This is a genomic window from Pseudonocardia adelaidensis (genome assembly GCF_039543345.1).
Lineage (GTDB): Bacteria > Actinomycetota > Actinomycetes > Mycobacteriales > Pseudonocardiaceae > Pseudonocardia > Pseudonocardia adelaidensis.
Genome location: NZ_BAABJO010000047.1, coordinates 1 through 57092 on the forward strand (window position 1 = coordinate 1; position 57092 = coordinate 57092).

General features: G+C 70.1%; 48 protein-coding genes, 5 pseudogenes and 1 riboswitch (1 of these 54 running past the window's edge). Of the genes and pseudogenes, 30 read left to right on the forward strand and 23 right to left on the reverse strand.

All coding sequences use genetic code 11. The features are described from left to right. The 6 genes and pseudogenes from ABEA81_RS38720 to ABEA81_RS38745 form a co-directional block, all read right to left on the reverse strand. Positions 1-128: pseudogene (locus ABEA81_RS38720) on the reverse strand (NAD(P)-dependent alcohol dehydrogenase); the annotation flags it as partial. 13 nt (positions 129-141) lie between these two features. Further along, positions 142-1830 (reverse strand): chaperonin GroEL, encoded by a 1689-nt coding sequence (gene groL / locus ABEA81_RS38725; protein WP_345612469.1) that lies wholly within the window; start codon positions 1828-1830, stop codon positions 142-144. 110 nt (positions 1831-1940) lie between these two features. After that, on the reverse strand, positions 1941-2306 hold the full coding sequence (gene mimD, locus ABEA81_RS38730; RefSeq protein ID WP_425570837.1) for a propane 2-monooxygenase effector subunit MimD: 366 nt from the start codon (positions 2304-2306) through the stop codon (positions 1941-1943). Next, complete coding sequence (locus ABEA81_RS38735; RefSeq protein WP_345612471.1) at positions 2303-3481, reverse strand: aromatic/alkene monooxygenase hydroxylase subunit beta; 1179 nt, start codon at positions 3479-3481, stop codon at positions 2303-2305. The genes mimD and ABEA81_RS38735 overlap by 4 nt, the downstream gene beginning before the upstream one ends. Further along, on the reverse strand, positions 3478-4524 hold the full coding sequence (locus ABEA81_RS38740) for an FAD-binding oxidoreductase (RefSeq protein WP_345612473.1): 1047 nt from the start codon (positions 4522-4524) through the stop codon (positions 3478-3480). Before ABEA81_RS38740 ends, ABEA81_RS38735 begins: the two co-directional genes overlap by 4 nt. An 81-nt stretch (positions 4525-4605) precedes the next feature. After that, positions 4606-6243, reverse strand: a complete 1638-nt coding sequence (locus ABEA81_RS38745; RefSeq protein WP_345612552.1) for a ferritin family protein — start codon at positions 6241-6243, stop codon at positions 4606-4608. A 203-nt stretch (positions 6244-6446) separates the two neighbouring features. Here ABEA81_RS38745 and ABEA81_RS38750 point away from each other — a divergent pair, with 203 nt between their 5' ends. Continuing rightward, positions 6447-8279 (forward strand): sigma-54-dependent Fis family transcriptional regulator, encoded by a 1833-nt coding sequence (locus ABEA81_RS38750; RefSeq protein WP_345612475.1) that lies wholly within the window; start codon positions 6447-6449, stop codon positions 8277-8279. Here ABEA81_RS38750 and gndA read toward each other — a convergent pair. Together gndA and ABEA81_RS38760 are read right to left on the reverse strand one after the other, a co-directional pair. Further along, positions 8276-9721 (reverse strand): NADP-dependent phosphogluconate dehydrogenase, encoded by a 1446-nt coding sequence (gene gndA, locus ABEA81_RS38755; RefSeq protein WP_345612477.1) that lies wholly within the window; start codon positions 9719-9721, stop codon positions 8276-8278. The two genes, ABEA81_RS38750 and gndA, sit on opposite strands and share 4 nt — an antisense overlap. 15 nt (positions 9722-9736) lie before the next feature. Next, positions 9737-10651, reverse strand: a complete 915-nt coding sequence (locus ABEA81_RS38760; protein WP_345612479.1) for a helix-turn-helix transcriptional regulator — start codon at positions 10649-10651, stop codon at positions 9737-9739. Between the two features lie 101 nt (positions 10652-10752). Here ABEA81_RS38760 and ABEA81_RS38765 point away from each other — a divergent pair, with 101 nt between their 5' ends. Then, complete coding sequence (locus ABEA81_RS38765) at positions 10753-11691, forward strand: MFS transporter (RefSeq protein WP_345612481.1); 939 nt, start codon at positions 10753-10755, stop codon at positions 11689-11691. Further along, entirely contained in the window at positions 11658-12185 is a 528-nt protein-coding gene (locus ABEA81_RS38770) for an MFS transporter (protein ID WP_345612483.1), read from the forward strand. Before ABEA81_RS38765 ends, ABEA81_RS38770 begins: the two co-directional genes overlap by 34 nt. Before the next feature lie 221 nt (positions 12186-12406). Here ABEA81_RS38770 and holA read toward each other — a convergent pair whose 3' ends face one another. Continuing rightward, a complete protein-coding gene (gene holA / locus ABEA81_RS38775) occupies positions 12407-13366 on the reverse strand; it encodes a DNA polymerase III subunit delta (RefSeq protein WP_345612484.1) in 960 nt (319 codons plus the stop codon). 111 nt (positions 13367-13477) lie between these two features. Continuing rightward, positions 13478-13594, forward strand: a riboswitch (SAM riboswitch). A gap of 8 nt (positions 13595-13602) precedes the next feature. Between holA and thrC the strand changes: the two genes are divergently transcribed. From thrC to ABEA81_RS38790, 3 genes and pseudogenes are all read left to right on the forward strand, one after another. Next, the gene (gene thrC / locus ABEA81_RS38780; protein ID WP_345612486.1) at positions 13603-14874 is read left to right on the forward strand and encodes a threonine synthase; all 1272 of its coding nucleotides are present in this window, start codon (positions 13603-13605) and stop codon (positions 14872-14874) included. A gap of 192 nt (positions 14875-15066) precedes the next feature. Then, positions 15067-15204: a hypothetical protein gene (locus ABEA81_RS38785; protein WP_345612488.1), complete on the forward strand. Its 138-nt coding sequence runs from the start codon at positions 15067-15069 to the stop codon at positions 15202-15204. Positions 15205-15400: 196 nt separating this feature from the next. After that, positions 15401-15589, forward strand: a pseudogene (locus ABEA81_RS38790) (CPBP family intramembrane glutamic endopeptidase); the annotation flags it as partial. Positions 15590-16092: 503 nt separating this feature from the next. Here the strand turns inward: ABEA81_RS38790 and ABEA81_RS38795 are convergent. Beyond that, entirely contained in the window at positions 16093-17172 is a 1080-nt protein-coding gene (locus ABEA81_RS38795) for a methyltransferase (protein ID WP_345612490.1), read from the reverse strand. Positions 17173-17270: 98 nt separating this feature from the next. Next, the gene (locus tag ABEA81_RS38800) at positions 17271-18014 is read right to left on the reverse strand and encodes a class I SAM-dependent methyltransferase (RefSeq protein WP_345612491.1); all 744 of its coding nucleotides are present in this window, start codon (positions 18012-18014) and stop codon (positions 17271-17273) included. Between the two features lie 143 nt (positions 18015-18157). On the opposite strand from ABEA81_RS38800, the gene alr reads away from it, so the two are divergent. The 4 genes from alr (at position 18158) to ABEA81_RS42850 (ending at position 22749) form a co-directional block, all read left to right on the forward strand. Continuing rightward, positions 18158-19324, forward strand: a complete 1167-nt coding sequence (gene alr / locus ABEA81_RS38805) for an alanine racemase (protein ID WP_345612493.1) — start codon at positions 18158-18160, stop codon at positions 19322-19324. Between the two features lie 76 nt (positions 19325-19400). Next, positions 19401-20498 (forward strand): D-alanine--D-alanine ligase family protein, encoded by a 1098-nt coding sequence (locus ABEA81_RS38810; protein ID WP_345612554.1) that lies wholly within the window; start codon positions 19401-19403, stop codon positions 20496-20498. Between the two features lie 395 nt (positions 20499-20893). Continuing rightward, a complete protein-coding gene (locus ABEA81_RS38815) occupies positions 20894-22012 on the forward strand; it encodes a sensor histidine kinase (protein ID WP_345612555.1) in 1119 nt (372 codons plus the stop codon). Then, entirely contained in the window at positions 22009-22749 is a 741-nt protein-coding gene (locus ABEA81_RS42850) for a transcriptional regulator (protein ID WP_425570838.1), read from the forward strand. The genes ABEA81_RS38815 and ABEA81_RS42850 overlap by 4 nt, the downstream gene beginning before the upstream one ends. Here the strand turns inward: ABEA81_RS42850 and ABEA81_RS38825 are convergent. Beyond that, positions 22730-23452, reverse strand: a complete 723-nt coding sequence (locus ABEA81_RS38825) for a TetR/AcrR family transcriptional regulator (RefSeq protein ID WP_345612494.1) — start codon at positions 23450-23452, stop codon at positions 22730-22732. The two genes, ABEA81_RS42850 and ABEA81_RS38825, sit on opposite strands and share 20 nt — an antisense overlap. Positions 23453-23532: 80 nt before the next feature. On the opposite strand from ABEA81_RS38825, the gene ABEA81_RS38830 reads away from it, so the two are divergent. The 3 genes and pseudogenes from ABEA81_RS38830 to ABEA81_RS38840 all read left to right on the forward strand — a co-directional run bounded on the left by ABEA81_RS38830 (position 23533) and on the right by ABEA81_RS38840 (position 25700). Continuing rightward, complete coding sequence (locus tag ABEA81_RS38830) at positions 23533-24519, forward strand: zinc-dependent alcohol dehydrogenase (RefSeq protein WP_345612496.1); 987 nt, start codon at positions 23533-23535, stop codon at positions 24517-24519. Positions 24520-24539: 20 nt separating this feature from the next. Further along, a pseudogene (locus ABEA81_RS38835) lies at positions 24540-24698 on the forward strand (IS701 family transposase); the annotation flags it as partial. A gap of 528 nt (positions 24699-25226) precedes the next feature. Next, the gene (locus tag ABEA81_RS38840) at positions 25227-25700 is read left to right on the forward strand and encodes a helix-turn-helix transcriptional regulator (protein ID WP_345612498.1); all 474 of its coding nucleotides are present in this window, start codon (positions 25227-25229) and stop codon (positions 25698-25700) included. Between the two features lie 376 nt (positions 25701-26076). Here the strand turns inward: ABEA81_RS38840 and ABEA81_RS38845 are convergent, their stop codons facing one another. Next, positions 26077-26244 carry a hypothetical protein gene (locus ABEA81_RS38845; protein WP_345612500.1) on the reverse strand — a complete coding sequence of 56 codons (168 nt, stop codon included), beginning with the start codon at positions 26242-26244 and terminating at the stop codon, positions 26077-26079. Between the two features lie 233 nt (positions 26245-26477). Between ABEA81_RS38845 and ABEA81_RS38850 the strand changes: the two genes are divergently transcribed. From ABEA81_RS38850 to ABEA81_RS38865, 4 genes are all read left to right on the forward strand, one after another. Beyond that, positions 26478-26630 (forward strand): hypothetical protein, encoded by a 153-nt coding sequence (locus ABEA81_RS38850; protein ID WP_345612502.1) that lies wholly within the window; start codon positions 26478-26480, stop codon positions 26628-26630. A 338-nt stretch (positions 26631-26968) separates the two neighbouring features. Beyond that, the gene (locus ABEA81_RS38855; RefSeq protein ID WP_345612504.1) at positions 26969-27772 is read left to right on the forward strand and encodes a DUF2243 domain-containing protein; all 804 of its coding nucleotides are present in this window, start codon (positions 26969-26971) and stop codon (positions 27770-27772) included. Positions 27773-28549: 777 nt separating this feature from the next. Beyond that, positions 28550-30379, forward strand: a complete 1830-nt coding sequence (locus ABEA81_RS38860) for an amino acid permease (RefSeq protein ID WP_345612506.1) — start codon at positions 28550-28552, stop codon at positions 30377-30379. Between the two features lie 269 nt (positions 30380-30648). After that, on the forward strand, positions 30649-32319 hold the full coding sequence (locus ABEA81_RS38865; protein WP_345612508.1) for a tetratricopeptide repeat protein: 1671 nt from the start codon (positions 30649-30651) through the stop codon (positions 32317-32319). A gap of 357 nt (positions 32320-32676) precedes the next feature. On the opposite strand, the gene ABEA81_RS38870 is transcribed toward ABEA81_RS38865, so the two are convergent. Further along, positions 32677-35907, reverse strand: a complete 3231-nt coding sequence (locus ABEA81_RS38870; RefSeq protein WP_345612510.1) for an HAD-IA family hydrolase — start codon at positions 35905-35907, stop codon at positions 32677-32679. 675 nt (positions 35908-36582) lie between these two features. Between ABEA81_RS38870 and ABEA81_RS38875 the strand changes: the two genes are divergently transcribed. From ABEA81_RS38875 to ABEA81_RS38910, 8 genes and pseudogenes are all read left to right on the forward strand, one after another. After that, complete coding sequence (locus ABEA81_RS38875) at positions 36583-38496, forward strand: substrate-binding domain-containing protein (protein ID WP_345612557.1); 1914 nt, start codon at positions 36583-36585, stop codon at positions 38494-38496. A 16-nt stretch (positions 38497-38512) separates the two neighbouring features. Continuing rightward, the gene (locus ABEA81_RS38880) at positions 38513-40186 is read left to right on the forward strand and encodes a sodium:solute symporter family protein (RefSeq protein ID WP_345612511.1); all 1674 of its coding nucleotides are present in this window, start codon (positions 38513-38515) and stop codon (positions 40184-40186) included. A 14-nt stretch (positions 40187-40200) separates the two neighbouring features. Then, entirely contained in the window at positions 40201-40527 is a 327-nt protein-coding gene (locus tag ABEA81_RS38885) for a hypothetical protein (RefSeq protein ID WP_345612512.1), read from the forward strand. A gap of 174 nt (positions 40528-40701) precedes the next feature. Next, on the forward strand, positions 40702-41199 hold the full coding sequence (locus ABEA81_RS38890) for a DUF6197 family protein (RefSeq protein WP_345612513.1): 498 nt from the start codon (positions 40702-40704) through the stop codon (positions 41197-41199). Between the two features lie 21 nt (positions 41200-41220). Next, complete coding sequence (locus tag ABEA81_RS38895) at positions 41221-41697, forward strand: universal stress protein (RefSeq protein WP_345612514.1); 477 nt, start codon at positions 41221-41223, stop codon at positions 41695-41697. An 11-nt stretch (positions 41698-41708) separates the two neighbouring features. Then, positions 41709-42075: pseudogene (locus ABEA81_RS38900) on the forward strand (transposase); the annotation flags it as partial. 1115 nt (positions 42076-43190) lie between these two features. Continuing rightward, the gene (locus ABEA81_RS38905; protein WP_345612516.1) at positions 43191-43580 is read left to right on the forward strand and encodes a hypothetical protein; all 390 of its coding nucleotides are present in this window, start codon (positions 43191-43193) and stop codon (positions 43578-43580) included. A gap of 96 nt (positions 43581-43676) precedes the next feature. Further along, positions 43677-43901 (forward strand): tryptophan 2,3-dioxygenase family protein, encoded by a 225-nt coding sequence (locus ABEA81_RS38910; RefSeq protein WP_345612559.1) that lies wholly within the window; start codon positions 43677-43679, stop codon positions 43899-43901. A gap of 104 nt (positions 43902-44005) precedes the next feature. On the opposite strand, the gene ABEA81_RS38915 is transcribed toward ABEA81_RS38910, so the two are convergent. Continuing rightward, a complete protein-coding gene (locus ABEA81_RS38915) occupies positions 44006-44701 on the reverse strand; it encodes a PaaX family transcriptional regulator (RefSeq protein WP_345612517.1) in 696 nt (231 codons plus the stop codon). A gap of 76 nt (positions 44702-44777) precedes the next feature. On the opposite strand from ABEA81_RS38915, the pseudogene ABEA81_RS42855 reads away from it, so the two are divergent. Then, a pseudogene (locus ABEA81_RS42855) lies at positions 44778-44965 on the forward strand (integrase core domain-containing protein); the annotation flags it as partial. Positions 44966-45122: 157 nt separating this feature from the next. Here the strand turns inward: ABEA81_RS42855 and ABEA81_RS38925 are convergent. The 7 genes from ABEA81_RS38925 to ABEA81_RS38955 all read right to left on the reverse strand — a co-directional run bounded on the left by ABEA81_RS38925 (position 45123) and on the right by ABEA81_RS38955 (position 52423). Then, positions 45123-46370 carry an alpha/beta hydrolase gene (locus ABEA81_RS38925; protein WP_345612519.1) on the reverse strand — a complete coding sequence of 416 codons (1248 nt, stop codon included), beginning with the start codon at positions 46368-46370 and terminating at the stop codon, positions 45123-45125. A 1-nt stretch (position 46371) separates the two neighbouring features. Continuing rightward, positions 46372-47178: a maleate cis-trans isomerase family protein gene (locus tag ABEA81_RS38930; RefSeq protein ID WP_345612521.1), complete on the reverse strand. Its 807-nt coding sequence runs from the start codon at positions 47176-47178 to the stop codon at positions 46372-46374. A gap of 29 nt (positions 47179-47207) precedes the next feature. Next, on the reverse strand, positions 47208-47516 hold the full coding sequence (locus ABEA81_RS38935; protein WP_345612523.1) for a hypothetical protein: 309 nt from the start codon (positions 47514-47516) through the stop codon (positions 47208-47210). Next, positions 47513-48181: a VOC family protein gene (locus tag ABEA81_RS38940; RefSeq protein ID WP_345612524.1), complete on the reverse strand. Its 669-nt coding sequence runs from the start codon at positions 48179-48181 to the stop codon at positions 47513-47515. The genes ABEA81_RS38935 and ABEA81_RS38940 overlap by 4 nt, the downstream gene beginning before the upstream one ends. A 43-nt stretch (positions 48182-48224) precedes the next feature. Further along, positions 48225-49826: an FAD-dependent monooxygenase gene (locus ABEA81_RS38945; RefSeq protein WP_345612526.1), complete on the reverse strand. Its 1602-nt coding sequence runs from the start codon at positions 49824-49826 to the stop codon at positions 48225-48227. Beyond that, positions 49823-51508 carry a (2,3-dihydroxybenzoyl)adenylate synthase gene (locus ABEA81_RS38950; RefSeq protein ID WP_345612528.1) on the reverse strand — a complete coding sequence of 562 codons (1686 nt, stop codon included), beginning with the start codon at positions 51506-51508 and terminating at the stop codon, positions 49823-49825. Before ABEA81_RS38950 ends, ABEA81_RS38945 begins: the two co-directional genes overlap by 4 nt. 63 nt (positions 51509-51571) lie before the next feature. Further along, positions 51572-52423 (reverse strand): TetR/AcrR family transcriptional regulator, encoded by an 852-nt coding sequence (locus ABEA81_RS38955; RefSeq protein WP_345612530.1) that lies wholly within the window; start codon positions 52421-52423, stop codon positions 51572-51574. 181 nt (positions 52424-52604) lie between these two features. Between ABEA81_RS38955 and ABEA81_RS38960 the strand changes: the two genes are divergently transcribed. The 4 genes from ABEA81_RS38960 to ABEA81_RS38975 all read left to right on the forward strand — a co-directional run bounded on the left by ABEA81_RS38960 (position 52605) and on the right by ABEA81_RS38975 (position 56215). Beyond that, positions 52605-53885, forward strand: coding sequence for an MFS transporter (locus tag ABEA81_RS38960; RefSeq protein WP_345612532.1), 1281 nt, complete (start codon positions 52605-52607; stop codon positions 53883-53885). Between the two features lie 2 nt (positions 53886-53887). Continuing rightward, positions 53888-55549 carry a thiamine pyrophosphate-binding protein gene (locus ABEA81_RS38965; RefSeq protein WP_345612534.1) on the forward strand — a complete coding sequence of 554 codons (1662 nt, stop codon included), beginning with the start codon at positions 53888-53890 and terminating at the stop codon, positions 55547-55549. A gap of 172 nt (positions 55550-55721) precedes the next feature. After that, entirely contained in the window at positions 55722-56033 is a 312-nt protein-coding gene (locus ABEA81_RS38970; RefSeq protein ID WP_345612536.1) for a TetR family transcriptional regulator, read from the forward strand. Between the two features lie 8 nt (positions 56034-56041). Then, positions 56042-56215: a hypothetical protein gene (locus ABEA81_RS38975; RefSeq protein WP_345612537.1), complete on the forward strand. Its 174-nt coding sequence runs from the start codon at positions 56042-56044 to the stop codon at positions 56213-56215. 184 nt (positions 56216-56399) lie between these two features. Here the strand turns inward: ABEA81_RS38975 and ABEA81_RS42860 are convergent, their stop codons facing one another. Further along, a protein-coding gene (locus ABEA81_RS42860) for a ComEC/Rec2 family competence protein (RefSeq protein ID WP_425570839.1) crosses the window boundary here: on the reverse strand, positions 56400-57092 show its 3' portion. Its footprint extends 231 nt past the window's final position; the window shows 693 of its 924 coding nt (coding positions 232-924); its start codon lies off the right edge, out of view — the gene reads right to left on this strand; it ends in the stop codon at positions 56400-56402.

Genomic DNA, 57092 nt, shown 5'->3' on the forward strand with positions numbered 1-57092 from the left:
AGATCGGTGCGGCACACCCCGGCCCCACCGACCTTCACGATCACATCGAGCGGCCCCTGGATCCGCGGCTCCTCGATGTCGTCGATCTTCGGATCCGTGTGGTAGTCGTGCACCCGTACGGCCTTCATCTCGTCCCCCTCCTCAACCGATCGACGGGCCGAGGCCCAGGGACTGTGGTGTGCTCGAGTCCGGCGACGGCTGCGGGATCCCCTCGTCGAGCGGCCCGAACTCGGTCATCAGCGACTTGTTCCACGGCGTGACCTCCTCGGCCACCAGCGAATTGGTCGTGAGGATCAGGCCGGCGACCGAGGCGCCGTTCTGCAGCGCGGACCGCACGACCCGCAGCGGGTCGATGACGCCCAGCTCGACGAGGTTGCCGAAGCGCCCCTCCAGGGCGTCGAACCCCTCGTCGACGCCCTGCGCGGTGACCTGCTTGACGACGTCGTCGCCGTCGTACCCGGCGTTGGTGGCGATCATGTGCACCGGCTCGGTGAGGGCGTGCCGCACGATCTCGACGCCGATCCGGTAGTCGCCGGTGACGTCCAGGTCGTCGAGCGCGGGCTCGGCGTGCAGCAGCGCCACGCCGCCGCCCGCGACGATGCCCTCGGCGATCGCGGCGCGGGTGGCCTGCAGGGAGTCGTCGACGCGGTGGCGGATCTCCTTGGCCTCGGCGTTGGTGGGCGCGCCGACGCCGATCACCGCGGCCTTGCCCGACAGCCGCGCGATCCGCTCCGACAGGAAGTCCTCGTCGCTGCCGATCGTGGCGCGGGCGAGCTCGGCCCGCAGCTGGGTGAGCCGCAGCTCCAAGGCCGACCGGTCCCCGCGACCGCCGATGATCGTGGTGCTGTCGCTCGTGACGCGCACCTGCGCGGCCCGCCCGAAGTGCTCGGTGGTCATCTGCTCCAGCGCGAACGCGGCACTGCGGCTGTGCACCTTGCCCCCGCACAGCGCCGCCATGTCCTCCAGCAGGTGGATGCGCTTCTCGCCGAAGCCGGGCGCGCGGATCGCCACGGCCTGGAACGTGCCGCTGACGTGGTTGTGCACCAGCATCTGCAGTGCCGTGCCCTCGACCGTCTCGGCGATGAGCACCAGCGGGCGCCGCTCGCCGCGCATGATCTTGTCGAGCACCGGCATCAGCTGCTGGACGTCCTTGACCTTCTCGGCCGTGAACAGCAGGTACGGGTCGTCGACGATGGCTTCGAGCCGGCCGGGGTCGGTGACCATGTACGGCGTGACGTAGCCGTTGTCGAACTCGAAGTCCTCGACGAACCCGACGCTCACCCCGTGCTGCGGGACGTCCTCCACGGTGACGACGCCGTCCTCGCCGACCGTGTACAGCGCCCGCGCGACGACCGCGCCGATCGACTCGTCGTCGTTCGCGGAGATCGAGGCCACCCGGGCGTAGTCCTGCTCGGTGGACACGGGGTGCGTCACCTGGTGCAGGCGCTCCACGATGCGGTGGACGGCCACGTCGATGCCCCGCTTGACCAGCACCGGGTTGCCGCCTGCGGCGATCGCCTTCATCCCCTCCCGCACGATCGCCTGGGCGAGCACGATCGCGGTGGTGGTGCCGTCGCCGACGGTGTCGTTGGTCTTGACCGCCGCTTCCTTCACCAGCTGCGCGCCCATGTTCTCGAACGGGTCGCGCAGGTGGATCTCCCGTGCGATCGTCACGCCGTCGTTCGTGACCTCGGGCGAGCCGGTGATCTTCTCCAGGATGACGTTGCGGCCCTTGGGCCCGAGCGTGCTCTTGACGGCTTCGGCCAGCTGGTCGACTCCGGCCTGGAGCAGCCGGCGGCCCTCCTCTCCGAATCGCAGTTCCTTCGCCATGGTCTGGGTCCTCCTGGAAATCAGCGGGAAACGTCGGTCTGCTGCGCGGGTGGGATCGACGAGCCGGGCCGCCGCCTGCTCCCTGCGGGCGGCGGCCCGGCCGGAGGGGGCTACTGCACCGGCTTCAGGTCGAAGTCCAGGTACTCGGCCGCGTCCTCCGGGTTGGCGAACATGATCGTGCGGTCGTCGAGGTGGACCATCCGCCCGTAGTGGGTGGACATCGCCTCCTCGAACTCGGCGGCGTTGAACCAGCCCTCCTCCTCGCCGGCCTCCTCGTCGACGTCGGCGTAGACGACGTCGAACCGGTTCTGGCCGTCGACGCGGATCATCGAGGGCAGGTGCGTGACCTTCACGTTGTCCAGGCGGGTCATCACGTTCGCGATGAGCACCCCGACCTGGCTGTTCATCAGCGTGAACCCGCACATGTTCGAGGCGGTGCTGTTCTGTTCGAAGCGGCTGGTCGCAGTGGCGGTCACTTCTTCAGCTCCTCGGGAGTGGAGAGGCCGAGATCGCGGCAGATCCCGGCGAACCGGTTCTTGGCCTTGTCGAGGCTGTCCTCGAAGCGCGGCGGCTTGGCGTCGGGCTGCGACCACAGCGGCTGCAGCTGGCGGGCCGCCTCGAGGGCCTGCGGCACCCAGTGCGACAGCCAGCCCTGCATGAGGGCCTTGTTGTGCTCGGCGAACTCGCGGTCCTGGGTGAGCGGCGCGAAGCACGCGATCGTCCAGCGCAGGTCGCGCTGGGCGTAGTCGTACTCGCCCGCGCCCATCACGGTGGGCGTCACGAAGTCGCCGTGGCCCGCGGCGGACTGCATCACGAGGTTGCTGCGGAACAGCTCCCCGAGCAGCGGCTCGAACACCACGTTCGCCGCGAGGATCGCCTCGCCCCAGTCGTCCTCGACGGCGGTGAGCGCCTCGCAGACCTTCCGGACGCCCTGCCACTCGGCGTCGGAGTTCCACGCCTCGAGGTGCGCCGCCCCGTCGAATCCCTCGATCTCCTCGGACAGCGTGAGGTTGTACAGCGCGAGGTCCTGCGCGAACCGGATCTTGTGCGCGCTGTTCACGGCCAGCGCCGTGTTGTGCATGTTCGTCGGCGCCGACCGCTCGTTGGCCGCGAACACGTAGAGGCCCAGGATGTGCTCGATGTGCATCCAGGCGCCGACGTGGCGCTCGACGAACCGGACCCAGTTCGTCGACCACTGCTCGAACGACTTCGAGTGCCGCGCGTTCTCGATGTTCTGGTTCAGCTGCCGCACGACGTTCGCGTTGTAGCGGTAGATGGTCTGTTCCCACTCCTCGTTGGGATCGCGGAACTCGTGCCATCCGTGGGCGGGCCAGCTCTCGACCGGCAGGCCGCCCGTGCCGACACCGCGCTGCGGCTCCGGCTCGTCGACGCCCCAGGCCTTGAGCTTCGTCCAGTGCAGCGGGTAGCCCGTGTCACCGTCGGCGAAGCCGTAGATCCAGCCCTGCGTCAGGTAGTGCCGCGGGTCGGGCTGCACGTCGACCGTGACGTCCTCGTAGTGCGTCTGCTTGCGCTTGGCCGGCGCGAAGTAGTTGTAGCGACGGGCGCTCGCGCCGGAGTCGGGGAACTCCCGCGCTCCGGCCTCGGCATCGGTGAAGACGGGTTTCGGAACGCTGCGTTCTGTGGTGGTCATTGGTCCTCCGGATCACCGGTGGTCGTGAACTTGTCGTAGAAGATGTGGTCGGTCGTGCAGCCGAGCCTGCTGAGCACCGCGATCGCCGCGTCGACCATCGGAGGCGGGCCGCAGATGTACGCGTCCTTCCCGGCCAGGCCGGACTCGTGGCGGGCGACGACGTCGGTGATCAGCCCGGTCTCCCCCTGCCAGTCGTCCTCTGCGGACGGTTCGGACAGCGCCGGCACGTACGTGAGGCCGGGCAGCTGCTCCTGCAGCCTCACCAGCTCCTTCTCGAAGCAGAGGTCCCGCGCCGCCCGGGCCCCGTAGTAGAAGGTCACCCGGCGCTCGACCCCGCGCTCGGCCATCGACCGCAGGAGCCCGAGCATGGGTGCCATCCCCGCGCCGCCGCCCACGAAGACCAGGTCGGACGTGCGGCTCTCGCGGAGGGTGAAGGTGCCGAACGGCGCCTCCACCGCCAACCGGTCCCCCACCTGCAGCCGGGACGCCAGCAACCCGGAGAACAGGCCGTCGGGATAGCACTTGATGACGAACTCGAACTGGCCCTCCCGGTTGGGTGTGTTCGCCATCGAGAAGGAGCGCGTCTCGTCGGTGCCCGGTACCTGGAAGTCCATGTACTGGCCCGGGAAGTACTTGATCTCCTCGGGTTCGACGAGCTTGACGACGAGGTGCCGCATGTCGTGGGTCACCGGCTCGATCGCCACGACCTCGACCGTGCCCCGCCGCAGCGGCAACCCACCCCGGATGATCTCCTCGTCGTAGTTGAGGAGCTCGATGGTCAGGTCCTCGAAGGCGTGCGCCCGGCAGAGCAGCGTCTGCCCCTCCTCCCGCTCGAAGTCCGGCAACGCGAACGTCGAGTAGCGGTCCAGCTCGATGTCCTCGCCCTCGAGCACGAAGGACTTGCAGGCTGCGCACTGGCCTTCCTTGCAGCCGTGCATGAGCTGGACGCCCTGCTCGGCGGCCGCGCGCAGGATGGTCTGGTCCTCGTCGACCTCGATCTCGATGCCGACCGGCTCGAACCGGACGACGTGCTTCTCGCCCAACGGGTCTCCTTGGGGGAAGAGGGCAGGTTCGGCAGGGGGAAGGCCGGTGAGGCCGGCCCTCCCCCCTCGCCTGACCCGCGCTCAGGCGTCGGTAGGGGCGGGCCGCCCAGCGGGTCCCTGGCGGACGTAGTCGGCCGCGAACGCCGCGCGCTCGGCGTCGCTCATCTCGTTCAGCAGCACGTTCGGGCTCTGCAGGTTGGGCATCCGACGCATGTGGTCGAGCGTCCACATCTTCTTGGGATCGAGATCCAGGTGCGGCTGGGCCGTCATGGTCTTCCCGTCGTCGCGCACGAAGCCCATGTCCTTGACGACGTCGGCCCAGTTCCAGCCGTGGTACAGCGTCTCCCATTCCCGGTGGCCGACGAGCCGGCCCATGTTCGGGGTGTCCCGGCCCTCGTACGTCGGCCGGAAGGCCACCTTGTCGGTCCAGTGGCACATCTCGTGGCAGTACGTGCGCCACTGGCCGTCGACCTGGTCCATCACCATGTCCTCACGGACGAGGCAGGGCACCATGCAGGTCCAGCACCGGTGCGGGTACACGTAGTCGACGTTCTCGGCGACGATCGCGTTGTGCCCGTTCGGAGTGGCGAGCCGGTTGTAGTTCTCCCACCACTTGCCGTACCTGTCGTACCAGCCCGGGTACTTGTGCTCGAACCACTCGAAGTCCTCGTCGGTCATGCCGTCGATCCGCCAGTAGTTGGCGAGCCAACCGGTGGCGAAGAACTGCGCGACCTCGTGGACGTAACCCTTGTTCCAGATCTGGTTCCAGGACTCCTCGACGAGGTCGTGCGGGATCGTGAGCCCGTACTTCTCGAGCGGGACGAGGTAGGACCGGTAGTAGTCGTCGTAGATCCAGCGGCGCCACATCTCCGCGTAGGACTCGCGGTCCTTGCGGCGGTCCTTCGTGCCGTACTCGATGAAGGTGCCGATCGCGGCGTCCACCACGCGGTGGTTGTTCCACCACGCGTAGCGCAGGTCGCGCGCGAGCAGCTGGTGGTTCTCCTCGTCCGACAGCGCCATCAGCAGCGTGGCGTAGCCGTTCGAGATGTGGCGCGACTCGTCGGACTGCACCGAGTGGAACACCGTGGGCAGCAGGTAGTCGCCGTTCGCCGCCGCTTCGGCGGGCATGGCGACGAACAGCGTGTTGGTGAACGCGGTCTCGGCGACGATCGTCAGGTAGATGCTCGCCGCGGTGATCGCGTCACCGGTGATGAAGCCTTCGGCGAACTGGCGGCCGATGGTGCCGCAGTAGTCGCCCTGGAACCCGCGGAGGCTCGTGTTGAAACCCGCCGGGTCGATGTAGTTGTTCATGTACAGGCGCTTGAGGTTCTGCTGGATCGTCGAGTGCCGGACCTCGTCGATCATCTGGATCGCCTGGCCGTTGTGCAGTTCCGGGTTCGGCACCGTGTGGAACAGCATCGGCATCGACCGCGCCGCCGAGATCTCCGGCAACGGGATGATCGACAGGAACAGCTTCTGCCACTCCAGCCAGCGCTCCTGCACCTGGCGGAACATGTTGCCGCGGATGGCGCCGTCCTGGGCGCCGTACACGCGGTGGTCCTTCTCCTCCTCCATGGGGAAGTAGGACCGCAGTACCTGCTTCAGCGGGTCCTTCTTCGCGGCCTTCCGGAACGTGTAGTCCGTGCCGTACTTCATGTACGGCTCGTGGTACATGGGCTCCCAGGCGAGTTCCTGGATCTTCTGGTGAGCCTTCGCCAGACTCTGCCGACTCACGACATCTCCTCCTGGGGTGGTGGGTTGGCGGCGAGTCGTCGACGGCGCGGGTGTCGACCAGCTCGTGGTACCGATCACACCCCCCACCGCTTGCATGCGCGGTCTCAATATGAGACGGCCGTCACTCCGTCGGACGTCCTACTCTGGGTGCACGCTGACGCGTCGACACCGCCGTCGAGGAGGCCCGATTGGCTGCGCGAACGGAAGGCGGGTCGCGGGCTCCGGCCGGCACCGCCACCGAGGAGCTCGCGCGCGCCCGCGTGTCGTTCCTCCTGGACGAGCCCGTAAAGGCCGGCGTGGTCCGGGAGCCGATCCTCGCCTCCTGGTCCCGCTCCCTCTCCTGGCACGTCCCCGCCGACCACATCGAGCTGCCCTACGACGACGTCGACCCGGACAGCCTGCTGGCCCGCGCCGCGCGGCCGGTGCTCTCCGACGTCTCCGACCAGTTCGCATCCGAACCGGTGAGCGTGATCCTCTGCGACGCCGACGGCGTGGTGCTCGACCGGCGCACCGCGGACACCGGCCTGGAGAAGCACCTCGACCGCGTCCTGCTCAGGCCGGGTTTCAGCTACGCCGAGCGCCATGTCGGCACCAACGGCATCGGGAGCGCCCTGGAGGGCGGCGGGCCGGCGCAGGTGTTCGGGCACGAGCACTACGTCGAGCACCTCGAGGACCTCGCCTGCGCGGGCGTCCCCGTCCGGCACCCGGGCACCGGCCGGGTGCTCGGAGTCGTCGACATCACCTGCTGGCACCACAACGCCGGAGCGATGATGGCCGCCGCGGTCGCCTCGATCGGACGCCGGATCGAGGAGGCCGTGCTCGCGCACTCCGGACGGCGCGAGCACCTGCTGCTGCAGGACTACCTCAGGGCGTGCCGGCGCGCGCGGGGCGCCGTGTTCGCGATCGGCGCCGACCTGCTGATGATGAACGACCGGGCGCGCGAGCAGTTCGACGCCCGGGACCAGAGCGCCCTGCTCGCCGAGGCGGTGGAGGCCCTCGGCTCCGGCAGGGAGCGCCGGCTGGTGGTCGACCTCCCCAGCGGGCTCACCGCGCGGGTGCACTGCAAGCCGAGCATCAGCGAGAACGGCGTGGGCGGCGGGGTGCTGCAGGCACAGCTCGTCGCCCAGATGAGCGAGGCGGAGCGCGGCGTCGTGACGTCGCCGTACGCGCTCTCCCTGCCCACCGCCGTCGGGTCCAGCACCTCGTGGAAGAAGTGCGGGCAGGCCGTGGACCGGCACTTCCAGGCCCGGGAGTGGCTGATCCTCGAGGGCGAGCCCGGCGTCGGCAAGGCCACGCTCGCCCGCGCCACGCACCGCAACCGCACTCCGGCCGGCCATCTGCGCGTGCTCGACGCCGACACGTACGGGCCGCAGTGGATCGGCGAGGTGGCCGGCGAGCTGGAGCACGCCGGCACCCTCGTCATCGCCCACCTCGACCGGCTGCCCGCCGTCGGCGTCACCGCACTCGCCGACGCGCTCGAGCCCTACCGGGAGGCAACGGGGATCGAGCGGCCGTGGGTCGTCGCCACGGTCACGCGCGACCCCCGCCGTCGCTCACCGGACCTGGCGGCCCTGCTGACCTGCTTCCCGCGCACGGTCGAGGTGCCGCCGCTGCGCCACCACATCGAGGACGTCGCCGAGCTGGTGCCCCACCTGCTCACCCAGCTCGCCCGCGGCGCCCTCACCTGCTCACCCGAGGCCATGCACGTGCTCATGCGCAACCGGTGGCCCGGCAACGTCGAGCAGCTGCACCAGGTGCTGCGCAAGGTCGTGGCCAAGCGCCGCGCCGGCGTCGTCGAGGCCCGCGACCTGCCGCCCGAGTGCCGCGTCACCACCCGGCGGGTGCTCACCCCGCTCGAGGCGATCGAGTGCGACGCCATCATCGAGGCGCTGCTCGACACCGACGGCAACAAGGTCGAGGCCGCCCGCCTGCTCGGCTCGTCCCGCGCCACGATCTACCGCAAGATCCGTGAGTACGGGATCTCGATGCCGGGCCCCGAGGAGGCGGCGCGGCGGGGTTAGTCCGTCCGCACCTCGGTGCCGTCCTGCGCCCACCGGGTGTGGAAGACGCCCTCGGTATCGGTCCGGCGGTAGGTGTGGGCTCCGAAGAAGTCCCGCAGCCCCTGGATCAGGTTCGCCGGCCCGCGCTCGCGGCGGTAGCCGTCGTAGTAGGACAGCGAGCTCGCGAACGCCGGGATCGCCACGCCCTGCTGCGTCGCCGTGACCACCACGCGCCGCCAGGCGTCCTGCGCCTCGGCGACGGCATCGGTGAAGTACGGCACCATCAGCAGGTTCTCGATGTCGCCGTGCTCCGAGTAGGCGTCGCGGATCCGGTTCAGGAACTGCGCGCGGATGATGCAGCCGCCCCGCCAGATCGTGGCCATCGCGCCGAGGTCGAGGTTCCAGTCGTTGGCCTTCGACGCGGCCCGCATCTGCGCGAAGCCCTGCGCGTACGCCACCACCTTGCTGGCGTAGAGGGCCTTGCGGATGTCCTCGACCAGGTCGGTGCGGTCCTCGCCCGCTCCCGGCACCGGGCCGGCGAGGGTGCCGGCGGCCGCCTTCCGCTCGCCCTTCAGCGACGAGAGCGTGCGCGCGAACACGGCCTCCGTGATGCCGGTGAGCGGGACCCCCAGGTCGAGCGCGTCGATCGCCGTCCAGCGCCCGGTGCCCTTCTGCTCCGCCTCGTCGAGGATGACGTCGACGAGCGGGCGCCCGGTGCGGGCGTCGGTCTTCTGCAGCACCTCGGCCGTGATCTCGATGAGGAACGACTCCAGGTCGCCGGAGTTCCACTCCTCGAAGATCTTGCCGATGGCGGGGGCGTCCAGGCCTGCGACGTGCGTGAGCAGGTCGTACGCCTCGGCGATGAGCTGGATGTCGGCGTACTCGATGCCGTTGTGCACCATCTTGACGTAGTGGCCCGCGCCGTCGGGCCCGACGTGCACGCAGCACGGCGTGCCGTCCACCTGCGCGGCGATGCTCCTGAAGATCTCCTCGACCTCGGCGTAGGCGGCCGGGTCGCCGCCGGGCATGATGCTCGGCCCGTTGAGCGCGCCCTCCTCACCGCCGGACACACCCACACCCATGAAGCGCAGGCCGCGGGCGGCGCACTCCTCGGTGCGGCGCAACGTGTCGGGGAAGTGCGAGTTGCCGGCGTCGATGATGATGTCGCCCTCGTCGAGCAGCGGCGCCAGCTCCTGGATCACGCCGTCGACGGGGGCGCCCGCCTTCACCATCACGATGATCCGCCGCGGCCGCTCCAGCGCGGCGACGAACTCCTCGACGGTCTCCGCCGCCGTGAACGCGCCTTCCGAGCCGTACGCCTCGATGAACTCCCGCGTGCGCGCCGCCGTCCGGTTGTGGACGGCCACCGGCGTGCCCCGGCGCGCGATGTTGCGGGCCAGGTTCGCCCCCATCACGGCCAGCCCGGTCACACCGATGCGACTCTTGGCGTCTGCCACGGTCATCGTTCCCCTCGCCAGTCAGTGAGCCTGCGCCCGAACCGTACCGCCAGCCGGACGGCCGGGATCGCGCTCAGGTTCGGCGACGCCGGCCACCAGCGCCGACAGCGCTGCCCGGGTGGCGTCGTCGCTCGGCGTGTGCACGGACAGCCGGGCGTCGGGCCGGTCGCCGAGCAGCAGCGTGGCCGTCTCGAAGTGCAGCAGGCCCGCCACCGGGTGGCACAGCCGCTTCACCCGGGGTGCCGCACCGGCGACGTCGTGGCGCTGCCACATGCGCCGGAAGTCCGCCGAGCGCTCCGACAACGTGGCCACGAGATCGCGCCACGCCGGCTCCCCCACATGCTCGGCCATCGAGGCGCGGAACTGCGCGAGCACGTGTGCGGCGTCGTCGGCCCAGGCCGGGATCAGTTCCCGCATCTGCGGGTCGCAGAACAGCAGCCACAGGATGTTGCGCTCCTCCGGGGGCCGCAGCGCGTAGTCGCCCATCACGGCGGCCTCCGCGCGGTTGTACCCCAGCACGTCCCAGCGGGCGTTGACGACGCGGGCGGGCATGGGGTCCAGCCCGTCGAGCACGGCGCGCACCGGGGCCGACACCGCATCCGGCGCCTGGGCGGCGCTGTGGTCGGCGTAGCCGGCGAGGGCGAACAGGTGCGCCCGCTCGTGCCGGTCCAGCAGCAACGCCCGGGCGAGGCCCTCGAACACCTCCGCCGAGGCGTTGATCGGCCGGCCCTGCTCGAGCCAGGTGTACCAGGTGATCCCCACTCCGGCGAGCTGCGCCACCTCCTCGCGGCGCAGGCCGGGAGTGCGCCGGCGGGGCGCGGGCGGCAGCCCGACGGCCTCCGGGGAGAGCCGGTCGCGGCGCGAGCGGAGGAACGCGGCGAGCTCGTCGCGGCGGCCGGAGACATCCCCGGCGCGGTTCACGGCAGCGCGAGGCACGACACCATCTTCGCGCACCATCGGCGCCGGTTTCGGGTGCTTTCAGTACCAGTGTCAAAGGGCTCTCGGTACCCGTGTGCGATCCGACCCAGCGTGGTGTCATGACCCGAGCAGGAACCACAGCCACCGCCGCCGCCGGAGCCGAGGGCCGCCCGCCGTGGCGGGTGCTGCCGATCGTGCTCCTCGGCAACGTGCTGGCCGTGCTCGACTTCTTCGTCGTCAACGTCGCGCTGGCCGCCATCGACCGGGATCTGCGTGCCGGCCCGGCCGCGCTCGAACTGCTCGTCGCGGGCTACGCGGCCGCGTACGCCGCCGGCCTCGTGACGGCGGGGCGGCTCGGCGACTCCTGGGGACGCAAGCGCTTCCTCGTCGGCGGGATGGTCGCGTTCACCCTCGCCTCGGCCGCCTGCGCCGCCGCGCCCACCGCTCCCCTGCTGGTGCTCGCGCGGATCGCGCAGGGCCTCGCCGCATCGGTGATGGCGCCGCAGGTCCTCGCCACGGTGCACGCGCTCTTCACCGGGGCGGACCGGCAGCGCGCACTCGGCGTGTTCGGCGCGGGCATCGGGTTCTCCACCGTGGCCGGGCAGGTGCTCGGCGCCGCGCTCGTCGCCGGGTTCGGGTGGCGCGCGATCTTCCTGGTCAACGTGCCGCTCGGCATCGCAGGGGTCGCCGCCGCGCTCCGCTGGGTTCCCGAGGTCCGGTCCGGCGCCCGGGCCCGGCTCGACGTACCGGGCGCCGTCCTGCTCGCCGTGACGCTGGTGGCCCTGCTGATCCCCGTCGCGCTCGGCGTCGAGCTCGGGTGGCCGCTGTGGTGCCGCCTCGTGCCGGTGCTCGCGCTCGGCACCGGGGCGGTGCTCGCCGTGATGCAGGTGCGCCGGGAGCGCGCGGGAGGGCTGCCGCTGCTCCCGCCGTCCGTGCTGGCGCTGCCCGCGATGCGGGCCGGCCTGGCCACGGCGTTCGTCTTCTTCGTGGCGCGTGCGGCGGGTTCCTGTTCACGATCGGCGTGGTGCTGCAGCAGGGCCTCGGCGCCGACGCGATGACGGCGGGCCTGGCGTTGGCGCCGTACGCGCTGGGGTTCCTGCTGGTGTCGGTCCGTTCTCGAGCGCTCGTCGCGCGGTTCGGGGGCCGCGTCATCGTGACGGGCGCGGCGCTGACCGGCCTCGCGCTCGTGGTGCTCGCCGGACAGCTCGGCACCGGCCGGGTTCCGCTGCCACTCGGGCCGGCCCCGGCCATGGCCCTCGCCGGGATCGGCCAGGCGATGGTGATGATCCCGCTGTTCGGCGTGGTCCTCGCCGGGCTGCCGCCGACCCGGGCAGGGCTCGCCAGCGGGGTGCTGACCACCACCCAGCAGGTCGGGCTGGGGCTGGGCGCGGCAGGCCTGGGCACCTTGCTCTTCACGGTGCTCGGCACGGCCGCACCGGACTGGCCACACGCCGCCGCGGTGGTGTTCCTCGTCGAGGCCGTCCTCTTCGCCGTGACGGCGCTCGCCGCCCGCCGGGCCGCCGCGACCAGCGATCATGCAGGCCAAACGTGAGATGGCTGACACTACGTCGACAGGTCCAGCCGCTCTCCCCGAGAGTGGCCCCGCGGGCGCCTGGCTCCCCACGCCCGTCCGACCCGAGGAGTACTCCCCCGATGCTCGTTGATCTGTTCGCACTCGTCCCCGCCGTCCTCGCCGGAATCGGCGGCGCCTTCCTGGGCGACAAGGTGGGCGCATGGTTCAAGAAGAGCCGCACCAGCGGCGGCAGCTGACGCCTAACGCCGGGACCGCGCGGCGAGGATGCGCAGGACCGCCCGTTCCAAGGCGTAGTCCGGGTCGGCCGCCGCACCCTTCACGTCGGCGTTGACCTCCGCCGCGGCGGCGAACGCCTCGGCAAGGGCCTCCGGGCCCCACCCGCGCACGGCCTGCTGGGCCTTGCGGATCTTCCACGGCGGCATGCCCAGGGTGCCGGCGAGCCGGTTGGGGTCGCCCCGGCCGGCCGACCCGACCTTCGCGAGCGTGCGCAGCGCGTCGGCCAGCGCGTCGGCGACCAGCACCGACGGCGTGCCGAGGAGCTGTGCCCAGCGCAGCGCCTCGATCGCGCCTGCGCGATCGCCCGCCACGACCTTGTCGGCCACCGCGAAGCCGGAGACCTCCGCGCGGCCCCGGTGGTAGCGCCGCACCGCGCGCTCGTCGACGGACCCGCCGGTGTCGGCCACCAGCTGGCTCGTGGCCGAGGCGAGCTCGCGCAGGTCGGATCCGACCGCCTCGAGCAGCGCGCCGATCGCGTCGCCCGTGATCTTGCCGCCGACCCGGCGGGCCTCGGCGCGCACGAAGTCGGACCGCTCGTCCATCCTCGAGATCTTGTTGCAGGTGGTGACCGGGGCGCCCAGTTTCCGGAGCGCGTCGACGAGGCCCTTGTTGCGCGCCCCGCCCGAGTGCACGACCACGAGGACGATGCCGTCGGCCGGGTCGGCCGACTGCTCGACGATCGCCGCGGCGAGGTCCTTGCCCACCTCCTGGGCGGCGAGCAGGACGATCACCCTCGCCTCGGCGAAGAGCGACGGGCTCAGGTTCTCGGCCAGGTCGGCGGGGGTGAGCTCGGACGCGCGCACCCGGCGCACCTCGGCCGCGGGATCGCCCGCACGGACCTCCGCCACCACCTGCTCGATCGCCCGCTCGACGAGCAGCTCCTCCTCGCCGACGACGAGGCGGAGCGGGGCGGGCGCGGCCATGCGCCCATGCTCGCGCACGGCGCCGACACCACGTGAGCCGGCTCCCAGATCACGAGACGAGGTTGGGGGCCGCGGTGATCGTGCCGTAACGTGTCGGGCACAACCGAATATGGCTCATCCAGAGGGGCAGAGGGAACGGCCCGACGAAGCCCCGGCAACCGGCGATGCGCAGTCTTGCGCTCGATCACGGTGCCAATTCCGACCCGCACGGTGCGGGAAAGATGAGGAGTCCTCTCATGACCCTGACTGCTGGCAGCGCCACCACCACCGCCTTCGACCTCGGACCGGCCCGTGCGCTGTCCTGTCGGGAGTGCGGCCACCAGATCCCCCTCGCCGCCGAGTTCGCCTGCCCGGAGTGCTTCGGCCCGCTGGAGGTGGCCTACGACTTCGGCACCGTCACCCGCGAGTCGATCGAGGCAGGCCCCAAGTCGATCTGGCGCTACCGGCACCTGCTCCCGGTGCCGTCCGACGTGCAGTCCCACCCGAACACCGAGCCCGGCCTCACCCGGCTGATCAAGGCCGACCGGCTCGCCGCCGCGCTGGGCGTGCGCTCCCTGTGGGTCAAGGACGACACCGGCAACCCCACCCACTCCTTCAAGGACCGCGTGGTGGCCGTGGCCCTGGCCGCCGCCCGCGAGCTCGGCTTCTCCGTGCTCTGCTGCCCCTCCACCGGCAACCTGGCCAACGCGGTGGCCGCCGCGGCGGCCCGGGCGGGCTGGGACTCGGTGGTGCTCGTCCCCAGCTCCCTCGAGCAGGCCAAGGTGCTCACGACCGCCGTCTACGACGGCACCCTGCTCGCCGTCGACGGCAACTACGACGACGTCAACCGGCTCGCCACCGAGCTCGCCGCCGAGCACGAGGACTGGGCGTTCGTCAACGTCAACGTCCGTCCCTACTACGCGGAGGGCTCGAAGACCCTCGGCTACGAGGCGGCCGAGCAGCTCGGGTGGCGGCTGCCGGAGCAGATCGTGGTGCCCGTGGCCTCCGGCTCGCAGCTGACGAAGGTCGACAAGGGCTTCACCGAGCTCGGGAAGCTCGGCCTGGTGGAGCCCACCCCGTACCGGGTGTTCGGAGCCCAGGCCACGGGCTGCTCCCCCGTCGCGAAGGCGTTCGAGGACGGCCACGACGTCGTGCAGCCGGTGCGCCCCGACACGATCGCCCGCTCCCTCGCCATCGGCAACCCGGCCGACGGCCCGTACGTCCTCGACGCGGTGCGCCGCACCGGCGGGGCGCTCGCGCACGTCAGCGACGAGGAGGTCGTGGAGGGCATCCGGCTGCTCGCCCGCACCGAGGGCGTGTTCGCCGAGACCGCAGGCGGCGTCACCGTGGCCACCGCGAAGAAGCTCATCGAGTCCGGACAGCTCGACCCGGACGCCGAGACCGTGCTGTTGATCACCGGCGACGGGCTCAAGACCCTCGACGCCGTGTCCGGCCGCATCGGCCCGTCGGCCACCGTTCCCTCCACCAGCAAGGCGGTGCGCGAGGCCCTGGCGGCGCGCGGCCTCTGAACCGCGGCGTGGACGAGCCGCAGGCCCTCATCGGGTGATCTCCGTTCTGGTGCAGGAGGCACGCGCAGGTGCGGCTCGTCCCCCGTGCGGGGTACCCGCACATGTCCACGCCAGGGTGGTGATCACGCGCCTGCGAAGCCGTACCGTCCTCACGACGCCGCGCCCCGGTCGCGCCCCCGGACAAGGACTCCGATGCGGCTGGTCATCCAGCTCGCCGTCGTCGCGGCCATCGCGCTCGCCGGCAGCACCCTCGTCAACGCCGTGGCGTGGAACCCGCCACTCACCCTGATCCTTGGCCTCGGCACGGCCGCAGCCGCGCCGGCGGGCTAGGCCTGGGTGGTGCGCCGCACCGAACGCCGCGCAGCCGACGAGCTGTCCCGAACCGGCGCCGTGTCCGTGCTCGCCCGCGGCACCCTGATCGGCGTCGGCCTGTTCGCCGCTGTCATTCTCAACATCGCCTTCCTCGGCGGCTACCACGTCCCCGGCCGGGGATCCCCGGCCGGCGCGCTCGCGCTGGTCGGGGTTCATGGCCGCGCTCACCGAGGAGCTGATCTTCCGCGGCGTCCTGTTCCGGATCGTCGAGCGGTGGACCGGCACCTGGATCGCGCTCGCCCTCACCGCCGCACTGTTCGGCCTGTCCCACCTGCTCAACCCGAACGCCACCGTCCGCGGCGTGATCGCCGTCGCCGTCGAGGCCGGCGCGATGCTCGCCGCCGCGTACGCCGCCACCCGCACGCTGTGGTTCCCCATCGGCCTGCACTTCGGCTGGAACTGCGCGGCGACCGCCGTCTTCGGCACCGAGGTCTCGGGCAACGACACCCCCGAAGGCCTCCTGCACGCCGTCACGAACGGGCCCACCGCACTGACCGGGGGCGAGTTCGGACCCGAAGGCAGCGTCTACGCCGTCCTGTTCGGGACCGTCCTCACCGTCGTGTTCCTGTGGCTGGCCCACCGCCGCGGCCGGCTCGTCCCTCGCCGCGGGGCCCGCACCGCTCCGCTCACCTCGCCCCGTGATCGACCCGGCGCACCTCTGGCGCGCCGCCGCGGGCCGGCCTTCAGCGTGGCGCTCGTGGTCCTCGGCTTCGCGCGCACCTGGAGCACACCGGCAGCCAGGAGATCACGGGTTGGCAAATGCTCAGTGCCACGAACTCATGCTCGTGACGACGACCCGCGCGGTCAACCGCTTGCGGGGTCTCGGCACATCCACTTGGGCAGTGGTTATCGCAAGGTGGCCTCGAGGATCGAGAACGGGCTCGGGGTCACCACGACGCGATCGAGGGTGAACCCCGCGCTGTCGAGCAGCTCGCGGTACTCCTGCTCGCTGCGCTCCTTCCCGGTCAACATCCCGAGCATCGTCAGGTCGATCGCCTTGGTCAGATGCGGCTGGTCACCGGGAGGTACGACGCCCTCGACGATCAGGATTCGCGCTCCAGGGGCCGCCGCCGTCGCGATCGTCCGCAGGATGCGTCGACTCGACTCGTCGTCCCAGTCGTGCAGGATGTAGCCGAGGATGTAGATGTCAGCGGTGGGGACCGCGGCGAAGAAGTCCCCGGCGACGACATCGACGCGCTCGGCGAGGCCGGCAGCGGCCAACGTTTCCTCGGCCGTGGGCGTGACGTTGGGCTGGTCGAACACGATGCCGCGCCGGTCGGGATCATTGTCGCGGGACAGCAGTTCGACGAGCACACTGCCATCGGCCCCGCCGATGTCGGCCACCGTCTGCCCGGCCGGCAGCCGGTAGCCATCGAACATGCCCGTGCGCACGCTGGACGTCACCTCGGCCATGGCGCGGCTGAACTGGGCGGCCCGCTGCGGCTCGGCTGCCATCCATGACAGGAACGGCTGGCCGAAGTACTTGTCGGCTCCGGGCTGGCCGGTGCGCACGCTGTGCAGCAGCTCGTTGAATGGCAGGTAGTGGGTCTCCATCCACATGCAGGCGAGGTCGTAGAGCGACTGCGGGTGCTTTTCCGACAGCACGGCCCCGAGTGGCGTGACGGAAACCCACTCACCGTCGGTGGCGAACAGACCGATCGGCGCGAGGGTCCGGACCAGCCGGTACAGCTGTTCGAGCTGTGCCCCGGTGCGCTCCGCGAGTTCGGCGACGGTCTTCGGGCCTTCTTGCTCGAGAATCGTCGCCGCCCCCAGCTTGGCCACCACGTACGCGGCTTGGGACAACTGGAAACCACCAAGAATCTGCACCATTGCAAAGCTCGGTGGCGGGTCCTGCACGGTCGTCGTCTCGGTCATCTCGATGCCTCGGCGCAGGATGGGGCGCTCGGCGCGGTATGCAGCGGACACGGATCAGTCCTCCTGGGGTGGGTGGGAAAGCATTGCTGGCAGCCCGTCATGCTGACTTCGGATAGCCGTGAGGTGGCCGTGGGGCTACAGAGAGGACCTCACCACTTCGCGGCGAGACGGCGTCGCAGCCTGACCGGGAACAGCGGTGGGGCCTTGGTGATCTTCTTGTCGCCGACTACCTGGAACAGGGCGCGTCGATCGGACATGTCGCCCTTGCCACTCGGCTCCCGGCCGAACAGTCCGAGCATGGCGAGCTCCACGCCGGTGTCCCGTTGCCACTCCACCAACGCCCGTGCCTCGGCGGGGTCCTCACCAATGAGCTCGTCGAACAACAGCACGCAGCCCGGCTGCAGCAGCGGCGTCATCCAGTTCAGTGCCGTCAGGGTGGAGTTGTACAGGTCCGCGTCGAGATGCGCGAAGCTGATCTGGCCGATCTCCCCGGCCAGCTGATCGGTGAGCGTGTCCTCGAATAAGCCGTTGACGATCCGCACACCCCGCAGCTTCGGCACTTCGGTAGCGAACGTCCCCTTCTTCAGGTGTTCGTAGTCCTCGATCAGCCCTCTGAAGGAGTCACAGGCGTAGATCCGCTTTCCACGCTGCCGACGGTCCCAGATCCGGCTCTGCCACAGCTCGTCGCGGATCACCCTGGTCGAGGCGCCCTTCCACGTGCCGAATTCGATGATGTGCCCGGGGATGGGCCGAGACACCGAGACACCGAGCGCGAGTACCTGGGCTCGGGACGGGTACGTGATGCGGCCCGCGGTGGCCGTCCAGTCGCCGGGCGTGCCGGTCAGCATCGGCGCCAGGGACGTCAGCGCGTCGGTCGAGTCCGAAGTGGTCATCGGCGCAGGAATACGCGCCCGGTGCCGGATCTGTCGATCGCTTGGACCATCTTGTGTCCGTTCGACCATCGGTAGGGCACCTTTGGACAGAGTCCTGCGACTGGTCCGCTTCCCGGGCACTCCGTGCGGTCACCATCTGGCGCATGTCGATCGAGGCGACCATCACAACTCCGCATGCGCGTGCCGTGATCGACCTCCAGGCCGTGGCCCACAACACCGCGCTGTTCGCCGCGCACACCAAGGCAGCAGTGATGGCCGTCGTCAAGGCCGACGGTTTCGGTCACGGGGCCCGGCAGGTGGCAACCGCCGCACTCGCGTCGGGGGCGGGGTGGCTGGGCGTGACGACCTGCGCCGAGGCGTTGCACCTGCGTCTGGGCGGTATCACTGCTCCGATCCTGTCGTGGATGCACCACCCCGAAGAGGACTTCAGCGCCGCCCTCCTCGCCGAGGTCGACCTGTCAGTGTCCTCATCAGCCCACCTGCGGTCCATTGCCCGAAACGCGGCAACACTGCGGGTCACCGCGAACGTGCACCTGAAGGTGGACACCGGATTGCGCCGCAACGGAGCGCGGCCGGCGGAATGGCAGGAGCTGGTGCGCGAGGCCCGGGACCTGGAACGGGCCGGACACGTGCGGGTGCGCGGTGTCTGGTCGCACCTGATCAGCGGGACGGACCCGGCAGGCGGACAGGTTCGCTCGCAGATCGCGCTCTTCGACGAGGCGGTCGACCTCGCACGGGACGCTGGGCTGCGACCCGAGCTTCGCCATCTGGCCAACTCGGTGGCCACCCTGGCCGCGCCCGACACGCACTACGAGCTGGTCCGCCCGGGTATCGGGCTCTATGGGGTGGAGCCGCACCCCGAGCGGGCCTTCGGGCTGCGCGGTGCAATGACGTTGCGGGCGCGCCTGATCCTCGTCAAGCGCGTGCCCGCGGGCTGCGGCGTCTCCTACGAACACGACTACGTCACCAGCCGGGACAGCACACTGGCGCTGGTACCGCTGGGCTACGCCGACGGTCTGCCGTGGGCCGCGGCCCGCCGCGGCGAGGTCTGGATCGCCGGCCGCCGGTTCCCGGTGGCCGGGCAGATCGCGATGGACCAGTTCGTCGTCGACCTCGGCGACGCTCCGGCTCGGATGGGCGATGAGGTCGTCGTGTTCGGGCCCGGCGCCGAGGGAGAGCCGACGGTCACCGAGTGGGCGCGGTGGGCGCGAACGGTCCCGCACGAGATCGTGACCGGCGTCGGTCCCCGGGTGTCGCGCCACTACGTCCACGCAACCACCCAGCAGCCCGGGGAGCTGTCGCGTGCCTGAGAATGTGTTCGAGAAGCGCGGAGCGGGCCGCCCGGGGCAGCCGGGACATGCTGGATCATCGGCGTCTGCGGCCCACATGCGGGCTTCTCGAACACATTCTGACCCGAAGATCCGTCTCGCTGTGCTGTTCGGCGGACGCAGCGGTGAGCACGAGATATCGTGCGCCTCCGCGGCCGCCGTTCTGGCCAACCTCGACCGCCGACGGTACGAGACCGTTGCGGTTCGGATCGGCCGGGACGGGGTTTGGGCCTGCGTGTCCGCCGTGCCCGATCTGCCGACTGTCGGGGCGGCGTTGCGCTGGCAGCAGAACGGCTTTCCCCCGACCGGTGACCTCACGCCGGTCTCCAGCATTTTCAACGCGATGCGTGAGCTCACGCGGTGCGACGTGGTGTTCCCGGTCTTGCACGGCCCTTACGGGGAGGACGGCACGCTACAGGCGATGCTCGGTGGGCTGGGGATCCCGTTCGTGGGCAACGGTGTCACCTCCAGCGCGCTCAGCATGGACAAGGACTACACCAAGAAGATCGCGGCGAGCGTCGGTGTCGCGGTGACTGACGGGGTGGTGCTCCGCCCGGGCCGGTACGAGGTCACCGCGGCGGACCGGGAACGCCTGGGACTTCCCGTCTTCGTCAAGCCCGCTCGTGAGGGCTCCAGCATCGGGGTGTCCAGGGTTGACGACTGGGCCGAGCTGCCCGACGCCGTGGACCTGGCGTGCAAGAGCGACGGCAAGGTGCTGGTGGAGGCGGCAGTCATCGGCCGCGAGATCGATATCGGGGTGCTCGAGCGGCCCGGCGGCGACCTCGAGGTGAGCCCGCCGCTGGAGATCCTGACCTCCAGCGAGCACAACTTCTTCGACTACCGGGCGAAGTACAGCGATGCCGACACCGTGCTCGACGTCCCAGCCACCCTCGACGCGGCGATCACCGAAGCCCTAGCACAGGATGCGCTGCTACTGTTCCGCGCCCTGGACTGCAGCGGGTTGCTCCGCGTCGACTTCTTCGTCCGCGCGGACGGCCGCACGGTACTCAACGAGGTCAACACCTTCCCCGGTTTCAGCAGCGCTTCCCAGTACCCCCGGATGTGGCAGGCCGCCGGACTGGGATACCGCGACCTGCTCGACGTCCTGGTCGACACGGCACGGGCTCGTCCGATACACCCCTCGCGCAGGGCGTAGAGAGGGCGATCCCGGACGACTGGATCCCGCGGTCACCGGCCGAGAATGACCGGCGACTGACCTGGATCCAGGTGCGCGACTTCGACCGGGACCACGACGACCGGTTGAGCGTCGTGGGGCTGCGCCGGTTCCGGGACGCGGACATCAGACCCGCAGGCGGTCCCCGGTGCGATCGCCCCGAGAACCCCAGGCGGCGCTGAACCGCACCTGTCCGGCAGCACCGATCCGTCATCTCGGGCCGACCGTGCCGCTTCGGCCATTCCCACGTGCCGGGCGGCCGTCCGCACACGTCTTCGTGCTGCGTCGCCGGCCGACTACCCCGACGGTGGTAGCCGCGGATACCCCGGGGAGGCGGCGATACCGTGATCACGGCGGCTTAACGTCTGTCCGTGCGCATGGTCCGCCAAGCGGTTCTCGTCGACGCCGTGCTGGCGGCGGTGCTGACCGCGCTCGCCGTGGACAGCGTGGTCCGTAGCGGCACGGACAGCCGGCTCGCCCACCTCCTCGCGGTCCTCATGGTGGCGCCGGTCGCCGTGCGCCAGCGCGCCCCGGTGCTGGCGACGGGGATCATGGGTGGCGCGATGGCGGCGTACGGTCTGCTCGGCTACAGCAACGGGGAGATCCCGGGCAACGGGATCGGGATGACGATCGGGATGCTCACCGTCGCCACGCTGCGACCCCGCCGGGTGGCCGCTCTCACGTTCGCGCCGACCGTGGTGGCGACCGCGGCCTACCTCGCGGGTGCGGGGTTTGGTATCTGGTCGAGCCTGACCCTGCCCACCGTGTTGTTGCTGGTCGCCTGGGGGCTGGGCGACAGCACCCGGCGGTGGGGGCAGCGCACGCAGCAGCTCGCCGCACGGGCGGCGCAGGCGGTCGCCGACGAGCGGGTGCGGATCGCGAGGGAACTGCACGACATCGTCACCCACCACATGTCGGTCGTCTCGTTGCAGGCGGGGGTGGCGCAGTACGTGCTCGACACGGATCCGCGGACGGCCCGGTCCGCGATAGGCGCCGCGGGCGATGCCGGTCGCCAGGCGTTGGCCGAGATGCGCCGCCTGCTCGACGTGCTGCGGGTCGATCATGACCCGCACAGCGACCCCGAGTCGGACTACCGCGCGCAGCCCGGCCTCGCCGACCTCGACCGGCTGGCGGACCAGACCCGCACGGCCGGGCTCCCGGTCGACGTCGTCGTGACCGGTCGCGCCCGCCCCCTCCCCCCGGGGCCGGACCTGTGCGCATACCGGGTGGCGCAGGAATCGCTCACCAACATCCTGAAGCACGCAGGCCCGGCGACGGCCCGGATCGGGCTCGACTACGGCGAGCGGACCTTCACCCTCACCGTGAGCGACGACGGGACCCCGTCCTCCACCGGGCACCCGTCCCCGGACTCGCACGGGATCCGCGGCATGCGGGAGCGCGCCGAGCTCTACGGCGGTGTCCTCACCGCCGGCCCACGGGACCCGCGCGGGTTCGCCGTGACCCTGCGCCTGCCGATCACCCAGGACGGATCGTGATTCGCATACTCGTCGTCGACGACCAGGCACTGATCCGCGGCGGGCTCGTGGCCCTCTTCACCGCCGCACCCGGGCTCGAGGTGGTCGGTGAGGCCGCCGACGGTGCCGAGGCCGTTGCGCTGGCAGCATCCGGTGCCGAGCCACCGCGGATCATCGTGCTGACCACCTCCGACCTCGACGAGTACCTGTACACCGCGCTCGGCGAGGGCGCGTCCGGGTTCCTGCCCAATGACACCCCGCCCGACCGCATCATCTCCGCCGTGCACACGGTCGCCGCGGGCGACATCCTGATCACACCGCGGATCACCCGGCGGCTGGTCGAGGCCTACGCCCAGCACCACCGGACGACCGCCACGGCGAACGCCCACCTGGCGGAGCTGAGGCCGCGCGAGAGGGAGATCCTGCGCCTGGTCGGGAACGGCCCCACCAACGCCCAGATCGCGCCGGCTGGTGCTCAGCGAGGCCACCGTCAAGACGCACGTGAAGCGGTTGATGGCGCAGCTGCACCTGACCGGCCGTGCGCAGGCCGTCGTCGTGGCCTACGAGACAAGGCTGGTCCTCCCCGCAGCGCGGCTCCCTGGTTCGGGCTAGGAGCGCGCTCCGGCTCGGCAGGCTCGGGCGGCGCCTCCCGCGCTCGCACCGCGATCTGGTCGCGTGCCGACGCGCCCGCCCGCGCGGCCGACGGGACGCTCGTCGCCCGGCCGGGTGCGGCCGCCGCTACCCCCCGCCTGGCGTGATGCGGGCCTCGATGGCGTCCAGGAGGGCGGCCAGGCCGAACTCGAACTCGTCGCTGCTGCCCACGCGGGACAGCTCTTGAGCATGGGCGACCAGGACGGGGTACCGGCCGGGGTCCAGACCCTCGTAGAGCCGCTGGCGCAACTGTTGTTCCTCCGGGTCCGCGGTGGCCACGCCCAGGTTGAACTGCACCGAGCCGACCACGAAGGTGGCGAGTGCCGACGCCGTGGCGTAGGCCTCCCGGACGCTCAGACCGATGCCGATGAACAGCTCGAGCGAGGACTCCAGCCCGATCAGCGAGTTCGGGCTCAGTCGTTCGGTGCCGCGCATGAACGCGACGAGTCCCGGATGGGCCAGGAGGAAGTCGCGGAACGCGTGCGCCAGCCATTCGGCGGTCTGCCGCCAGTCCAGGCCTTCGGGCGGCGCCGGGAGACCCAGGCCCACGGCCCGGTCCATGGCGATGACGATCAGTTCGTCCCGGCCGGTGACATGCCGGTAGAGGGCGGCCTGACTGCACTGGAGTTGCTGGGCGAGGCGGCGCATGGTCAGCGCGTCCGCGCCTTCGTTGTCCAGCAGGGACAACGCGGTGTCGGCGATCAGGTCGAGCGACAGCATCCGCCGGCGCCGCGGGCGGTCGGCGGCGTTCTCGGCCCGGGCCAGCCACCAGGCCGCGGTGCCGGCCCGGGTCGGCATGTCGTCGTCCATGCGGCCACCCCTCTTGCTAAGCGAACCTCGTTCACTAATCTAAGTGAACATGGTTCGCTAAGCGTATTGGAGGGGCAGCCATGCTCGCTGTCAGGAGCACCGAGTCCGGGATCCGCGCCGTCACGGTCGACGGGCCATCCGAGTCGGCCGGGCCCACCGACCCGTCCGGGCCATCCGCGTCTGGCGGGCCGGGCCGTCCGCGCGTGCGGTTGCGGATCGCCGCCGCCGGGATCTGCGGCACCGACGTGTCGTTCGCCGCCATGGGGCTACGCGGCTTCACGTACGGGCACGAGATGGCCGGCACCACCCCGGACGGCCGGGCCTGGGCGATCGAGCCCTCGCTCTACTGCGGCACGTGCGCGGAGTGCGCGAGCGGCAATGTCCAGCGCTGCGACGCCGACGGGCACGGCGTGCTGGGGGTCTTCCAGGACGGCGGGATGACATCGGAGATCGTCGTCCCGGAGTACACCCTCCTCCCCCTCCCCGCGGGCCTCCCCGTGGAGGACGCGTCCCTGGTCGAGCCGGGCTCGGTGGCCTGGCACGGGGTACGCCGCGCCGGGCTGGTCGCCGGGGAACGCGTCGCCGTGGTGGGCGGCGGATCCATCGGGCTGCTGGCCGCCGCATCCGCCCGCCGGATGGGATTCGAGGTCGACGTCGAGGCACGCTACGAGCACCAGAGGAGCGCCGCCGACAAGCTGGGCGCCGGGCGCCCGGACGGGCAGTACGACGTGGTCATCGACACGGCGGGCAGTCCCACCGCCCTGGCCCGTTGCGCCGAGCTGGCCAGGCCGGGCGGCCGGGTCGTGGTGGTCGGCGTGTACTTCGTGACCGCGTCGTACCCAGGCCCGCCGAGCCTGACGAAGGAACTCACGTACCTCAACGCCATTGCGTACGACCACCGCGACGGCCGCCGCGAGTTCGCCGACGTCGCCGCGATGCTGGCCGAGCAGCCGGAGATCGCGGAGGCGGTCATCACGCACCGGTTCCCCCTGGCGGACGCGACCGAGGCGTTCCGAGTGGCCGCCGACCGCTCCGCCGGCGCGATCAAGGTCGTCCTCCACCCATGACACCTCGCTCGACATCCACCCTCGAGGAGTGCTTCCAGACCGCGAAGAACGAGGCCGGGCTCAACCAGTACCGGGTGCGTGACCACCGAGCCTGGTATGCGCACATCACCCTGGCCATGCCCGCCGACGACCACCTCGCCGCCACGCGCGCACACGGCCACCACCCAGCGGGATCATGAACTGCCGTTGCAGTACTAGCGGGACTTGTACCCCATTCGGGGTACCCCACGTTGCCATCTGAGTGGGACGACCCGCGCTGTTCACCCCTTTAGCGTCTCGCCCACAGGTCGCGCGAGGGAAGGAACAGCAATGACTCGGAGACCTGCAGTGTCGTTTGGTCTGTCGAATTCGCTCTCAGCAACTCGAACCTGAAACATTCGGAAAGGCAGATCAGTGATCAAAGGTTTGGGTACCAACCCGGGGTCGGTCGCGCTGCACTCCAGGGCGGGGACCGCGTGCTCGTTGGGGTCGACCGTGCAGCAATCCGCGCCGGACGGGTCGAAGGCCGGTCGCGGTCGCTTCTGATTCTTCCTGAGAACAGCGTGCCTTCCACTGATATCACGGTGACCGTGCGGTCGGCGGATCCGTTGACCCAGGCCGGTGCCATCAGCCACCTCCGGCAGACACCCGGTCTGGAGCTCGTGGAGTCCCCGCACCGACCAGGCCGGGGTCGGGTCGCGGTAGTGCTGACCCACCGTTTGGACGACATGACGATCGTCGAGCTGCGCAGGCTCACCCGGGAGCCGGGCCAACGGGTGGTTCTGGTGGCCGACCGCCTCCGTGAGCCCGAACTCATGGCAGTGCTCGAATGCGGGGTACGGACGATCATGTGGCGATCGGATGCGACGCCGAGCCGGCTGGCCCAGGCGGTCCGGGCTGCGGCCCAAGGGGAGAGCCATCTGCCACAGGACCTGCTGGGCCAGCTGATGACCCACGTCGGGCGGAGCCGACGAGCCGCGGCGAACGCGTTGTCGCCGGCAGTACCCGCGGCGGGCCTGGCTCCGCGTGAGATCGAAGTGCTCAAGCTACTCGCCGACGGCATGGACACGCGGGAGATCGCGGCGAAACTGTCCTACTCGGAACGAACGATCAAGAACACGATTTCTGGGTTGATGAACCGGCTGCAGTTGCGACACCGGGCGCACGCGGTGGCCTACGCAGTACGTGAGGGTTACATCTGATGCGCCCGATGAAGCGCAGTGAGCCTTTGCCAACCTGCTCGAGCGGGTTGCAGGTGGTCGGCGTGCCGGCAGCACGGATGGGTGATGCTCGGAGGCTGCGGAGCTAGCCAAACTCATCAGTCGCTCGAACGACTGAGCCCTCCAGCACGCAGGCGTGCCGCGTTTCTGCGTCCGATTCCCCCTTTGAACACCGAGATCTCGCACTGTTTGGACGATCGGCCGGCTCCGCCGGACGTGGCCAGAGGGGGGCGTCTCGCGTGCATCGCAGCGCTCGGAGCATCCATGGGCATGTTTGTGCCGAGTTTGTTGTATGTACGGTCCGGGAGGTGACTCTGTGTCGGCTCACGCGCGGCGCCCTGCCTGGCGTGGAGGTCGATCACGAGCCGCTGCGCAGCGAGACCGGCTCCACCTGAATCGACGGGAACCGCTCGCGGTCACTCTCGTCTGACCGGGCCATGACGACGACTCGCCCGCCGAACACCGCACGCTGGATGCACGCCCTGGGGCGGTGTGGGCCGCCGACCCGGTCGTCGATGGCGAGCACGTACCGCGCAGACCGTGATCCTCGCCGGCGTCGCCGCAACCCTCGGCCCAGCAGCGCGGTCGCGCAGCACACGGACGGGCCGGGCCTTGCCGCGATAGCCCTTCGTTTGCGTTGCTGCGGCGATCGGGGCCCTGTGGTCATGCCGGCCGGCTTCCTCGAGCCCAGCGGACCCGCCGCGCGGGTGTCCTCATCGCGGAGCCGGGAGTGGTGAGCCGCGAGAGACGAGCTCGAGGTTGACCGAGCTGCCGACCAGTGCGACGTCGCCCGTGAGGTCGGTGCGGCGCACCGACCTCGGCGCCGGCCCGCGCCAGCCCGGTGACGAGGCCGGGATCCGGGTGCTGGTACCGGTTGCCCGCCCCGACGCTCACGAGCACCGCGCGCGGTGACACGGCGTTGAGGAACGCGACCGAGGTGTACCGGCTGCCGTGGTGCGGTAGATTCTCCCAAGCTGTACGAGCGAGAGGGCAGACCCGCGCTGGCGACTTCGCCGCCAACCTCGCCGCCGCATAGTCAACCCCGGGAAGGATCGTCGTCGCGCTCTGGCCACCGGTGTACCTCGCGACAGGCCCCAGGCACGAACTGGACGCTGCACGACCTGCGGCACACCGCCGCGCAGCGGATGGTGGCCGGCCCTGGGCGTGGGGCGACGGGTTGCGGCTTTGAATCATCCCGTTGGGCCATCCGGCCCTCGACGAGCCGGCTGCCCAACGGGTACCGCTGCGAGGTGGACGCACCAGGGCGCCGGACGACCAGCAAGCAGGAGCGGACCGCGCCGGCATCCGCAGCCCGGCCACGACGCGCCCGGTCGATGCTCGTCGCCTTCGGGATCGGCGTCGGGATCATGGCCGCGGTCGACGAGATCGTGTTCCACCAGATCCTGGCCTGGCACCACTTCTACGACCACTCCACCCCGCAGGTCGGCCTGCTCTCGGACGGCCTGCTGCATGCCGCCGAGATCGTCGTCATCGTCGCCGCGTTCTTCACCGTCGCCGATCTCCGCCGCCGCCACATCCTCGCCCCGATCTCCGCATGGGCCGGGTTCTTCCTCGGCCTCGGCTCGTTTCAGCTCTTCGACGGCGTGGTCGACCACAAGTTGTTGCGGGTCCACCAGGTCCGCTACGGCGTCGAGGACCTGCTCGCCTACGACATCGCCTGGAACCTCGCCGGCGCGGTCCTGCTGCTGATCGGTGCCGGGCTCGCGCGGCGGGGGCGTGCGGAAGGCGCCCCCGCGCCGGCCACCCCGGAGCTCTTCGCGCTGTTCGCGATCTCGGACAATTCCAACTCCGACCGCAACACTCAGACGTACAACGAGTTGTTCACCAGCGAGCATCTCGGCGAGTGGGCGATCTGCTGGAATGGACTGGTCGACGTTCACGAGGACGGTGGGCTCGAAGAAGTAGGCCCGGGTGGCCCGTCCTCTTCAGGCCCAGCTACACCCGGTGAGCGGTTGGAGAACAACAAGTTGCAGGCCCCGATCGCTTGGCGCTGCCCGCCCCCAACAGGTACGGCAACGCAAGAGGGACCATAAAGGGCTCCTGGCTGTCGGCCGGATGGCCAGCGACACGGCCGTAATAGATGCTGTACTGTCAATCATATGGACACCTGCATTGCGCAGGCGTGCTGCGTTTCCGCGTCCGATCCCCTTCAAACACCGAGATCTCGCACTGTGTGGACGATCGGCCTCCTCCGCCGGACCTGGCCAGAGGGGCGTCTCGCGTGCATCGCAGCGCTCGGAGCGTCCATGGGCATGTTTGTGCTGAGTGAGACCCTCGTTTGCGTTGCCGCGGGGATCGGGACCAGGCTGTACGCGCAGGGTCGCCTACAGCCTGGCGGGGCTGCGCGATGACCGGATGCAGGACTGCCACTGCCGCGTGCTCGGCGGCCGACCTGACACCCACCGAGCTCGGCTGCCGCTCGTGCACCTGAGCCGCGGCCCGTCCGTCGAGAACGGCGTTGCCGTGATCGGAAAGGCCATTTGGGCACCACCACAACATCGTTCTCAACGGTGTCGGCGTTCACGGCATGTATCCCCCTGCGAGTGCTGAGCGGCGTAGGCGATCAGGTTGAGCTGTCGGTTCTCGTAGGTGGCCGGGGCCCGCAGTACCCGACCCGCCTCATCGACGAAGTCTTGAAGTTGTGGTCGCATGACCATCGCTTCTGGCGACCAAGATCGGCGCCCGCGGGCGTTACGTCTGTGGCTGGACGCGGCCAGTGATGTGCTGGATGATGCCCGGCACCGGTGAGGGTTGACCTGCCGATTCGTTGTTGTCGGGCGCAAGCCTGACCTGTCCTCCAAGAGGCGAAGATGGGCGTAGCACCGACGGAGCTCAAGAAGGGCTTGAAGCAACGCCATCTGACCATGATCGCGATGGGCGGCGTCATCGGGGCCGGCCTGTTCGTCGGATCGGGTGTGGTGATCGGCGAAGCCGGCCCCGGCGCATTCCTGAGCTACGCGATCACCGGCATCATGATCGTCCTGGTGATGCGGATGCTCGGCGAGATGGCGACCGCCAACCCGTGCACCGGCTCGTTCGCCGACTACGCCCGCGCCGCCCTGGGCGACTGGGCCGGATTCTCCGTCGCCTGGCTCTACTGGTACTTCTGGGTGATCGTGGTCGGCTTCGAGGCGGTCGCCGGTGCGAAGGTGATCCAGTTCTGGATCCCGGGCGCACCCCTGTGGCTGCTGTCGTTGATCTTGATGACGCTGATGACCGCGACCAATCTGTTCTCGGTGTCCTCGTTCGGCGAGTTCGAGTTCTGGTTCGCGGGGATCAAGGTCGCCGCGATCGTGGTCTTCCTCTTCCTCGGCACCTTGTTCGTGCTGGGGCTGTGGCCCAACAAGGGGATGGACTTCAGCAACCTCACCGCGCACGGTGGCTTCTTCCCACACGGCGTCGGGGCGATCTTCGCCGCCATCGTCGTGGTGATCTTCTCCATGGTCGGCGCCGAGATCGCGACCATCGCGGCAGCGGAGTCGCCGGATCCCGGCCGGGCGATCGCGCGGGCCACGAACTCGGTCATCATCCGGATCGCGATCTTCTTCGTCGGGTCGATCTTCCTACTTGCGGTGATCCTGCCCTGGGACTCGTCCGCGCTGGCCGGCTCACCGTACGTGGCGGCCTTCCGGCAGATGGGCATCCCCTTCGCCGACCAGATCATGAACGCCGTGGTGCTGACCGCGGTGCTGTCCTGCCTGAACTCGGGTCTCTACACCGCCTCGCGGATGCTGTTCGTCCTGGCCGCTCGCCAGGAGGCACCGGTCGGGTTGATGACGGTGAGCGAGCGCGGTGTGCCCCGGCCGGCCATCCTCACCTCGAGCGTGATCGGCTTCCTGTGCGTGATCGCGGCCGCGGTCTCGCCGGACACCGTGTTCTTGTTCCTGCTCAACTCCTCCGGTGCGGTCATCTTGTTCGTGTACCTGCTGATCTCGATCTCCCAGATCGTGCTGCGCAGGCGCACATTGCCGGAGCAGCTGATCGTCAAGATGTGGCTGTTCCCCGCCCTGTCGATCATCGTCGTGGTGGCCATCCTCGCCGTGTTGGTCCAGATGGCCCTCAACACTGATGCCCGCACGCAGCTGATCTTGAGCCTGCTGTCGTGGGCGGTGTTGATCGTCTTGTTCGTCGCCACCAGAAGGCTGCGCAACAGGGCGACGGCCGAGCCGGTCGCGGCAGCGGGACCGACCGCGCAGGCGCAGCGCGTCCTCGTGCTCGCCAACGAGACCGTCGAGGGTACGGAGCTGCTGGACGAGCTGCGGGCCATCGACCGCGCCGGCAAGGCGGAGTACTTCGTCTGCGTCCCCGCCAACCCGATCGACACGGGCCAGGCGATGCACCAAGGCGCGGTCTACATGTGGGACGCCACCGTGCAGGCGGCCCAGGACCGTCTCGATCGAACCCTGGCGATTCTGCGCTCCGAACAGCTCGCCGCGTCCGGCGAGCTGGGCGACTACCGACCGCTCCGCGCGCTGGCCCACGCGGTGGAATCCTTCCGACCGGACCGGCTGGTCATCTGCACCCACCCTGTGGACCGGTCGGCCTGGCTCCGTTACGACGTGGTCGACCGGGCGCGCGAGACGTACCCGACGCTGCCGGTCACCCACGTCGTCGTGGAGTCCGCCCCGCTCGCCGTTTAGCTGTGCGCGGGACTACTGGTCCAGCCGGACGGTGCGTCGTACATTGACTGCCGCCGTCGCACGCGGTCCCAACGCCAGAAAGCTGACCAAACCCGATCGGAATTCGGTGGCTGCTCCGTGAACCCGCCGCGTCGGGCACAGTCGACGGATCGGGGTCCGGCCCCGTGAACCATTCCCCGGGGCGCCCGCCCCTGGTGGCCACCGCCTTCCTGGACCTGGGCGCCAGACCTGTAGGACCGTGGGGAGAGTCCAGGACGGGAGCGGCAGCGATGGAGCCCTACTTCGATCTCGGCAGCTACACGCGCGGGACGTCGACGGCCTCGACGAGCGCCCAGACGTGGTTCGACCGCGGACTTGTGTGGTCCTATGCGTTTCACCACGAGGAGGCGATCCGGTGTTTCGAGCGCGCGGTCGAGTACGACCCGGGCTTCGCGCTGGCCCACTGGGGGATCGCCTACGCGAGCGGGCCGAACTACAACAAGCAGTGGGAGGCGTTCGACCCTGCCGACCTCGCGGCGTCGCTCGAGAAGGCGTGCGACGAGGTCGCAGCGGCGCGCGCGTGCGCGAACCGCGCCGCGCCGGTTGAGCGGGCGTTCGTCGAGGCGCTCGAGAGCCGCTACCAGGCCAACGAGCCGTCGGCCGACCTCGTCGCGTGGAACGCGGCATATGCCGGGGCGATGCGTGAGGTGTATCGCGCGCATCCCGACGATCTGGACGTCGCGGCGCTCTTTGCCGACGCGTTGCTGAACCTGACGCCATGGGCGCTGTGGGATCGCTACACGGGCCTGCCGTCCGAGGGTGCAGCGACGCTCGAGGCCAAGGAGGTGCTCGAGCGCGCGCTGGACCGGCCCGACGGCCGCAAGCACCCCGGACTCACGCACCTCTACGTGCACCTGATGGAGATGTCGCCGTTCCCCGAGCACGCGCTGCCGGTCGCCGACCAGCTGCGCTCGCTCGTCCCCGACGCCGGCCACCTGGTGCACATGCCGACGCACATCGACGTACTATGCGGCGACTACAAGAGCACGCTCGAGTCGAACCTGCGCGCAATCGAGGTCAACGAGAAGTACGTCGCGCGCGAGGGCCGGGTCGGGTTCTACGCGCTCTACCACGCGCATGACCGCCACTTCGCGATCTACGCGGCGATGTTCCTCGGCCAGTCGCAGGTGGCGCTGGGCGTCGCCGCCGACCTCGAGACTTCGCTGCCCGAGGAGCTGCTGCGGATCGAGCAGCCGCCGATGGCCGACTACCTCGAGGCGTTCGTCCCCATGCGCCTGCACGTGCTCATCCGCTTCGGGATGTGGAAGGAGATCCTCGCGCTACGGCTGCCCTCCGACCCCGGGCTCTACTGCACCACGACGGCGATGATGCATTACGCGCAGGGCGTCGCATGCGCCGCGACCGGGCGCATGGACGGAGCCCAGGCGGCGCGCGACGCGTTCCTCGCCGCCGTCCAGCGCGTACCCGACTCGCGCTACCTGTTCAACAACACGTGCCAGGACATCCTCGCCGTCGCCGGGGCGATGCTCGACGGCGAGCTCGAGTACCGGCGCGGCCGGTTCGACGCGGCGTTCGAGCACCTGCGCCGGGCGATCGCGCTCGACGACGCGCTGCCCTACGACGAGCCGTGGGGCTGGATGCAGCCCACGCGCCACGCCTACGGCGCGTTGCTGCTCGAGCAGGGTCGCGTCGAAGAGGCCGAGACCGTCTACGCCGAGGACCTGGGGTACGACCCGTCGATCCCACGCTCGTCCTGGCACCCCGGCAACGTGTGGAGCCTGCACGGCTACCACGAGTGCCTCGTTCGGCTGGGAAAGGCCGAGCCGGCGCGCATCGTCAAGCAGCAGCTCGACGTCGCCCTCGCCCGCGCCGACGTCCCGATCAAGTCGTCATGCTTCTGCCGCATGACGCACCACGCAGGCGTCGCCTGTAGTTCCTGATCAAGGCGGACGTCCCTGGCTGACACCCCCGCCCGCGCTCGCTCACGGCTACAGCACCGGCGCACCGCGAACATCGTCGACGCCCGTACCGGGCACACACTCCCAGCGGGGTCGCATCGGTCACCCTGATCGGCGAGTCCCTCACCGCGGTCGACATCTCCGCCACCGCGGCCTTCGCTCGCGGCGCCGACGCCGAGCGCTGGCTGGTCGAGCGCGGACCGGATACTCGCGATCACTTCCCGCCGGCGAGCGTTGCCCCGGCTGAGAGTGCCGGCGAATCCAGGCACAGGGCGACCTCCCTCACCCGGCCGACCAGCGCCCTCGCCGCCTGCTCGGCCGTCAGCGCGCCCCCGCTCATCAGGCGCGCTCCAACTGGAGTTCGCGCTGCTGACCGGGCGCGAGCTCGACCGCGTGACCGTGCACGAGGAGGTTGACGGGGCCCGTCCCGCCCGGCCGCACGCTGAGCCGGATCCGGTCCTCGGCCAGATCGACGTCGACGCGATGGCCCCGGTAATGGACGCTGAACCGCAGCTGCTTCACCTCCGGCGGCAGCGCCGGCTCGAAGCGGAGCACGGGCCCGAGGGCACGCATGCCGGTGAGGCACCGCAGCACGATGTCGACCGTCCCGGCCATCGCCCCCAGGTGGATGCCTTCGGCCGTGGTGCCGCCCTGGACGTCGGCGACGTCGCTCTCCAGCGCATGCTGCAGGAACCTCCATGCCTGCTCGGGCTGGTAACGGGCCATCACCCACGCGCTCACCACTCCGCTGAGGGTGGAGCCGTGTGAGGTCCGGTCGAGGTGGTACCGCACGCTCCGGGCGAGCTGTTCCGGGCTCACGTCGTAGCCGAGGCTGCGAAGCAGCCCGCGCAGCTCGTCACGGGAGAGCAGGAACAGCAGCATCAGCACGTCGGCCTGCTTGGCGAGCTTGTAGCGGTTGGTGCTGTCGCCCTCGGCCTCCAGCAGCCGGTCCAGCCGCTGGATGTTGCCGTAGCGCTCCCGGTAGCCCTCCCAGTCGAACTCGGGTAGTGCCTCATAGCCCTCGAACTGGGTGAGGACGCCGTCGGCGTGGAAGACGACCTTCATCTTCATGGTGATGTCCCGCCAGCGCTCGGGCTCCTCGTCCCGGATTCCGAGCTCCTGGACGAGCTCCTCGCGGTAGTGCGGCGGCAGGACGTCGAGCGTCTCCAGCGCCCGCTGCAGCACCCACACCGCCATGACGTTGGTGTAGGTGTTGTTCCGCAGCCCGGGCTCGTCGGAGTCCGGGGACGCCTCGTGGTACTCGTCCGGGCCCACCACGCCGTGGATCTCGTAGCGGTCCTCGTCGGTGTTGTAGGTGGCCATGCTCGCCCAGAACCGGGCGATCTCGATCAGCAGCTCGGCGCCGGTGAAACGCAGGAACCCGATGCTCCCGGTCACCATGTAGTGCTGCCACACGTTGTAGGCGATCGCGATGTTGACGTGCCGCTGGTTGTGCGAGTGGTCGGGCAGCCAGCGGCCCGACTTCGGGTTGAGGTGGACCTTCTGGGTCTCCTCGCGGCCGGTTGCCCCGCTCTGCCACGGGAACATCGCGCCCTCGTACCCCTCGGCGCGGGCTGCTGCGCGGGCCGCGCCGAGCCGCTCGTAGCGGTACCGGAGCAGAGCTTCGGCCAGGCTCGGGCGTTCGAAGTTGAAGAACGGAAAGATGAACAACTCGTCCCAGAAGACGTGACCGCGGTAGGCCTCCCCGGTCCAGCCCCGCGCCGGAACGCCGACGTCCAGGTGCTGCGTGTGCGGCGAGATGGTCTGCAGCAGGTGGAAGATGTGCAGGTGCAGGACCGTCTCGGTCCACTCGTTGGCGCTGTCGAGCTCGATGTCGAAACGGTTCCACAGGCTGTTCCACGCGCCCACGTGCCGCGCCAGCAGCTCGGTGAAGTCGTCCACTGTCGTAACGGCGAGCCGGGCGTCGTCGCGGCTCTCGGAGATCGCGCGGTCCCGCGACGTGTACACCGCCGCGATCTTCTCGACAGTCGCCGAGCGCCCGTCCTCGAGCATGACGCCCAGCGTGTGGGCGACGTACCCGGGCTCCTCGACCAGCCGCCGGTCGACGTCCTGGCGCTGCCCGTCGCGCACCACCCGCGTGCGCGCCGCGACGGCGACCCGCACGTGCGACTGCAGGGTCTCGACCTGCAGATCGATGGTCTCCGGATCGACCTCGCCCTGGCCCAGCACCTGCAGATGGCGGCTGTTGAGGTCGCGGTAGCGATTGACGCCCGTGTTCTCGACCCGCCCGTCCAGCCCGGACACGACCTCGATGCGGCCCGACCAGTTCTCCGCCGTGAACGTGGTCTCCAGGCCGGCGAAGTGCTCGTCCTTCATGTTGACGAACCGGCGCTGGACCATGCTGGTGCGCCGCCCGTCGGCCTCCTGCCAGGTCATGTGCCGGGCCAGTACCCCGCGGCGGATGTCCAGCTCGAAACGGTGCGCGATCACGTCCGCGTGCCGAGCGTCGAACCACTCCCCACCCTCGATCCGGAAGCGCAGCGGCAGCCAGTTGGGGACGTTGACCAGGTCCTCGTTCTCGACCATGCGCCCGGCGACCTCGGTCTCGGCGCGGTCGTAGAGCCCCGCGATGTACGTGCCGGGGTGGTGCACGTCGTCGGCATCCGCCTCGGGCAGAGCGCCGCGGGTGACCAGGTACCCGTTGCCGAGCGAGAGGAGCGCTTCCCGAAGCCCCTGCCGGGCGGGATCGAAGCTCTCGTACACGAGCGTCCAGACGCTCGGCGGCTGCTGAGTGCGCCGCTTCCTCATCTCGGCGGCCGCCCGGCGCTCCTCGAGGAACCCCGTGCGCAGGGCGCGCCGGGAGACGTCGTCCAAGGTGGTCACGACGAGATCCGCGCCCGCGTCCAGCAGCATCTGCCGGTCGTCCAAGCGGGCCACGCCGAGCGCGGCCATGCCGGCCGCCTTGGCGGCCTGGATGCCGCTGGTCGCATCCTCGGTGACGAAGCAGTCGGCCGGGGCGACACCGAGCTCTTCCGCCGCGGTGAGGAAGATCGTCGGATCCGGCTTGCCCTTGGGGAAGTCACGGCCGGAGATGTCGGCGTCGAAGATCTCGGCAAGGGTCATGCCCGGGGTGATGAACTCGTAGTCGATCCGTTGCTCCGCGGCGAACAGGTCCAGGCGGATCCGGTCGAGGAACAACTTGGCATTCTTCGACGACGACGCCGCCGCCACGGGGACGCCTGACGCCTTCACGTCCAGGACGAAACGCAGCGCGTCCGGGAACGCCATGAAGCGGCCCTGCTCGATCAGCTTGAGCACGTGCTCCTGCTTCGCGGCCGCGTACTGCTCGATCCGGGCGTCGATGTCCGGGACACCGAAGTGCTCCATCGCCGCCCGGGCACCGGACATCCGGGGCATTCCGGCCATCACTTGCTGGTATACGGCCGGCGTGAAGCGTTCGGCGGACCAACTCGTCTGGTCACGGATGTCGCGCCACTCGCCTTCCATCAAAGATCTGAAGGCCTCGCGCCAAGCCAGTTCGTGCGGGGAATCGACGAGCACCCCGTCCACGTCGAAGATGGCTCCGCCGAAGCCTGCTGTCCTGGTCATCGATATCTCCCTCGCCTCGGTGCGGGAGGGCAATTCCCCCGTATAGGGCTTGAGCACCGACGAAAGGTTCTGCTCCTGCGCCGCTTGCAGTTGCACTGCGGTCATTGCGGCCTTCTCCGACACCGGCAACCGACTGTCGATTCATTCGGATCACCTCTCGGTGACGCGGAGCAGGCATATGTGATCTGGTCGACCGTCGACGGTAGTCCGCACCGCCGCCAAATTCCAGGGAAGCGGAGGACAACCTTGAGTGTTCACTCAGGTACGGCCTGTGACTGGTTCGAGGTTCAATATCATCTCGTAGTTGATATTGACCACGAGGAAGAGCGGCCGATCATTCTCGTCCACAGGGCATTCCTCCCGCCCCACGGGACCGACGCCGATTCGGAGATTCCTCGGAGATCCGCCGGACATGCGGCCGCCTCAACGCCGCGAGACGGCACGGGCGACGTTGAAGCCGAGCGGCGGAGCGCCGGGCGGCGGTGGGAGCGGGAAGCGCCCCACCCCCTGCCGGTCGAAGCGCACCCGGCAGGGGTTGTGGGCACTCCGGGACAGGTGTGTGATGGCGGCACGTCACACGCAGGACCCGGCCACCGCACTGGGGAGTCTCTCCTGGCCGAGGCTGTGCGGTACGGCGGCGCCGTTTGCTCGCGGACAGCGAGGAGAAGGTGGGTGATGGTCGTGTGGCCGAGCCGTCGTTCTCAAATGTCGATCGTGACGGTTGCGGCGTGCCTCGGGCTGGCCGCGTGCGCTACGACACCGGGGCCGACCAACCCGGTGCAGAACCCGAACCAGTCCAAGGTGGCCGTGGGGATGGTGACCCACGGTCAGGCGAACGACCCGTTCTGGGCGCAGGCGAAGCAGGGCGCCGAGCAGGCCGCGTCGGACTTCAACGTGGATCTGCGGTACAGCGCGCCGCCGACCACCGACCCGCAGGCGCAGGCGCAGCTGATCACCGACGCGGCCGGGCAGAAGCCCGCGGCGATGGTGGTGACGATCCCGGACCCGGCCGTACTGGCGGGGCCGATCAAGCAGGCCGCGGACGCGGGCACCCCGGTGATCGTCGCGAACGTCGGGGTGAACCAACTGGACCAGGTCGGCGCGCTCACCTTCGTCGGCCAGGACGACGCGCTGGCCGGTCAGCAGGCCGGCACGGCGATGGGCCAGGCGGGGGTCAACCGAGCGGTGTGCGTCATCCACGAGGAGCAGAACACCGCGCTGACGGACCGGTGTAGCGGCTTCCAGCAGCAGTTGGCGATGACGGGTGGCACGGTCGCGGTCGTCCACGTCAACGGCTCCGACCAGCAAGGCGCGCAGACGGCGATCGCGAACGCGTTGACGCAGGATCCGGCGGTCAACGGGGTGCTGGCCACGGGCATCCAGGGGTTCAGCGCGGCCAGCGCCGCGATCACCGGCCTGAACGCGGGCGGGCGCGTCAAACTCGGCACGTTCGACGTGTCGGTCGAGAACCCGGACGACCTGACGGCGGTGCAGAACGGCGAGGCGCTTTTCGTCGTCGATCAGCAGCCCTTCCTGCAGGGGTATGACGCGGTGCAGGTGGCGGCGTTCCAGGCGCGGTTCGGGCAGCACCCGTTCCGACCGATCTACACCGGGCCCAGCCTGGTGACGACGGACAACGCTGCCAAGGTGACGAGCCTGTACCAGGGCCTGGGCAAGCAGGAGCAGCGGATCAGCGTGGCCATGGTCACCCACGGCCAGGGCTTCGACCCGTTCTGGGCCCTGATCCGGAAGGGGGCCGAGCAGGCCGCGTCGGACTTCAACGTGGACCTGGCGTACGCCTCGCCCGCGACCACCAACCCTGACGAGCAGGCGAAGCTGATCATCGAAGCGGGCGGGAAGAATCCCGCGGCGATGGTCGTGACGATCCCCGATCCGGGGGTGTTGACCGCGCCGATCAAGCAAGCCTCCGGGTCCGGACTTCCGGTTGTCGTGATGAACATCGGGGCCACCCTGCTCGACCAGGTCGGCGCGATCACCTACGTCGGTCAGGACGAGACGCTCGCAGGCCAGGAGGCGGGCACGGCGATGGCCCAGGCGGGGGTTACGCACGGGCTGTGCATCATCCACGAGGAGCAGAACATCGCCCTCACCGATCGGTGCAACGGTTTCCAACAGCAGCTCAGCAGCACGGGCGGCACGGTGACGGTGCTGCACGTCAACGGCTCACAGCTGCACGACGCCCAGCAGGCCGTGGCGAGCGAACTTCAGCAGGATCCGTCGATCAATGGCGTATTGGCTACCGGCCTTCCCGGCTTCAGCGCCGCGGGCGGCGCGCTGCAGAGCCAGAACGCCTTCGGCAAGGTGAAGCTCGGCTCGTTCGACGTGTCGACGACGAACCTGACTGCGGTGCAGAACGGTCAGGCGCAGTTCGCGGTGGATCAACAGCCCTTCCTGCAGGGCTACGACGCGGTACAGGTGGCGGCGTTCCAGGCACGGTTCGGCCAGCACCCGTTCCGGCCGATCTACACGGGTCCGAGCCTGATCACCAAGGCCAACTCCGCGCAGGTTCTGAAGCTCTACCAGGGCAACGCACCCGTGCTCGTGCAGCAGGGCGGATATCCGAGCTGAGAGGGCTGGTGATCCCATGATTCTGGCCGCCGAAACCCTGACCCTGCAGCTCGGTGGGTTGGACATCGCGCTGCTGGTGATCTACTTCACCTTCGTCATCGGCATCGGCTTCGCACTGAAACGCCTGGTCACGACATCGGTGGACTTCTTCCTGTCCGGCCGGTCGCTGCCCGCGTGGGTGACCGGGATCGCGTTCATCAGCGCCAACCTCGGCGCCATCGAGATCCTCGGTATGGCGGCCAGCGGCGCCCAGTACGGGATCTCGATCGTGCACTACTACTGGATCGGCGCCGTCCCTGCGATGATCTTCCTCGGCATCGTGATGATGCCGTTCTACTACGGCTCGAAGGTGCGAAGTGTGCCGGAGTACCTGGTGCGCCGCTACGACCGCAAGACCCACCTGGTCAATGCGATCATCTTCGTGCTGTCGTCGATTCTGATCGCCGGGGTGAACCTGTACGCGCTGGCCGCGGTGCTGGACGTGCTGCTGGGGATCCCGCTGCCGATCGCGGTCGTGGTGTCGGCGTTGTTCGTGCTGTCCTACATCCTGCTCGGCGGGCTGACCAGCGCGATCTACAACGAGGTGATGCAGTTCTTCGTGATCTGCGCCGGACTGATCCCGATTGTGATCGTCGCGCTGAATGAGGTCGGCGGGATCGAGGGTCTCTTCCAGAAGCTGTCGGTCACCGGGCCGAACTTCACCCACCCCTGGTCGGGCCTCGAGTTCGGTGGCGACAACCCGATCGGCGACTGGGTCGGGCTGGTGTTCGGCCTGTCGTTCTGCCTGTCGTTCGGATACTGGACGACCAACTTCGCCGAGGTGCAGCGGGCAATGTCGGCGAAAGACGACAACGCCGCCCGGCTGACCCCGATCATCGGTTCGTACCCGAAGATCATCATTCCGTTCGCCATCGTCATCCCGGGCATGGCCGCGGTGCTGCTGCTTCCGGGGATCGGCGAGTCCGGCGGGCTTCCCTACAACGACGCCATTCCCGGGCTGATGAACAAGTACCTGCCCACAGGTGTGCTCGGCGTGGCTATCACCGGGCTGCTGGCCGCGTTCATGGCAGGCATGGCGGCCAACATCTCGTCGTTCAACGCGGTGTGGACCTACGACATCTGGCAGAACTACATCCGGCCCGGCCGTCCGGACCGCTACTACCTGCAGGTCGGCCGCTACACCACCATCGCCGGGGTCTTCGTCGGCATCGGCACCGCGTTCCTCGCCGCGGGCTACAGCAACATCAACAACTACATCCAGACGCTCTTCTCGTTCTTCAACGTGCCGATCTTCCTGGCGTTCATCGTCGGCATGTTCTGGAAGGGCGCGGGCCGCAGCTCCGGCTTCTGGGGAATGTTGGTCGGCACGCTCACCTCGTTCGGGATCTTCGTCCTCTACCAGTTCGGCGTGCTGCCCTTCCGCAGTGACCTCGGCGAGAACCAGTGGGCGGCCATCATCGCGTTCCTGGTCGGCCTGGTGGCGATGGTGATCGCGACGCGGTTCAGCGAGCCGAAGACCGACGAGGAGCTCGAGGGCCTGGTCTACGGACGTCAAACCTACGTCGTCGCGGCGGCACCCACGGAGAGAGCAGGCGGCATCGCCGCGCTGGTCAAGAGCCCGGTCGCGCTCGGCGCGATGTCCCTGGCCTTGTGCGTCGTCGCGTACGTCTACATCGAGCTGGTGAACTGACCAAGGGAGGGCGCGTGGCCAAGAAATACGACCTCGATGCCGAGGAAGCCCGGGCCTGGCGGCTGGCCAAGTTGTTCGACCTCCGCTCGTTCATCGGCGTCCTCTTCATCATCTTCGGGGTGCTGGTGATCATTCCCGGGTTGGCCCCCACCCAGGCCGATCTGGACAAGGCGGCGGGGATCAACATCGCGCTGTGGGAGGGCGCGCTCATGTTGGCGCTCGGCGTCATCTTCGTGGCGTGGGTGCTGCTCAGCCCGCCGCCGCCGGTGACCAAGGCTGAGATGGAGGCCCACCGGCAGGCGCTCGAGGAGATGGGCACCTCCGGCGGTCTGCATCACTAGGCCAGTGACGGGTCATACGCGGTGAGCCACGATGCCGTCGCGAGCCGTTGCGTTGAGGTTGAAATCTAGGAGTGCACTATGAGGCTTTCGTCATTGCCCGGACGGGCCGTACGGGAGCAGTCAGCCGTTGTCGATCACGTCGGGTGGCGGGAGCGCAGGAGGCAGCGCAGGCGGTTGGCCGCGCAGGACAGGCTGAGCGCACAGCTCGCCGAGTTGCGCCAAATCCGTGAGCTCGTCGCGGCCGCACGGGACGTCGTGGCGGCGGGCTGGGTGCAGGACGCGTGGTACGTCTGTCGCGATGCGCACGGTCGCCACCACGAAGTCGGTGTCCTGCCGAAGGGGGACCTGCGCAGCGGGCCGGTCGCCCGTGCGTGCCTGGTGGGCGCGATCCTGCAGGCGGGTGGTGGTGTCGCGACCGTCGATACCCAACGCGTGCAGCGCACCTTCGACCTGATTTGGCACACGCTGCACCGAAGCGAGCGCGAGCCGGTCCGGTGGTGTCCCGCACCGCACCTCCGGGCCCAGCAGCTGCGTGACCTGGTCCAGTGGAACGACCGGCCTGGACGGACCGGCGCCGACGTCGAGGCCTTGCTCTGCTCGGCCGAGCAGAGGGCCGACGGAGAGGTTGTCCGGAGCCGTCATCAGCTCGCAGAGGTCGCCGATTCGGCATAGGTAGCCCGGAAAGGGGCGGGGATGAGCGAGCCTCGAGGTCGGTCTCCGATCGTGGTGGGGATCGACGGGTCAGAGAACAGCAAGGACGCGCTGCGCTGGGCGGCGCAGCAGGCCGAGCTCACCGATACAACCCTGTCGGCCGTCGTAGCGTGGCAGGTCCCGGTCAGCTTCGGCACGGTGTGGCAGATGCCCGCCACCTACGGCAAGTCCCACGACCTCTCGCAGGTGGACTTCCCCGCCGACGCGAGGAAGACGCTGGACGCGGCGCTCGAGGAGGTCCTGGGCGCCAATCCGCAGGTGTCGGTGACGCCCCAGCTCGTCAGCGGGCATCCCGCTCCGGTGCTCATCGAGGCCTCGCGGCACGCCGCTCTCCTCGTGGTCGGCCGCAGCGGGCTCGGCGGCTTCGCCGGGATGCTGATCGGCTCGGTCAGCCAGCACTGCGTCTCGCACGCCGCCTGCCCCGTGGTCGTGGTCCATCGCACGGCCGAGCCACACTAGTAGTGCTTTGTCAGGTGCGACACCGGGAGAAGTGGCGACTGGCGCTGGACATGCTCGACCAGCTCATCGAGTGGGGCGCGCCCACGGCGGCCGGTGGTGGCCGACGCCGGCTACGGCGATGCCACCGAGTTCCGCCTCGCCCTGACCGACCGCGGCCTGCCCTACGTCCTGGCCGTCACCCCGACTGCCACCGCCCACACCGCCCAGGCCGAACCAGTCACCCCGGCCTACCGAGGAACCGGACGACCGCCGCTGCCGCGCTATCCCGACAAGCCCGTCGACCTGCGCACCCTGGTCATGCAGGCCGGGCCGGCCGCCGCCCGTGACGTCATCTGGCGCCACGGCTCACGCGCCACACCCGACAATGGCGCCGCTCGGTCCGTCCGGAACCGAGGTCACGCTCACCTACGACAGCTCTCCCGGCAGACCGCGACAACGGCCTGGCCGGGCTGATTTAGCAATTCGGGAACCCACAGTTTGGACTCACATACGACGTAGCTCGTCATACCAGCGGACCCAAGGTAGCCGTAACTCCTTGAACGGCGCGGCAGTTCCGATCAAAACCAATGTCTCGACTCGGTCTACCCCCAGAACTCAAAGGCGAAGCGAGTATTATTGGTGATCAGATGGAGTGTCCTGCGGTCCTTCCTGGACATATGCCTTGCAGTCGCATAATTCGCCTACGCGAACGAGTTCGAAAAAGCGGTTCCTGCAGTCCGTATGTTGGTACCGGCAAGTCAGTTCTGCAGGGCAATCTCGGATGTATCCTCCCGTCACCCGCGACTCGTTGACAGTCGCCGTACTCGCGCCTGATTGCACGACAGTGACCGCCGCGGCGACAATAACCAGGAGCCTACACAATCCTGCCCGGCCGAGGATGAGGGCATCGGGTTGTTCGAGCGATCCGAGGACGCCTCCGACGACAGCTTCGGCCGTCAGGCGGGTTCGGGCCTTCACCCAGGCCCGCATGCTGGGCACGTAGGCGTCATCGAGCCACTTGGCCACTACACCCTTGACACCGGCAGCCACCTGTGTCGCGCCACCAGCGCCCGCTCACCCGCTACTTCCCGAGATCGTGGACGCGCTGCGGGCCCAGTTCGGCGGGTGCGTCAGGCTGGACGGCGAGCTGCACGCGGCCAACGTCGACATGCGCCAGCAGCCGATCCAGTTGACTGCACCAACTCGGCCCTCGCTGGCCTCGTCTCGGGTGGTTTTGATGCTCTCGGTGTGGACTTCGATCATGACGTCTGCGCGTACGTTCGTAGCCGGCCTGGACCGGGGACACTGGGATGGTGATGGCTCTGCGGTGTCTCCTCGGGCTCCTGCTCCTGATCACGGCCGTCGCCTGCTCGGCACCCGGCGCGGGCGATCAGCCGCCGGCTGCCGGGGGAACGGTTCGCCACGACGGCACGCCAGGCACCACGGCCGGACACGCGACGGCCCACCCGGAGAGTGCGCCGCAGACGACCCCTCCCCAGGGATCCGTTTCCGAGATGACCGCGGAGCAGGTCATCGCCAGGCTGGCCGCGAGAATCCCCACGGCACGGTCCAGCATCGTCTACAGCGCGCAGACCGACCCCAACCAGCTGCTCGGCACACCGAACCTGTACGTGTCCAAGGCCGCCTTCACCGACACCCGCATCGACCCCGCCCAGGCCAAGGACACCGAGATCGGCAGCGTCGAACTCGGCGGCTCCGTCGAGGTGTTCCTCGACGAGGCCGACGCGCGCGCCCGCAAGCAGTACATCGACGAGACCATCGCCGACCTTCCGATCGACGTCAGCGAGTACTCCTACGTGCGCGGGCAGGTGCTGCTCCGCCTGTCCCGGCGCCTCCCACCGGAACAGGCCGCCGAGTACGAGTCCGCCCTCGACGCCCTGTAAGCATGACCGGCGGGCGGACGTGATCAGCTGCCACCTCGGTCGCGACCTCACGGCTCGCTACCAGCCGAACCCTCCGTCACTGCCGCCTGGCTCGAGATCTATTCCCGACCGGAGGACGACCCCGAACTGGTGGAGCTCGGCGAGCGCCTGATCGAGGTCGCCGACCTGTACCGGCAGTGGCGCCACTGCCATTTCGTGACGGTGGAGAGGGTCATGGGATCCAAGCCGGGCACCGGGGGCACGAGCGGCGTGGAGTGGCTGCGCAAGGTGACCGAACACCGGTTCTTCGAGGAGCTCTGGGACGTACGGTCCAGCCTGTGACGATCACGTTCCAGCTCGGCTCGACCGTGCGTCGTCAGCGTCTCGTGGGGGGTCCCACCTCGTCGGAGGAGCTCGCCACGGCTGGAGCACCGCTGGACATCACCTCATCGAAATACTTGCCCGCCTGCTGTTCGAGCACCGCCATCACCCCGCGGAATGCCGCGGCGGCGCGGTGGCGCGGCCGGGCGCGGAAGCAGCCGATCGGGCACCTCCGGATCGAGGACGGCGAACTGGCGGAAGGCGTGGGCGGCGCGCACGCGGACCAGGAACGCGGCCCGATCGGCGTCGCTGCCACCTGAACCCGGTGGCACGACGTCACCGAACTCCGCGACGAACTGTTCGTACCGGGCGCACAGACCCTCGACGTCCCAAGCACGTTCGACGAGATGATCGAGCGGCGAGTCGACCGGTGACGTGCCGACCAGCACGCCGACCCGATCCGCGACTCCGATGCTCACGGCAACGCCGTGCACCTCACGATCACGCGTGTGCGGTGACAGCCAGATCGAATCCTGCAGCGGACGGAAGCCGAGGAACCGCAGGCGACGAGCCAGCCTGTTGCGCTCCAACGTCCGCGACTCCGGCAACGCGTGCCACACCGTCGTCCAGGTGCCGTCCCACTCGGCGCGGCTTCCGAGCGTGAACAGCCGCCGATCACCCTCTGCCAGGAGCTCCGCGCAGCGCGGGGTGATCTCGTAATAGACGTGCCGACCGGTGCGCACCCGACCCAGGAGATTCCGGCCGACCAACCGATTGAGCGCCGCACGTGCGGCGAGCGTCGAGTAGCCGACCTCGTTCATAGCCCGCGAGGTCTACAAGCTCCTCACTCAGCCACGACCGGCGGCACCTCTCAAGACTGAAACCCATAGGAGCTTCGGCAAGATCGAGCGGTTCAACCGCACCCTGCTCGACGAATTGGCCTACGCCCGTCCTACCCCAGCGAGACCGCCCGACGCGCCACCTTGCCCGACTGGCTGCACTACTACAACCATCACCGCGGACACACCGCGATCGGCGGCCCGCCAATGAGCAGACTCAACAACCTGCCTGGACATCACAGCTAAGGCGCCCGGCCGCCCGGTGTCCTACGTGGACGACCAGTCGGCAGAGGGAGTGCTCGGCCTGCTCGATCCAGCGGAACGGCGCGGTGAAGTGGAAGCGCCCCGAGGCGTCGGTCCCCCTCCAGAATCCCGGACAGATTCACGAGCCCCGCTCGCGTGGTCACACCCCCCTCCCCGCGAGGTTCTCGAGCCACTGGTTGATCAGGCCGGCAGCATGATCGCGCCGGTGTTCGCCGGGTCCGACGGGGTTCCCGTAGTGGTCGGCGACGACGGACTCGATCTGCTTGTGGGTGCTGGCGATGCAGTCGGCGATGGCCTGGAAGTCGCTCGGGAACACGCAGTTGTCCGCGGTGTAGGCGATGAGCAGGGTCGGTAGGGTCACGTCCGGGCCCGCCTTGGCGATCGTCGCGTTCGACGAGTGCGCCGACCACGTCGACAGCCACGCGTCGGGAGTGGCGAGCCGGCCGAAGCCGACGATGCCGTAGTTGGTGACCTCGGGTCTGGGTCCGTAAACCGACCCGTAGCCGCGGTCGGACTTGTCGAGGCTGAGATCCATGGCGCGCAGGTCCGCGTCGGTGCGCCAGACGGTGATCAGCCTTGCGGTGCCGGCACGGCGGCGGTCAGCGGCGGTGTCGTCACCCGCTCTGACCTTCCTGCGGGCGGCCAGTGCTTCGGCGATGTGCTCGCGGGCCCGGGCGTCGATGCGGGCGATGCGGTCGAACTGGGCGGCGCGGTAGCGGTCGACGAACTCGGGCGGGTAGCTCGAGCTCTCGGGTGCGGGCCGGTAGCCGTTGTTCCCGTCGAAGGGATCGAGCGCGGGGTCGACGGAGAAGGCGTCGTCCTCGTCGGTGACCGAGGGGTCGATGCAGCGGCTCAGCAGGGTGCCCTGTCCGGGGTGCGGCGCGACGTAGGCGAGGGCGTCCAGGGTCGGCAGGGTGGCCTTGTCCAGGAAGCTCGGGCGCCCGGCTGGTGTGCGGGCGATGCGGTTCTCGGGGGCCTTCTGGGACTGCTGGACGTAGTAGGTGAGCAGCCCGCCGCCGCCGGAGTTGCCCAGGCCGACGGTGCGCAGGAATCCGAGGGTGTGCAGCCAGGTCAGGCCGGCACCGAGGTCGAGGAGGGTCTGCTCGTGGACCAACCGCAGGTCGTTGCCGGCGTCGCGGGCCGCCACGGCGTAGACGGCGTGCCCGGCACCCACCAGGGCCGGGATCAGGTAGTGGCGGGACATGTCGACCCGCGGGTGCATGACCACGATGACGGTGGTGTCGCGGGGCTCGCGACCCGGCGGGGTGTAGAGGGTGCCTTTGACCGCGTTGTTGTCGACGGTGACGCTGGTCTGCTGGTGGATCCCGGTGCCGGTGGGCAGCTCGGACGGATACCAGTCGACGTTGAGGCCGGGGTTGGTGGCCATGTCAGACACCCGCCTTCGCGTCACGGGTCAGCAGCCGCCCGGCGCCGGGGAGGTGGACGGGCAGGCCGAGGAGGTCGAGCAGGGTGAACGCGCCGGCCGTGGCGGCCGACAGCACGGGCAGCCCGAACTCGTCCTCGGCGGTCTGGATGAGCGGCAGCGAGGGCATCTGGACGCAGGCGGACAGGACGAGCGCGTCGGCGCCCGACAGGTCCAGCGAGCGGGCGGCATCGAGGACCTGAGCGCCGGGGATGCAGCCGACCTGGGCGTTGTCGGATACTTCGAGGGCTCGCCAGTCGGTGACCGCGATCCCCTCCGCCTCGAAGTACGCCACGACGAGCTCGGCGACCGGGCGCAGGTAGGGCATGACGAGGGCGACGCGCTGCGCACCGGTCGTGCGCAGGGCGTGCACCAGCGCGCCGGCGCTGGAGGTGACCTGCGGGGCGAGACCGCGGTTGCCGAGCTGGTCCACGACGGCGCGCTCGGTCAGCTCGTGCTCGCCGACGCCGTCGGTGTGGCCCTGGGCCATCAGGGCGACCAGGCAGGCGTAGAGGATGGCGTCCACGCCGGCGTCGCCGATCTCGTCGACGCACCGCTCGCGCTGCGCGTTCATGGCGCGCAGTTCTTCGGGCGAGACGGTGTGCATCCGCATCCGGGTGGAGTGGAAGGAGAACCCGGCGTCCCGGTGCCGCTGCAGCAGGGCCGGCATCTCCCGTTCGACGGTGGTGTTCGAGCTGGGAACGACGAGCCCTATGCGGTGGTGCGGGCGCCCGGTGTCGCCGGGGCCGGGGTGGAAGGTGGTTTCGGTCATCGTCAGTCCTGTCATGGGCTGGGACGGGCTCAGCGCCGGACGACGCGCAGCGCGTTCTTGTCGTGCTGGACCACGCGCGCGTCCTGCAGGCCGGCGAGGGCGCAGTACCAGACGGCGTGGCGGCACCCGGTCGACCGGCGGTCGACGATGATCTGGTCCTCGGTGCTGGTGTGGCCCGCTCCGACGTCCTCGCCGGGGTCGGCGGGTGGCCGGTCACCGCCGTCGAGGGCGATCCGGTAGTACGGTCCGACCTTCTCGACCTGCAGTGCGGCGTCCTCCTCGGCCACCCGGACGACACCCTCGTTCTCCGGGACGTCCAGGACGAAGATCGCGGTCACCCCGTCACCGCCTCGGTGGGTGCGAGGGCCTTCCGGTCGGCCTCCCAGCGGGCGGCGCGCTCGACGATCAGCTCGGCCTTGCGGGTGAGCAGCTTGTCCAGCGACGGCTCGGGTCCGGCCGCGACATCGCAGAGGGCCTCGATCGTCAGCTCGGCGTCGAGGTCCTCCTGCGGGGTCACCGGCCGCAACGCCCGGGTGATCTCGATCATGTACCCGTTCGGGTCGTGGGTGTAGATCGACTCGATCGTCTCGTGCATGACCTGCATCTCGCAGGGCCACCGGCTCTCGTCGAGGCGACGGCGGTACTCGAGGAGGTCCTCCTCGGAGTCGACGTGGATCGCCAGGTGGCGGGAGTTCGCGAAGAACTCGGGCGTGCCCTCGGGCAGCCGCGCCCAGGCGTCACCGCGGGCGTTCGGGTCACCGACGGGCTCGTGACCGAAGTAGTAGAAGAACGCGATTCGGTCGCCGCTGCCGATGTCGAAGAAGAAGTGGATGAAGTCGGGGTGGTTCTCCGGGCCCCAGCCGGCCGCGCAGATCGAGTGCACGACGGGGAACTTCAGCGTGTCGCGGTAGAACCGGACGGTGGCGGCGGGGTCGAAGGTGGGGAAGGCGGCGTGGTCCACGCCCTTCACCCGGTGCTCCGTCTGGGTGCTGTTGTCGGTCATCGGTGAACCTCCTCATGGATCTCTCGGTTGGTCGCCACGGTCGTCAGACCGTGTCGATCGGACACACCAGGTCGGTGCGGGCGGCGGCGACGCCGGCGGCGAGGTCGTCGAGGCAGCTGCTCGGGCCGTCGACGACCACGAGTCCGCCGGTCTCGGCGCGCAGACGCTCACCGACGTCGAGGCGGGTCAGCAGGTGGCGCCGGTCCGCGGGGCCGGTCAGCCAGAAACCCGCCCAGCCGGCGAGGGTGAGGTCGTGGAGCTTCTTGACCAGGGCGTCGGCGCCGGTGCTCCAGGGGTCGTCGAGCACGACGGTGACGCGGGCGAGGTCGGCGCCGCTCGGCGGAGGCGTGGTCCCGTCCGGCAGCGGTGCGGTGAGGCGGTCGCGGTCAGTGGCGGGCAGGACCCTGCCGGCCCACTGGCGGTCGGCGTGGATGAGCGGTCGGCCCAGCACCCAGTCCACGACGCCCTCGACCGGGACGTGGGTGGGTTCGACGTCGGCGAACCGGGCGACGCCGCGACGGACGATGTCGGGGTTGGTGTCGGCGAAGCGTTGCAGGCCGACGTTCCCGGTCCGGGTCATGTAGGCGACCATGAGCTGGTCGACGGGGAGGTTGGTGCGGCGGGGGAAGGAGTCCCACCACAGCATGCTGCGGCGGGCGAGTTCCTGGATCCGCCGGACCTGAGGCCGGCGCTCGCGCTCGTAGCGGGCCAGCGCGGTGGGCAGGTCGGATTCCTCGGCGATGGCGTCGCACAGGGCGATGGCGTCCTCCATCGCCAGCTTGGTGCCGGACCCGACCGAGTAGTGCGCGGTGTGGGCGGCGTCGCCGAGCAGCACCGCGTTGCCACGGGTCCACCGCTCGCAGTGCACGGTGCGGAACCGCAGCCAGCGCGTCCGGTTCCCGATCAGCCGGTGGCCGTCGAGGTGCTCGGCGAAGGCCTTCTCCAGGTAGGCCAGCGCCGTGAGGTCCGACTCGTCCGGCCCGGTGGCCTCGGTCGTGACGTCGAACCCGGCGGCCCGCCATGTCGCCTCGTCGGTCTCGATGAGGAAGGTGCTGCGGTCGGGGGCGTAGGGGTAGGCGTGGGTGACGAACGTGCCGTGCGCGGTGGTCACCGGCGCGAAGACGGCGGTGTCGAGGGCGAAGTCCGCACCGGCCCAGAGGTAGAGCCCGTCGGCGACGTCGATGTGGGTGCCGAAGTCCGCTGCGTGGTCGGTCCGGGTCTGGCTGTTGACCCCGTCCGCGGCGACGACCAGGTCGGCGTCGTCGAGCTCGTCGAGGCGGTGCCGAAAGCCGTAGTGCAGCTCGACCCCGGCCGCCTCGGCGTGCCGCTCGAGCACCGCGAGCAGCTCGGTGCGGGCGATGCCGATCAACGGGCCGTTGTGCACCCGGGCGGCCTGGTCCCCAACGACCATCCGCATGTCGTGGCGGCGGCCCGCGGCGATGATGTCCGCCTGGCTGGCCGCGTCGGCCTCCTCCAGGTTGCGCTGGGTCCGCCCGGCCAGCGCGACCCCGAATCCGAAGGTCTTCTCCGGTACGCCCTGCTCGTAGAGCCGGACGGTGGCGTCGGGGTGTGCCAGCTTGAGCAGGCGCGCGGCGTACAGGCCGCCGGGGCCACCCCCGAGCACGGCGATGCTCTGAAGCCTCATGCGGGCACGCTCTCCTTCTCGATCTTCTGCTCGACATCCGCCCGCAGGTCCTTCTTCGAGACCTTGCCGACGTTGGTCAGCGGGAACGCGTCGACGATCTCGACCCGCTCGGGCAGCTTGAACTTCGCCAGGCCCCGGCCGAGGAGGAACGCCGCCAGCGAGGCCACCGTGGGGTGCTCCGCTCCGTCGGCGACCACCAGATAGGCGCAGATCCGCTCCCCGAGGACGGGATCGGGCATGGCGACGACGGCAGCGTTGCGGACGTCGGGGTGCCGCACGAGCAGCTCCTCGAGCTCCTCGGCGTGGATCTTCTCGGCGCCGCGGTTGATGACGTCCTTGATCCGCCCGTCGATGGCGTAGAACGGCCTGCCGTCGAGGACGTGGCAGGTGACCAGGTCGCCGGTGCGGTAGAAGCCATCGGAGGTGAACGCGGTCGCGTTGTGCTGCGCAGCGCGGTAGTAGCCGGTGATCGTGTACGGGCCGCGACAGGCGAGCTCGCCGAGCGTCCCGTCGGGCACCTCGTCCTCGCCGGCGACATCGAGCACGCGGACCTCGTCGGCCGGGGATATCGGCGTGCCGACGGTGTTCAGCCGAGCCCACTCGGGGGCGTCGGGCGGGGTGTGGAGGAACATGCCCTCGGCCATGCCGAACATCTGCTGGGCGTGGATGCCCAGCTCGCGCTCCAGGCGTTCGATCAGCTCGACGCTGGGGCGCTGACCGCCGAGTACGAACCGCTCGATGCTGGTCAGGTCGGTGTCACGGGCGCGATCGTGCTCGAGCAGGCGGATCGCCACGGCGGGCGGGACGACGGGCATGACGGTGACGCGTTCGGCCGCGATGAGCTCGAGCACCGGGCCGGGATCGGCCCCCGGGGCCACGACGCAGGTGCCGCCGGCCAGGTGCGCGGCCTGCAGCGCGGCCGCGGTACCGGCGTTGTGCATGATCGGCAGCGCATGCAGGACGACCGACCCGGGGGTCAGCTCCAGCGCCTGGGCCCAGATGCGTGAGTTGTAGACGTACTCCTCGTGCCGGCGGGGCGCGACCTTCGGCAGCCCCGTGGTGCCCCCGGAGAGCTGGAGAACGACCAGCCCGTCCGGGTCGACTCGGACCCCGGCCAGCGCGGCGCGGGCACCGGGGCTGCGTCCGGCGTCCAGGATCGCGTCGTAGGTGTGCGCGGAGCCGGCCGCGGCGGGTACCGGGCCGCGGGCGACGATCAGGGTGTCGAGCACCTCGACCTCGCGCTGCAGCCGGGCGCCGGACTCGACCAGGTCCCGGCTGCGGAAATCGGCCTGCACGACGTGCGCACGGGCGCCGGTGTGCGCGGCGAGCATGCCGATCTCGCGTTCCCCGTGCTGGGGGAGGGTGCAGACCGGGATGATCCCCGCCTTGATGCAGCCGTAGTAGGCCACGATGGTCTCGAGCACGTTCCCGAGCTGGAACATCACCCGATCCCCCGGCTGCAGCGCGGTGGCGGTCAGCAGCCCGGCCCCGAAGTCCTCGGTCAGCTCGTCGAGCTCGCGGTGGGTCAGCCGGCCTTCAGCCGTGACCAGCGCGCTGACGTCCGGGTGTGCCCGCGCCGTCCCGCGCAGTGCATCGGCGAGCGTCTCGCCGGTCCACAGGCCCTCGCGCCGGTACCGCGCAACCCGCTCTTCCAGGTCCGCGTCGTGTTGATATTTCGACATCTGTGTCAACCTCAAGTGTGGCCGGGTGCCGGCGGGCAGCGGTCGAGCGGGGATCGAGTGGGACTAGCCCTGCGCAGCCGCGTCCGCGGACGGCGCACCGGATGGCGGTGCGGGAGACAGCGCCGCGGAAAGGGCGCTCTCGAGATGGGTGATGTCTTCCTTCAGCAGCGCGAGCGCGGCCCAAGGCCCCGGCTCGACCTGGCGGTCGCCGTCGCGGCGGACTCCGGACGTCGCGAGGGCGACCAGGACGTCGGCGACAGCCTCGGCGTCGCCGTCGTTTTCCGCGCGGTACCACCAGGCCACCCAGTTGGCCATCCCGAGCATGCCCAGGGCGACGGTGCGGGCGGGAAGGGGGCGGAACCGGCCGGCCTGGACCGCGTCGTCGATCAGGCCGGTGAACAGCTCCAGGACCCGGCGGCGGGCCGCGCGGTGCATCTCGGCGATCTCCGCCGGAAGGTCGGGCTCACTGCGGTCCAGCAGTCGGAACCGCGTCGTGTTGCGGGCGTTGTTGACCACGATCCGGCGCAGCGCGTCCTCGACGCGCTGGTCCTCGTCGAGGTCCTCGCGAGCCCTGGCCTGCTCGAGGATCTCGACGACGCGTTCGAGGACATCCCGCACGAGCGCGGCGAGGATCTCCTCCTTGTTGCTCACGTAGTGGTACAGCGCCGGGCGGCTGATGCCCATCGCGTCGGCGATGTCCTGGAAGGAGGTGTTGGCGTAGCCCTGGGTGGCGAACAGCCGGGCGGAGTGCTCGAGCAGCTCGTTGGACACGAGTCGCCGGCGGCTGTGCTGCCGAGCCATCGCCGCCCCACTCGAGTCGCCCACCGCGTCGTCCCGGCCATCTTGCCCGACGGCGATCAGGCGGCGGGCGCCCAGGGCGCCCGCAGACCGGGAAGGGACCGGCCTTGTCGTCATCCGCATCGTCCTCCTCGCGCGTCGCCGCGGGCCACGTCTGACGATACGGCCCGCCGACATCAGCGTCAATGAGTCGACGCTCGCGATTTCATGAATGCCGAGATATTGACACTCGCGTTCGGAGTCTCCTAGCGTCTGTGCACCCCCGCAGCGCGTGCGGGGCCGATGGAGGAGGTCTTGGATGACGACGCCGTCCGTCCAACGCCGTTCAGTGGTCGCCGCGGTGACGCTCGGGTTCGCCGCGATCGTGTTCGACGGCTACGACCTGATCGTCTACGGCTCAGCGGTGCCGAAGCTGCTCGAGTACCAGGCCTGGAACCTGACGCCGACCCAGGCGGGTGCCATCGGCAGCTACGCCCTCGTGGGCGCCATCATCGGCGCCGTCATGACCGGGCCCCTCACGGACCTGTTCGGTCGGCGGCGACTCTTCATCGCCTCGCTCGTGTGGTTCTCGGCGATGATGCTCCTGTCGGCGTTCGCCCCGAACCCGTGGTGGCTCGGGGCAACCCGGTTCCTGGCCGGGCTCGGCTTCGGTGGCATTCCGCCCACTGCCGTCGCACTGGTCATCGAGGTCGCGCCGGTGTCGCGACGGCACTTGATCAACGCCCTCATGCTGTGCGGGTTCCCCGCGGGCGGTGTGCTCGCCGCGGTGACGGCGCTCCTGTTCCTCGAGCCGCTGGGCTTCCGCGCCCTCTTCGCCTTCGGTGCGTTGCCGCTCGTCACGCTCGTCCCGCTCAGCCTGTGGCTGCTCCCCGAGTCACCGAACTTCGTGCGGCGCACCCGGGGTGTGCCGAGAACCTCGCCGCCGAGCGGTCTGCGCACGTTGCTCTCGCGCAGGACGGCCGTGGCACTGGCGCTGTTCATCGTCACCAACTTCTGCAGCTTCCTGCTGGTCTTCGGGCTGAACACCTGGCTGCCCCAGCTGATGCGCGGAGCGGGCTACCAGCTGGGCTCGGCTCTGGCATTCCTGCTCGTGCTCAACGTCGGCGCCGCGGTCGGGGGCCTGGCGGGTTCGGCGCTCGCCGACCGCTTCGGCAGCCGTTGGGTCGCCACGACCGGGTTCCTCGCGGCGGTGCTCTCGCTCGGCCTGATCGCCGTGCCGCTGCCGACTGCCGTGCTGTTCGTCCTCGTCTTCGTGGCCGGTGCGGCCACCACCGGCAACCAGGTCGTGATCTACGGGTACATCGCCACCCACTACGGCGCCCGGCAGCGCGCCACCGCGCTCGGGCTGAGCACCGGTGTCGGCCGGCTGGGCGCGGTGACCGGGCCCGTCCTCGGGGGCGCGCTCGTCGCGGCGGGGGCGGGGCTCAGCATGAACGTCGGGGTGTTCGCGCTCGTCGCCCTGGTCGGCGCGATCGCCGCCGCCGCCGTTCCGCGATCCCGCGGCGTGCCGGACGACACGGCGCCCGAGGGTCCGGCCGCCGCAGAAGGTGTCGCCGCGGCGATCTCGCCGAGGGCCTGATCATGACCAAGGTCCACGAAGAGGTCGCCGCGGTCGCCGCGCGGCTGCACGACGGGCCCGTCTTCGGGCTGATGGGCGACGCGAACCTCAAGTTCGTCACGCTGATGAGGCACCGCCACGGCATGGCGTACCACGGCGCCCGCCACGAGCCCGGGGCGGTCGCCATGGCCGACGGCTGGGCGCGGGCGACCGGCCGGGTCGGCCTGTGTTCGGTGACGCAGGGACCCGGGCTGACCAACACCGTCACCGCAATGGTGGAGTCCCGGAAGGCCGGGACCCCGGTCGTCCTGCTGGTCGGGGACACGCCCGTCCGGTCGTCCGGACTCAACCAGGACATCGACCAGCGGCGGATGATCGAGTCCCTGGACATCCGCTATGTCGACATCGACAGCGATCGGTACGTCTCCGAGAAGCTGATCGACGCGTTCGGGTGGGCGGGTCGGGAGCTGCGGCCGGTCGTGGTCGGGATCCGTACGGACGTTCAGGACCTCGAGGCGAGGCCGAGCAACCGGGTCGAACCGGCGGGAAGCGCCGTGTCGGTCCGTTCGCCGACGGCCGAGGACGTCGACGCCCTGCTCGACTGGTCGAGGCCTCCGAACGGCCGGTCGTGCTCGCGGGGCGCGGCGCCGTGCGCTCCGGTGCGGGGTCGCTCGCTGTCGGCTCTTGCGCAGCGCATCGGAGCGGTCACGGCGACCTCGGTCCAGGCCAAGAGCCTGTTCGACGACGAGTTCTGCGTCGGGATCGCCGGAGGTTTCGCCTCCCCCGTCGCGGTGGATGTACTCGCCGAGGCGGATCTCGTGCTCGCGTTCGGGTGCAGCCTCACCCCGTGGACGATGCGCATGGGCACCCTCGCGCCGAAGGCGACGATCGTGCAGTGCGACGCGGACGCGGCGGCGCTCGGAGCCCGGTACGCGATCGACCGGGGAATCCACGCTGACGCCCTGGCCACGGCCGACGCTCTGCTGTCGAAGCTCCCTGCGGGTTCTCCGCTCCCCCGCTACCGCATCGAGGAGGTCGGGTCCCGACTTGCCGGCGTTCGCGCCGAACCCGTCGCACCCCTTCCGGCGATCCCCACCGGTCGGCTCGACGGCCGGGCCGTGGTCCGCCGCCTCGAGCAGGTACTGCCGCGGGAGAAGACGGTGGTGGTCGACAGCGGCCACTTCATGGGACATCCGGCGATGCACCTCTCCGTGCCGAACCCCGCCCGCTTCGTCTTCTCCCAGGACTTCCAGGCAATGGGACTGGGCCTGGCCGGTGGTATCGGCGCCGCGGTGGCCGCCCCCGACGCGTTGACGGTCGTCGTGATCGGGGACGGCGGACTCATGATGAGCCTCGGCGAGCTCGACACGGCCGTCCGCGTCAGGCTGCCGATGCTGGTCGTCGTCATGAACGACGCGGCCTACGGGGCCGAGTACCACCTCCTCGACCGCTTCGGGCTGCCGGTCGAGGACAGCTGCTTCCCGGACTCGGACTTCGCCGCGATCGCCCGCTCGCTCGGCGCACGCGGAGCGACGGTCGCCTGTGACAGCGACCTCGACGCCGTCGCGGACTGGCTGGCCGCGCCGGACCGGCCACTCATCGTCGACTGCAAGATCGAACCCTGTGCGATGGCACCCTGGTTCCGGGAGGTATTCGCCCTCATGGAGGCGCAGAACCGGCGATAGGCATACCTGTCTGCTGCGTCGACTTCCACGATCACGCCACCGCATTCAGCAGGTTGGCCAGCACGTCGGGATCGATACCACGAGCATCACGAGCCCAGATGGAGCTGCACCGCAAGACAGTGCTCCACGCGGCCTCGACGATGGTGCGCGAGCGCGGCGTGGACGGGTCACAGTGCCCGAGGTCATGGCCACCGCGGGGCTCACCCACGGCGGCTTCTACCGGCACTTCGAGTCCAAGGACGCCCTGGTGGCCCAAGCCTGCGCCGCCGCGTTCACCCAACGGCTCGCCGACATGGACGACGCGCTAGAAGTCACGGACGACACCGAGGCAGCGCGGCGGGCCTGGCTGGAGCAGTACCTGTCCCCTGCACACCGCGACATCCCCGCGAACGGGCGCGCCACCGCCGCGCTCGCCGCCGACGTCGCCCGCACACCAGACGTGCCCCGCTCCGCGACGCCTACCTCGACGGGCCCCGGAACATGATCGAAAGGATGGGACGCCTGGGACCGGCCCGCGACCCCGAGGCACCTGAGCAGGAGGTCCTCGTCGAACTGGCGACCGCCGTCGGAGCCCTGGTCCTCTCGAGGGCCACCGCCGGCGACGATCTTTCAGAACGCCTGCTCACCCCCGTCGGGGGACGGCTCGTCGGCGACGAGTCGTCGTAGCCGACGGCGGCGATCTCCGGATCGCCGGAACGCGAAAAGCGGGCGCACGAAGCGTGTGGTCAAACGTTGCGTCATGCCTCCACGGGCAGATGCGCGCGCGAGTTTCGTTGCTGCGACGATCGGGGCCCTGCGGCCATGCCGGCCAGCTTCCTCGAGGCCCAGCGGACCCGCCGCCCGGGCGTCCTCATCGCGGCTCCGGGAGCGGGGAGCCACGCGAGACGAGCTCCAGCTCCTCCCCCGCGGCGGGCCGGCCGACCAGCGCGATGTCGCCCGCGGTGTCGGTGCGGCGCACCGCGGCACCAGCCCGCTCCAGCGCGCCGATCAGGCCCGGGTCGGGGTGGCGGTAGCTATTGCCGGCTCCGACGCTGACCACCACCGCGCGCGGCGACACCGCGTTCAGGAACGCCACGGACGTGTATCGGCTCCCGTGGTGAGGCATCTTCAGTACGTCCGCCCGCAGGTCGACCCCGGACGCGAGCAGGTCGGCCTGCGCGGCGAGCTCCACGTCGCCGGCGAGCAGCACCGTGCCGGCCGGGGTACGGGCGCGCAGCACCAGCGAGCCGTCGTTGACCGCCGTGCCGTCGTCGCCGTCGACGAACGCGGCGGGGTGTTGCGGGCCGATCACGTCGATGGTGAGCGCCGGCCACTCCAACCGCCTGCCCGCGGCGAGCGCGACGAGGGGCGCACCGGCGCCGGACGCCGTGCCCGCCACCTCCCGCAGCGCCCATCCCGGCTCGCGCACCGGGCCGACCGCCACCCCACCCACCGCGCGGTCGCGCAGCGCGCCTGCCAGCCCACCGACGTGGTCGGCGTGCAGGTGGCTCAGCACCACGAGCGCGATGCGCTGCACGCCCAGGCGGTCGAGGCAGGCGTCGAC

What these genes read in the sequence shown, in the direction of transcription:
- groL (WP_345612469.1), bottom strand. Translation starts at nt 1,830, where the DNA reads ATGGCGAAGGAACTGCGATTCGGAGAGGAGGGCCGCCGGCTGCTCCAG.
- ABEA81_RS38735 (WP_345612471.1), bottom strand. Translation starts at nt 3,481, where the DNA reads ATGACCACCACAGAACGCAGCGTTCCGAAACCCGTCTTCACCGATGCC.
- gndA (WP_345612477.1), bottom strand. Translation starts at nt 9,721, where the DNA reads ATGACCGTGGCAGACGCCAAGAGTCGCATCGGTGTGACCGGGCTGGCC.
- ABEA81_RS38765 (WP_345612481.1), top strand. Translation starts at nt 10,753, where the DNA reads ATGACCCGAGCAGGAACCACAGCCACCGCCGCCGCCGGAGCCGAGGGC.
- holA (WP_345612484.1), bottom strand. Translation starts at nt 13,366, where the DNA reads ATGGCCGCGCCCGCCCCGCTCCGCCTCGTCGTCGGCGAGGAGGAGCTG.
- thrC (WP_345612486.1), top strand. Translation starts at nt 13,603, where the DNA reads ATGACCCTGACTGCTGGCAGCGCCACCACCACCGCCTTCGACCTCGGA.
- ABEA81_RS38785 (WP_345612488.1), top strand. Translation starts at nt 15,067, where the DNA reads ATGCGGCTGGTCATCCAGCTCGCCGTCGTCGCGGCCATCGCGCTCGCC.
- ABEA81_RS38800 (WP_345612491.1), bottom strand. Translation starts at nt 18,014, where the DNA reads ATGACCACTTCGGACTCGACCGACGCGCTGACGTCCCTGGCGCCGATG.
- alr (WP_345612493.1), top strand. Translation starts at nt 18,158, where the DNA reads ATGTCGATCGAGGCGACCATCACAACTCCGCATGCGCGTGCCGTGATC.
- ABEA81_RS38810 (WP_345612554.1), top strand. Translation starts at nt 19,401, where the DNA reads ATGCGGGCTTCTCGAACACATTCTGACCCGAAGATCCGTCTCGCTGTG.
- ABEA81_RS38815 (WP_345612555.1), top strand. Translation starts at nt 20,894, where the DNA reads ATGGTCCGCCAAGCGGTTCTCGTCGACGCCGTGCTGGCGGCGGTGCTG.
- ABEA81_RS38825 (WP_345612494.1), bottom strand. Translation starts at nt 23,452, where the DNA reads ATGGACGACGACATGCCGACCCGGGCCGGCACCGCGGCCTGGTGGCTG.
- ABEA81_RS38830 (WP_345612496.1), top strand. Translation starts at nt 23,533, where the DNA reads ATGCTCGCTGTCAGGAGCACCGAGTCCGGGATCCGCGCCGTCACGGTC.
- ABEA81_RS38840 (WP_345612498.1), top strand. Translation starts at nt 25,227, where the DNA reads ATGACGATCGTCGAGCTGCGCAGGCTCACCCGGGAGCCGGGCCAACGG.
- ABEA81_RS38860 (WP_345612506.1), top strand. Translation starts at nt 28,550, where the DNA reads ATGGGCGTAGCACCGACGGAGCTCAAGAAGGGCTTGAAGCAACGCCAT.
- ABEA81_RS38865 (WP_345612508.1), top strand. Translation starts at nt 30,649, where the DNA reads ATGGAGCCCTACTTCGATCTCGGCAGCTACACGCGCGGGACGTCGACG.
- ABEA81_RS38870 (WP_345612510.1), bottom strand. Translation starts at nt 35,907, where the DNA reads ATGACCAGGACAGCAGGCTTCGGCGGAGCCATCTTCGACGTGGACGGG.
- ABEA81_RS38875 (WP_345612557.1), top strand. Translation starts at nt 36,583, where the DNA reads ATGGTCGTGTGGCCGAGCCGTCGTTCTCAAATGTCGATCGTGACGGTT.
- ABEA81_RS38880 (WP_345612511.1), top strand. Translation starts at nt 38,513, where the DNA reads ATGATTCTGGCCGCCGAAACCCTGACCCTGCAGCTCGGTGGGTTGGAC.
- ABEA81_RS38895 (WP_345612514.1), top strand. Translation starts at nt 41,221, where the DNA reads ATGAGCGAGCCTCGAGGTCGGTCTCCGATCGTGGTGGGGATCGACGGG.
- ABEA81_RS38905 (WP_345612516.1), top strand. Translation starts at nt 43,191, where the DNA reads ATGACCGCGGAGCAGGTCATCGCCAGGCTGGCCGCGAGAATCCCCACG.
- ABEA81_RS38915 (WP_345612517.1), bottom strand. Translation starts at nt 44,701, where the DNA reads ATGAACGAGGTCGGCTACTCGACGCTCGCCGCACGTGCGGCGCTCAAT.
- ABEA81_RS38925 (WP_345612519.1), bottom strand. Translation starts at nt 46,370, where the DNA reads ATGGCCACCAACCCCGGCCTCAACGTCGACTGGTATCCGTCCGAGCTG.
- ABEA81_RS38930 (WP_345612521.1), bottom strand. Translation starts at nt 47,178, where the DNA reads ATGACCGAAACCACCTTCCACCCCGGCCCCGGCGACACCGGGCGCCCG.
- ABEA81_RS38940 (WP_345612524.1), bottom strand. Translation starts at nt 48,181, where the DNA reads ATGACCGACAACAGCACCCAGACGGAGCACCGGGTGAAGGGCGTGGAC.
- ABEA81_RS38945 (WP_345612526.1), bottom strand. Translation starts at nt 49,826, where the DNA reads ATGAGGCTTCAGAGCATCGCCGTGCTCGGGGGTGGCCCCGGCGGCCTG.
- ABEA81_RS38950 (WP_345612528.1), bottom strand. Translation starts at nt 51,508, where the DNA reads ATGTCGAAATATCAACACGACGCGGACCTGGAAGAGCGGGTTGCGCGG.
- ABEA81_RS38955 (WP_345612530.1), bottom strand. Translation starts at nt 52,423, where the DNA reads ATGACGACAAGGCCGGTCCCTTCCCGGTCTGCGGGCGCCCTGGGCGCC.
- ABEA81_RS38960 (WP_345612532.1), top strand. Translation starts at nt 52,605, where the DNA reads ATGACGACGCCGTCCGTCCAACGCCGTTCAGTGGTCGCCGCGGTGACG.
- ABEA81_RS38965 (WP_345612534.1), top strand. Translation starts at nt 53,888, where the DNA reads ATGACCAAGGTCCACGAAGAGGTCGCCGCGGTCGCCGCGCGGCTGCAC.
- ABEA81_RS38975 (WP_345612537.1), top strand. Translation starts at nt 56,042, where the DNA reads ATGGGACGCCTGGGACCGGCCCGCGACCCCGAGGCACCTGAGCAGGAG.